The sequence below is a fragment of the Novosphingobium rosa NBRC 15208 genome (assembly GCF_001598555.1).
In the GTDB taxonomy this organism is placed as follows: Bacteria; Pseudomonadota; Alphaproteobacteria; order Sphingomonadales; family Sphingomonadaceae; genus Novosphingobium; species Novosphingobium rosa.
This window is the reverse complement of record NZ_BCZE01000043.1, coordinates 1-57,671: the sequence shown is the minus strand read 5'-3', so window position 1 is coordinate 57,671 and position 57,671 is coordinate 1. Positions and strand designations below refer to the sequence as shown.

Genomic DNA, 57,671 nt, shown 5'->3' with positions numbered 1-57,671 from the left:
CCGAGGCAGCATTGGTCAGCGCCCCGCCACTGGAGAGGGTGACGCCCGCGCCTGCGCCCGCCGCGCCGCCGGTATAGGCGATGGCGCTGCCGCCGGTGATCGTGCCATTGTTGGTGAAGCTCTGCGAGGCGCTGAGCGCGACGCCATTGGTGCCCGCGACATTCGCGGCGGTCTGGCTGCCGCCGGCGATGGTGGCAGTGCTGACGACATTGCCGCCCGTGCTCAGGCTGAGCGCCGTGCCCGCCGTGCCGGTGGCATTGCCCAGGATCGTGCCACTGAGGGTCAGCGTGCCGGTGGTGGTGCTGTTACCGCTGATGATGATGCTAGATCCCGAACCCGACAGGGTGAAGCCAGCCGTGTCGATGGTGATCGGCTTGGTGGCGCCGGGCAGCGCGGTGTTGGAGACCGAGAAGCTGGAGGTCAGCGTGATGGTGGCGCTGGTATCGCCGTCGGCATTGGCATTGGCGATCGCCTGCTGCAGCTCCGCTTCACTTCCCGCCGTATAGGTGCCGGCCATGGCCTGCGAGGGGAGCAGCAGCGCCAGGGTGACGGCCATACCGCCCGCTCCGAGCAAGAGATGACGCCGGCCGCGCGTGGAGTGGGCGTGGCTTGACGGGCGGCGCATTGGCAGCATGGGGTCCCCTGTTTGTAACCTATGTCGTATCGCGAGCGACTTGGGGAAAACACGCTTGCCAAAACGTTAAAACGGACCCCTCGGTTTTAGTATTTTTACATATTAAACTTTTGAGAAAAATCGTTTGCGAAGATGTGGTTAGCTCACTTCATTCGTTTTTCTCCGCTTAGGGCAAAGCACCTGTTAACCACGGAATTCCGCTTGTCCACGAGGAGTGGCGACCCTTCTTCAAACCGGATATTTAGAATTGGCTCCGGGAGAGCGATCTGCAGTTGTAAAATTTTGTAATCGCGCGAAAAGTCCCGTTCCTATATACGAGGCCGCGCACCGGCGCTCGTTGGATAGCAGCGAGGCGGAGGGGCCTTGGCCATAGCACCCGGATGGTTGAAGCGCATTCGGTTGAATCCCGGGCCATCAACCGATCAAGCAGCTGATCTGGGTTGTAAGTTCTTCTGGGCGGTAAGGTTTGGGCATAAAGATGCCTCGGGCGGGGAGCTTGATATCCTCGACCAACATGCGCCCTGAAGTAACGATGATCTCGACCGGAGGCCAACGATCATGGACATAGGCCGCCAGTTTCAGGCCATCCATCGTCCCCGCCATTTCTATATCCGTGAAAACGAGACGGATCTGCGGATCGGCTTCGAGCAGTCTGATGGCATCGTCCGCATTGCTTGCTGCGAGAATAGCAAAACCTGTATCTTTAATGGCATCAACCGCTGCCATAAGAAGCATTGGTTCATCTTCTACCACCACAACATAACTGCTTGCATCAGCGCCATTTCGTAGCCTTCCAGCAGAAAATTCGATCCCAACATCCCGCAATGATGATCAGCACTATGCATGCCATACCCAAGCAACGATTGCGAAAAGGTTTGGATGCATCGCTTGGATTCAGTCGCCAGATGGCCGTTGATACCAAAATCACTTTCCGCTGGCGGCTGCGTTTTTTCTGAACGGAAAGTATGAACGGGCGACAGCTTTCGATGAGCTGATTTAGCGCCAGAAATGTCTTCTTTGTCAGCGCCTGCTGACCGGTAGGGCGGGGCCGTCCGGCACCCTTATAGCTGTCGATCAGTGGTGGCTTCCCTTCGTTTGGAAAGGGAAAATCATAAAAATTTGATTTAAAAGGCATTTTTAAAATGACGGAGGCGGGTGAAAGGAATCAGGCTGGACAATACATTCCTGCGAACCACCGCATGGGTCTATAAAATCCTTATGTTGGAGCCCATTGTCGGGCGAGGCCGTTATTTTTCCATCATGTCTATCTCAGGTTCACGCAGGTAATTTGCTGAGCATTCCGTTCATCCACCTCGTATCCTGAATGGAAATCAGGTTTTGACGATCCGGACAGGGGCCGCGCATGGCTGCTTTGTTGTGGATTCCGGAATGTCCGGTTTTGAAGACAACCAATCAAAAGCAGCCTATTTGATCCTTGCATATGGAGGTTCGGGCCTCTCAAAAACAGAAAGATCAACGGCATCTCCCATCGCTTTCGAGCCTGCCTCATTCGGGTGAAGATGATCCCCGGAATCGTACTCGGAGCGCAGTTGCAGCGGATGTGCAGGATCGCGCAGAGCCTTGTCGAAATCGATCATCCCATCGGATTCGCGCGATGTTCTGATCCAGCTGTTGACGGCGTCGCGCAGCCGTTCATGCTCCGGGCTGTCATGGCTGGCCGATCCGCCAAAGGGGAGGATGGTTCCCAGGATGACTTTCACGCCGCGATCATGGGCGCGGGCGATGATCTGTCGATAGCCCCCGATGATCTCCTCGGCCGAGATTGCCGGATTGTCGCCGAAGGATGAATGGCCCGACATGCCAATGTCATTCGTGCCCTCCAGCACGACCAGATGGGTGATCCCGTCCAGCGCCAGAGCATCGCGGTCAAGACGAGCCAGAGCCGCAATTCCGCCAAAGCCGCTAGCCAGCAACCGGTTCCCCGCGATTCCGGCGTTGACCATGGCATAATCCGTGCTGGAACCGCGCGCGGCCAGGCGCCGTGACAGTTCTTCGGGCCAACTGTGCAGGGCGGTCAGGCTCAGGCGATTGCCATCGGTTATGGAATCGCCAAGCGCCACGATGAGATGCGTGTCCCGCGCCGTCAGCACGGAGATACCCGTGATGTCCGGACGCCCTTGCATGATATGCGCATCCTGCATACGCGCCGCCATGGATTGATCGCCGGGGCCGACGCTGACCAGCGAGCCGCCATTGCCGTCCAGCTTGAGCGTATTGGCGACGGTGAAACTCACCAGGATCTCGTCGCCCCGGGACACGCCCAGGTCAATCGCATCGCTGACCACGGGCGCGCCGGGGGGGATGGAAATCCCTTTGCCGCCTGAAAAGGTGACGGCCAGCAGCCTCTCGTCTTTGGCATCGAAATCCTGGCCCGCGAGCCCAACGCTGGCTGCGGAGATGACGAGCGGCGCGCTTCCCTCTTCATTGGACAAGCGCAGGCGCAGCTTGCTTCCCCCGGCCGAAACGCGGATGCGATAGCGCAGCGTGCCCGTGACGGGCTTGGGCCTGATCTTTTCCACGATCTCCGGCGGCACTTTGATACGGTCGATGAGGGCCTTGAACTGCTCATCGTTCAGCCCAGCCCGCGGGCTGGATTCGAAAGCCGCGCGCCAGCGTCCGTCAGGGGCCGAGGCCATCGCCGGGCCGGTGCTCGCCAGAGCCAGCCAGGGCAGCATCAGGCAAAGAGCGTTCCATCGATACCGCATTCTTCTCTCCAGATTCTCGGGCCCGGCAGACGAGCCTCTCATTCAGCACGCCGCAATCAGGCGAAGTCGTCCGGGCTCCACGCGCTGTGCCAGTCGATGAAGGGGCGCTCACCCTCGAAACGGAGCGGCAACCAGACATAGGTGCCCCGCGATGTGTTGATGCGCTTGGCCTGCCCCTTCAGCTCCGCGCCTTCCGCCGGCGTGAGGGCGGGGCCATCGGGATTGAACATCTTGGCGAACATCGGCTCGAAACGGCGATAGGCATCGCCGCTGGCAAAGCCTGGCCCTTCCGTCTGGGGCAAGTCGGGCATCCAGCGGTCAGCCAGGGCAATGTAGAGATCCTTCTTGCCCGGATGCTTGAACACCGAACTGACCTGCGAGTTGAAGGATGTGCGCGAGGCATCTCTGGGGTGCAGGTCGCCCAATACGGTCCATGGTCCGTGGAATGTGTCTGCCATCGCCACCTCGGACGGGTTGGGATGGTAACCGGTCGTGCCCGAGGTGATCAGGTAATGTTTGCCGCGCCGGTGGAAATAGGCCGGCCCCTCGCGCACCTGCGGCGGCGCGGGATGCGGGAAATGGGTGGAGTAATAACCGGTGACGTCGGTGTAGTCTTCGGTCAGATCGGCGCAGATCAGCTCGCTGTGGACCCGTTCGAAATAGGTGTAGGCCTTGAGGTCATCGGGGTTGATCAACAGATCGAAGTCCCCTGCATTCATGCCGAGGGGCTGCAGGCCCTGACGCAGAATGGTGTAGGGGCCGGTGAAGCGGTCGGCGGTCAGAATGGTGCGGGTCTGGCGCCCGTCGACCTCCATGATCTTGACCCAACAGACGAATTTGCCCGTCCGGGCATGGTAGAGGATGTGGGGGCGATCAAGCTGCCTGGCCGGATGCAGGGGCGAGGCCGGATCATCGGGCACCGGCGGAATGATGAGCCCCTGATCGGTCCAGTTCACCAGATCTTTCGAGGCATAGGCCCGCACGCCCCAATGCCAGATGCCCGATCCCGGCAGCGTGCGCTCCTTGTTCTCGCCATACCAGTAGAAGGTATCGCCGACCTGCAGGATCGAGGCGCCATGGGCCTGAATGGGCTTGCCAGTGGTGTCGAGCCAGATCTCGCCGGGCCGGATCATAGGCTTTGCCGCGCCAGCAAAGGCCGCCTTGCCCGGAAACGCGGCAGCGATGGTGGCAGCGGCGCCTGCTGCCAGCAGGTCGCGGCGTGTATGGAGCGAGATGCGGATCATGCGCCCGCACGCCCGGGGGCAGCGCAGGCAAAGCTTGCGGCGGAGGTCAGCGGTCCCTTGCCATCGTAACGCGCCACTGTGGGATAGGCGCAGATCGGCCGCTCCACACCGGGAAACGCCTTGCCCTTGGCGATAAAAGCGTTCGGCGCATCGCCTTTCTCGACCCAACGCACCAGCGAGGTCAGCGCGTCGAAATCGTCGAGCGCGACACCGCCGCCGCAATGGGTCATGCCCGGCACCATGAACAGGCGGGCAAAGGTGGAGGCATCGCCGCCCTGCGCTTCGGTATCGGCGGTCAGGCGGTCATAATAGGCGGTCAGGTCGCTGGCGGAGAAGACCGGATCGGACCAGCCGGTGACCAGCATCAGCTTGCCGCCATGCCCGGCGAAGCTGGAATATTGGGTCGAGGTGGCGTCGGTGAAGCTGGCCGTCTGGGCACTCGCCGCCAGCAGTGTCGCGGCTTCCGCATCGCCGCCCTTGAGCGGCAGCTTGTACTGCGGATAGGCGAAGTATTGCGTCAACGACTTGCGCACCAGATCCTGCAACACCATCAACGGCCCCTTGGGGGTGGGGATGCCGGTCTGCCAGATCAGCCAGTCGGGCGTGAAATTGGCGGTGTCGAAGGTCCATGAGCCCGCGATGGGCTGACCCGCGTTATTCCGCGGACCACGATAGGCGCGGATGATCGCCTGCACCTTGAGCGGGTTGAGGCAGCCTGCGGTTTGCCCGTTGGCGCAGGCCAGCGTGGCGATGTCGAAGTGGCAGGCGGAATGGTCGAAGATCATGCCATCGACCGCACCGTCGAGCCCGTCGCAGGCCTTGAGCAGCGCCGACTGGATCAGCCCGGCCTCGACAGGGGAGAACAGCAGCGAGGAATGCGTGCCCAGCTTGGTCGCCGCATCGGTGTAGGCCCAGCCCGAGTAGTTGGTCAGCACCGCTGCCGCGCTGAGGTGAAAGGCGGGGTCGCCCGCCAGAACGCCGTCGAAATCGCCCGGGAACAGTTGGGCTGCCTGCATCGCCTCGCGCCCGCCGTTGGAGCAGCCCATAAAGTAGCTGTGATCCGGTGCGCGGCCTTTGATCTTGACGATCAGATGCTTGGCCGCCTCGCTGACCTTGCCGATGGCGGCATAGCCGTAATCGAGCTTGGACTGCTGATCCTGCGCAAAGCTGACGTCATCGAAATTCTTGCCCTGATGGCCACTGTCGGTCGAGACCACCGCATAGCCTTGCGCCAGCGGTAGAGGCGATGTGGTGCCGGTGTTGATCGGGCTGCCCAGTGCGGGGACGATCATGCCATCCATGCCGCCGCCGCCCTGATAAAGGAAGCGCCCGTTCCACGCGGCGGGAACGCGCAGTTCCATACCGATGAAATAGGGTGTGCCTCCAGCGCCGGTGCGCTGCTCCAGCCGCGCGGTGATCGCGCAATGGCGGGGCATGGTGGGCAAAGGCTCGGTGGATTCGCCGTTGGGGCCGCTGGGGCCGCGCGGGGCGGGGCCTTCGGCGACATCATGGGCTCCGGTGACCACCATCCAGCCTTCGGACAGTCCCTGCAAACGGGCGCACCCCGTGGCGAAATCGGCATCGGGCGAAGAGGCCATGGCAGTCGGGGCGGCAAGGCTGGCGGCGAGGGCGAGAAGGATCATGGAGGGTCTCTCGATGGAGGGTGTCAGAGGGCGTTGCGGCGGGCGATGGTGCCCAGCACGGCGGCGCTGGGTTTGGGCGTGCGCTTGAAGGTGGTGCGGTCGATCGAGGCGAGGCCGTAGTGAGGCTTGTAGCCGAAGGTCCATTCGAAGTTGTCGACCAGCGACCAGTGGCAATAGCCCAGCACCGGCGTTCCGGCATCGATCCGGCGTTTGAGTTCGGCCAGCGCGGCGGTGATGAGATCGGCGCGCCACGCATCGTTGTCGCTGTTGAGGCCGTGTTCAGTGACCATGATCGGGCAGCCGGTTTCGCCGTGGACATAATCGACCGCATTGGCCAGCGAGGCGGGGTAAATCTCCCAGCCTTCGCCGCCGGTGCGCGCGCCTGCGGGCACGGGAACGATGCCCTTGTCGTCCCAGACGATGCGGCTGTAGTTCTGCACACCAACGAAATCGTCGCCGCGCACGGCTTCGAGCCATGGGCCATAGAAGTCACGGCGGCGGGCATCGCGCAGATTGTTGGGGCCGACGCCTTGCAGGTCGACCAGCGCCAGCGACAGGCCCACGGGCAGGGCAGGGCGCGCAGCCTTGATCGCGGCGCGGCCCTGTTTGTGAGCGGCGATCAGGTTGGGCAGCATCTCCATGGCGAGGCCGATAGGCGAGCCGCCGACGAAGTGGTCGCTGCCCGTGGCGCGCCCGGCAGCGGCCAGCATCGCGCGTTCGGCGTCCTTGGCCTGAGGCGGCGCCATGACATGGCCGAGCAGCGTGCCGTTAGCCTCGTTGAGGGTGACGGCATAGGCCATCCCATCGGCAAGGTGACGCGCCGCGCGGTCGCAGAAGCGGGCGAACAGGGTGGCGCTGTCGGACGCGGTCCAGCCGCCGCGCATGGCGAACCAGCGTGGCGTGGTCCAGTGGCTGAAGGTTACCACGGGGGCGAGGCCCCGAGCATGGCACCCGGCGATGATGGCCTTGTAGTGGTCCAGCATGGCGATGGAAAACAGGCCCGGTTCGGGCTCGATCCGGCACCATTCAATCGAGAAGCGATAGGCGTTGAGCCCGATGGTGCGCGCCAGATCAAGGTCGCTGGCCCATAGCTCGAAGCTGTTGTTGGCATCGCCCGAAGGCTCGGCGAACAGCGTGGGCTTGACGTTTTCCAGCACCCAGTAGTCGCTGTTGACGTTGTTGCCCTCGATCTGGTGTCCGGCGGTGGCCGCACCCCACAGGAAGCCGGGCGGGAAGGGGGACGTTGCGTTGCGCTTGCCCCCGGTCAGACCGGCGGCAAGAACGGGATTGGCAAGCGTCGAAGTGGCGGCGGTGGCCACTGCCCCCGCGACGAAAAAGCGTCGATCGATCATGACGTTGATCTTTCCCTTGCACCCGGCATCAGAACTTGGCGTCGAGCGAAAGACCGACCTGACGGGTCGAATTGGGAGCGTACATGGCGCCAACCGTCCCTGCGGTAGGAAAATCGGTATAAAGCAGAACGGGTTCGGGCACGTTGAACAGGTTGCGGGCGAAAACCGACAGCGAGTAGCGATCGTCCGCGGTCTTCAGGCCGAGGCGACCGCCCACAGTCCAGTGCGGCTTGTAGGTGTCGGTCAACAGCGTTGTTGATTGATAGGCCACGCGCGACTTCCACACCGCATCAAGACTGATGAAACCGGACAAGGCATCATTGATCGGATGGGAGTAATCACCCGAGAAGGTGAATTTGTAGCGCGGCGAGAAGGGCAGCTGCGTTCCGCCGAGTGCGAAAACGCCGGTCGATGTGCTCGAGGTGTAGCCATTCGGATAAGTGGCCTTGGCATAGATGAAGCCGGTGCTGACCGAGAGATCATGGGTGATCTTGCCGAACAGGTTGATTTCCGCGCCACGGCTCTTGACGCCGTCCGCATTGACAGCCGTGCAGGACAGCGCGCCGGTCGAGGTCGCCGCGCATTGCTGGAGCTGAAAGTCCTTGATGGTTTCGGAGAACAGGCTGAGATCGGCCACCCATCCGCCAAACAGCGTGGATTTCAGGCCAACTTCATAGCTGGTGGGGATTTCCGGCCGCACGATGTAAGGCGTAAGCGGATAAGCGGGAATGCCGATCTGTCCGCTCTTGTAGCCGCGTGAGGCGGTGGCGTAGATCATGGTCTTGCGCGACAGATCGTATTGCCCGCCAAATTTCCAGGATACGATGCTCGTGTTGAGTTGCTTGTTGATGGCGACGCGATTGTCGAAATCATAGCCGTCGAGTGCAAGGCGTTCGGCGGTGTAGCGGCCACCCGCGATCAGGCGCAGGCTACTCGCGACGTGGACGGTACCCTGGCCGTAAATGGCCATGGAGTCATCAGTGGTACGGTTTCGTGAGCCAATCGAGTTCGCAATGGGAATGAAGCCGAACAGGGTGATGTTTTGTCCCGTTGGATCAACGATGCCCCTCTGGTGCGAGGCGAACAGGCCTGCCGTATAATCGATGAATGCGTTTCCGGGCGAGGCGATCCGCAGTTCCTGACTGACGAGGTCGAGCCGGTTGTGGCCGGGCAAGTCGAGGATAGTCAGCGCGGTCGGATCGGCACGCACGATGTTCTGTCCGGTATCGCTGTGACGAGTGCCGCGATAAGCCGAGATCGAAGTCAGTGTGAAGGGACCGGCATCCAGATCGAACTGGGCCGAAGCACCGAAATTGTTGTTCTTTGCATAGAGGCCCTGCTTCATGCAGAATTTCTGGTTGCCCTCAGCCGCAACGACCCCGCAACTTGCCAGAGCGGCAGCCGTGCTGGCATCCGTGGAGATAAGCGTGAAGAAATCGCCCTCGTTGGTCTGGGTGAAATAGGTGTAATCGGCGATGAAATTCGCGGTCAGCTTGCTGGTCGGTTCCCACAGGAGATGAGCGCGGCCGCTGTAGCTGTTGTTCTGGATATACTTGCCGTCGATGGTGTTCTGATTGGGCCCCTGACGCAGATTGGTCGATCCCGACACGCGCAAGGCTGCATTGGCGGCGAGGGGAAGGTTGACCACGCCCTGGATCACCTGATTGCCGAAACCCGAACCTGCGGTGCCGGCGTTGGATAGATCCGCGTGCAGCCGGGCGCTGAATTTGGTCATATCCGGCTTGTTGGTGGTGATGTTGATGACACCGGCCGAGGTCGTCAGACCGAACAGCGTGCCTTGCGGCCCCTTCAACACCTCGACACGGGCGATATCAAACAGGTTGGAGATGTTGGCGTTACCCTGGCTGACCTGATCGACCACGATGCCGACCGAGGCCACCGCCCCCTGCGCAAAGGTCTGGGTGCCAATACCGCGAATTTCACCGCCGCCACCCGTGCCCTGGCCAGCAGCTGCCGTCATTTCGAGGCTGGGGGCAATGCGCGCAAGATCTTCGACCGTCCTCACTTGCTGACGCTCGAGTTGAGCGGCGTCCGCCACGGTGATCGAGATCGGCACCGATGTGACCTTTTCCGCGCGGCGCTGGGCGGTGACGATGATGTCCGAATTGACTGAGGCGGGCGCGTCTTGCGCTGTTTGCCCCCAACTCTGCGCGGGGAACACCAGAGCGGCGAAGGCGACGGTCGATGCCAGACTGGCTTGGTACACTTTCAGCATAAATCCTCCCTTGGATCTGCCGTCGGACGTCCTTGTGCGGACATCTCTTCGGGCCAGCGAACACGTCCGAAACATCAGGGCCGGTCGCTGTCATGGCGGCGGCACGCTCTGCTCGGTTGTTATTGCTGATAGCTAAGCACTGGCCTTGGGAGGGAACAGGGGGCCGGGGAAAAGTGAGTAGAACGGATACAAAAATCCGTACCCGGTTTCAGTATATGGGAAGAGGAATGGTGATGCTGGCGATCAACCCGCCCTGCGCGGCATTGGCGAGCGATACGGATGCCCCGAATGTCGAGGCTTGCGCGCGCGCAATTGTCAGTCCGATGCCGGTTCCTCCGGTGCGGCGCGAACGGCTGCTGTCGCCCCGCACGAAGGGTTCGAACATCTGGTCGAGCAGCGCTTCGGGGATGCCGGGGCCTGCATCGGTGACCGACAGGACGATCCGATCATCCTCCTGCCAGCAATCGAGGCGCGCCTGACCGCCATAGCGCAAGGCATTGTCGATCAGGTTCTGCAGGCAACGGTGCAGCGCATCGGGCTTGACCCTGACCTCCACGGGATCGACATGACCCAGCGTGACTTCGCCAAGGCCCGCATCGGTCATATCCTCGACCATGCTGGCCAGCAGCGATTCCATGTCCAGCATCACCCAGTCGTCGGCGGACTCGCCGGATCGCGCCAGCGCCAGCCCCTCGGTCACCAGGCGCTGCATGGCCTCGACATCGTTGAACAGGCGAGCCCGCACGCCTTCATCCGGCAAAAGATCGAGCCGCAGGCGCAGGCGGGTCAAAGGAGTTTGCAGATCATGGCTGATCGCGGCCAGAATCTGGGCGCGTTCCTGCATGGCTTCGCGGATGCGTTGTTGCATCTGGTTGAAGGCGGCAAAGGTCTCGCGCACGTCGCGCGGGCCGGTTTCAGGAATGGGGGCGGCGGCGATGTCGCTGGAAAAGGCCCGCGAGGCGACGGCCAGACGCCGCATGAAGCGCAGCGTGATGCTGGCCACCAGAAAGGACAGGAGCAGCGCCGCCAGAGCCACCAGCGCGAGATAGTCCGGCGATTGCCTGACCGACAGCAGAAGGGGGAGCGGGGCCATATCGAAGGCCATGCGATGGTGTGTGACCTGCCCATCGCTTGGAGGCACGCTGAGATCGACGGCCCAGCACTCCGGAGGAATGGCCAGCATGCCCGCGGCAGCGCGAACATAGGCAACACCGGGGCGGCCGGCGCACACCGCCGGATCGGTGCGAAAACTATGGGCTGTCATGCCCCTCGGAAGACCCGAGGACAGGGCCTGATCGATGGCCGGGTCGGCCCCTAGGACGGGAGCAGAGGCGTCCTGCAACAGATGCGCGCCTCTGATCCGGTTGCTGGCCAGCAGGATCATGTCGGCATGGTCGTTGGCGGCGATATGTCCGGCGATGTCGGCCACGCTGCGGGCGATCATCCCGGCGCGGTACTGGCGCATCTGGTGTTGGAGATACCATTCGGAAAAGGTCAGCGAATACATGGATGCCAGCGTGCCGCCGACGGCCAGCACCAGCGTCAGGCGCAAGGCCAGCGTGTCGAAACGCCGCAGAGATTGCCACAGGGCCGTCATACGTAGGTGACATCGCAGGCGAGCAGGAAGCCCTTGTTGCGCACGGTGACGATCAGGTTCTCACCGCCCGGCGCCCGGGCCAGCTTGGCGCGCAAACGGGCGATGCGGTTGTCGAGCGAACGGTCGATCCACACGGTTTCCTTGCGCTCGGGCAGCAAATCCTCGCGGCTCAACTCTTCAAAGGGGTTTTCCAGAAAACGGCGCAGAATGGCGAATTCGGTGGTCGAAAGCATCATGCCGCGATCATCCTGACCCATCAGGCGCCGCTGCGCCAGATCGAGACGCCACGGGCCAAAGCTGGCGTAACGGCCGGATTGGGATTTCGGGCCCTGAATGCCCCGCTTGAGCACATTGCGCATGCGGATGATGAGCTCGCGGGCGTCGAAAGGCTTGGAGAGATAATCGTCGGCGCCCCCTTCGAGCCCTTCGACGCGGTCGCCGGGGGTGCTGCGTGCCGTCAGCATGATGACGGGCACGACAAACCCTTCGGCGCGCAGGTCACGGCAGAAGGTCATGCCATCGCCATCGGGGAGCGTGAGGTCCAGCAGCATGAGCGCGATGTCGTGGCGGGCCAAAGCCGTGCGCGCCTCGGCCAGTGTCGCGGCTCCGACATGCCGGTATCCGGCGCGGTCGAGATGGCTGGCGATGAGGTCGCGAATGTCATCGTCGTCGTCCACGATCAGGATGCATGCGGAGGGAGTGGATGGGGGAAGCATGCGCTCATCATAGCGGATTGTCGGCGCTTGGGTCACAGCATCGTCAAAGCGGTGACAAACCGATACAATGCCAAAGCCATCCCGGGCTTCAGGAAGGCTTGGCGGCGGCGGATTTGGCAAACTGGCGCGGCGAAGAGCCGACCACCCGCCGGAACGCGGCGCCAAAGGCGCTCTCCGAATCATAACCCACCATCGGCGCGACCGCAGCGATGGTCATGCCATGATTGGCGAGACGATCGGCTGCCAGAACCATCCGCCATCTGGTCAGATAATCCATCGCGGTTTCGCCCGTTTTCTCCCTGAAGCGCGCCGCAAAACTCGAGCGTGACAGGCCCGCTGTCCTTGCCAGATCCTGCAGCGTCCACCGCCTTGCGGGCGCATCGTGCATGGCTGACAGCGCGGCATGAATGTACCTGTCGGCCAGAGCGAGCAGCCAACCGGGGCTCGTCGGCGTCTGGTCGAGATGCGCGCGCAGCGCCTCGATCAGCAAAGCCTGGGCCAGATGTTCGGCCATAAGGGCACCGCCCGGCCGTGGCGCGCGCAATTCGTCCATCAGCCGGTCGATGGATGCGCGCAAAGCCTGCTTGCCCTGCTGCGCGTCGATGTGCAGAATCGGCGGGAGGGCGGCCAGAAGGCGGCTGGCCTGCAATCCGGCGAAATGGAAGTAACCGCCCACGCCCATGCAGTCGCCGCCGCCATTGAGCACGGCGGTCTGGCCTGAGGGGACGGTGGGAAAGAAGCGAAAGGCATCGATGGTCTCGCTCGGCGCCCCAGCGTAAAGGCGATAGGCGGTACCGCCGGGCAGCAGAACGAAATCACCTGCCGACAGGGCGAGCGGCGCGGCTTGGCCTTCCACCTCGATCCAGCATTGGCCGGAATGGATGGCATAGCACCGCACCCCGGCGCTGGCGGCATAGCCCAGCGACCAATCTCCACCCGCGTCCAGTCCACGGAAGCCGTAGCTGCCAGGTTTCATCAGCGAGAGGATGTCCGAAAGCGGGTCCACAGCATATCCTGGACGATGGCGACGATTTTATGGACCATAGCGCATGGGGCGTCCGCCATGAAGGGGCTATGTGTTATTGCAGGATGACGAGCAAGGACTGACGATGCCCAACAACACCGCACTGTGGCTGCCCGCCAAGCGCGCGACCGCGTTAAAGGTTGGACCCGCGCCCTACACCGCACCCAAAGCCGGTGAGATCGTCGTGCGGGTCCATGCCGTTGCCGTCAACCCGATGGACCGGCTGATGCAGACCGTGGGCGATCTCATCACGCCCTATCTCGCCTATCCCTTCGTGCTGGGCTCGGACGTGGCCGGAGAGGTGGTCGAGATTGGCGAGGGTGTGACCCGCTTCAGGCTGGGCGAGCGCGTGCTGGGTCATGCTGTCGGCTCGGACAAGGCGCGCAATCATGCGGCGGAAGGCGCCTTCCAGACCCATGCGGTTCTGCTGGCGCATATGGCCGCGCCCATGCCTGAGGATATGCCGTTTGAAGCCGCCGCGGTTTTGCCGCTGGCCCTTTCCACGGCGGCCTGCGGCCTGTTCCAGCAGGACCAGCTGGCGCTTGATCCTCCATCCCTCGCCCCCCGGCGAAACGGAAAATGGGTGCTCATCTGGGGGGCGTCGACCAGTGTGGGCTGCAATGCGGTGCAGCTTGCGGTCGCGGCCGGATATCAGGTGGTCGCCACCGCCTCGCCCGCCAACTTCGATTATGTCAAAAGCCTGGGCGCTTCGCTGGTGTTTGATTATCGCAGCAACAGCGTTGTGGCCGACATTGTTGCGGCCCTGCGTGGGCACGAGGTTGCCGGAGCGCTTGCGATTGGCCTGGGTTCCGCGACGGCGTCGGTCGCTATACTCGGACAGTGCCAGGGCAAGCGTTTTGTCGCGATGGCCACGCCACCAGCCTCCTTCGACGCTGTGCCTGCGGGCCAGGGCCGCATCTGGCGCCTTGCGCCCGTGCTGATGCGCATGGTGGCAGGCAGCATCAGCCTTGCCCTGAAAGCACAGCGCAGAGGCGTGCGCACCGCCATGATCTGGGGCAGTTCGCTGCTGGGCAATGAGGTGGGGCCGATGATCTATGAGGCCTTCCTTCCCGAAGCGCTGGCCAGCGGGCGATATGTTGCGGCTCCCGCGCCGCTGGTCGTGGGCCATGGTCTCACGCATATCGTCCAGGCGCTCGAACGGCAGCGGCGCGGCGTTTCTGCCTGCAAGCTGGTGGTGACCTTGTGAGCCATCCGCCAACTCAAGACGTCATTGCGAGGCTTGTCAGCGTCACGCGGTTTCGGGCTCGGACGCTGCTTCTTATGCCACTCATCATGGTTCACGCCCGCCGCGCCATCGCACAAGTACAGCAAGCGGACGGATTTCTGGCTGGCGCGGTGAGGCCAGACGGTCATGTGACCTTCTGGACCATCAGCGTATGGCGGGATGAACTGGCGGTGCAAAGCTATGTTGCCAGCGGCGCGCATCGGTCTGCCATGCCACGCCTGTTCGATTGGGCAGTGGAAGCCAGTGTGGTCCGTTGGAGGCATGATAGTGACGATCTTCCGGATTGGGCCGAAGCGGTGGAGCGAATGCGCAAGGCAGGGCGCCCCTCCGCCCTGCGGCATCCTGGCCCGCATCACGCAGACATGAGCTTTGCGGAACCGCAAGATGTTCGCGGAATGCGTCTGTAACAGCCAGACGATCATCCAGTGGCCACATGAACGAAAGTCTTCCTTCGACGATCCGAGCCGGAGCCGGGAACGGCAGGAAAGTTGGCGGAGGATGCCATGCCCCCCATGTCGGGGCCGAACTTGCTCAAATAAGGATTGTGGATTTGTAACATTAATTAACAAATTTCAGCATGCGGCTCATTGATCTCGGCTGGCATCGGTAACGCGCTGGCGCACCCGGCCCAGATGATAGCGCATGGCCAGATCGGCGCCGGCGCTGTCTCTTTGCGCGATGGCATCGTATATGGCGCGGTGCTCGTCGAACACCCGCTGGGCTCGTTCGGGGCTGAGTTCCTTGGTGACGCTCAGAGCAATCGTCATTCCCCGACGAATCGCATCGTCGAGCGATTGCAGCACCTGCTCGAACAGGAAATTGCCGCTGGCCGCCGCCACCGCCAGATGAAACTCGAAATCGGCGGCGGTGGTTACGCCGTTTTGCAGCAATTGCTCCTTCATCGCCTCCAGCGCCTTGGCGATCTGGCGCAACTCCGCCGTGGTGTGCCGTGTCGCCGCCAGCGCGGCGGCCTGGCCTTCCACCGCCATGCGAAGCTCCAGGCAGCGCAGCATATGCGCAACATTGCTCGGCTCGGAAAAGCGCGTCAGCCCCTCGGGCGGGGTGTTCTGCACCACGGTGCCCAGCCCCTTGCGGGTGATGACCAGCCCGTCGGCCTGAAGGCGCATCAGCGCCTGCCGCACCACGGGGCGCGACACATTCAGGGTCTGGCAGATCTGGTTTTCCGAGGGCAGGCGGTCACCGGGGCGCAGCGCGCCCGAGGCGATTTGCTGCAGAATCTGGCCATAGATGCGGTCGCCCAACCGTTCCTTTTTTTGCGGCATCAAGATCAGATTGGTCACGGACAAGGCCCCGGGTCGGCTAAGAGATCAGGCACTTGCTACCATCTGTCATCCAACATGTCATCGTTGTTGACATGTTGGGGCGAACCTGTAAAAAAACATAACAAGCAGGCATGGGGTGAGGATGATGGTGAGCAAAGCGGATGACCGGTTGGCAAAGGGCCTGCGTGGCGTTTCCGGGATTCTGGTCACACCTTTCGATGCCGGTGATCGCCTCGCGACAGGGCTTCTGCATCCCATCGTCAACCGCGCGGTGGCGGCGGGCGTGGGCACGCTGGTCATCAACGGCAACACCAGTGAATTTTACGCTCTGACCACCACCGAGGCCGAGGCGATGGTGCGGGCCAGCGCGCAGATCGTCGCCGGTCGCCTGCCGCTCATCGGCGGGGTGGGGCGCGGCATTCACGATGCGCTGCAACTGGCCGCCGCCTCGCGCGAGGCCGGGGTGGATGCCTTGATGATCCATCAGCCGCCCGATCCCTTCGTCGCGCCGCGCGGCTTTGTCGATTACGTGTCGCGCATCGTCGAGGTGGGGCAGGATCTGCCCGTCATCCTCTATCTGCGAGACGATGGCATCGGCACCGAGATGATCGCACGGCTTTGCGCCCTGCCCCATGTCGTCGGCGTCAAATGGGCCTGCCCCACGCCGATGCGTCTGGCCGAGGCCATTGCGGCCTGCGATCCCGCCCTGATCTGGAGCGGCGGTCTGGCCGAAACCTGGGCCCCGGCCTTTTACGCCGTGGGTGCGCGGGGCTTTACCTCGGGGCTGATCAATGTCTGCCCCGCGCTGTCGGTGGCGATCTGCAACGCTTTGGAGCAGGGCGACTATGCCGGCGCGCGCAGCCTGATCGCCCGGATCGCCATGTTCGAAACCCTGCGCGCTCAGGAGCGCAATGGCACCAATGTCTCCGTGGTGAAGGCCGCGCTGCAACTGCTGGGCGAGGATTGCGGCGCGCCGCGCCCGCCCGCTGCCTGGCCGCTGTCACCGCAGGTGCTGGATACGCTGCGCCAGTTCATGGCGCAGATCGCCACGGACGGGCTGGTCAAGGCATAGGGTCGCGCCACATATCGTGGTGAAGGGGCAAAGGCCCACGCCGGGAGAGGATGCACAATGAAGATCGTGAAGCTGCGGGCCTTTATGACGCAAGACGGCGAGCGCCCGCGCGTAATCCTCGCCATCGATACCGATGAGGGCATCACGGGTTGGGGCGAATGCTACAACCACGGCCCCGACCGCGCGCTGGTGCCGGTGCTGGACTATCTGGCGCAGTATCTCGAAGGGCAGGACCCGCGCCGCATCGAGTTTCTGATGCAGCTGATGATGCAGCATGCCCGCTTTCCCCCCGGGGCCATCGGTCTGGCGGCGATGTCGGCCATCGATCATTGCCTCTGGGATATTGCGGCCAAGGCGCTGGGCGTGCCGGTCTATCAGCTTCTTGGCGGCCATGTGCGCGACCGGGTGCGGGTCTATGCCGGGATCTACACGGCGCCCGATGTGGCCCACGCCCGTGATGTGATGGCGGCCTGGCATGAGAGTTGGGGCGTCGATGCCTTCAAGCTCAGCCCCTATCGCATCGACATTCACGCGCATCGCTGGGGCGAGGTGGTGCGCAGCAGCGCCGACTATTTCCGCCAGATCCGCGAAGCGGTCGGGCATGACATCGCCTTCGATGCCCATGCCAAGATCTTCGAGCCCAAGCTGGCGGCGCAGCTCGGCAATGCGCTGGCGCCCTATGATCCGCTGTTCTTCGAGGAACCCCTTCGCCCCGAAAACATGGAGGCCTGGGGCGATCTCAACCGCCAGACGCATTGCGTTCTGGCGACGGGGGAGTCGCTCTACAACCGCTATGAATTCCTGCGCCTGCTGCAGGTGAAGGGCGCCGACATCATCCAGCCTGACATTTGCGTGGTGGGGGGCCTGCTGGAAATGCGCAAGATCGCCGCTCTGGCCGAGGCGCATTATGTTACCGTCGCCCCGCACAATCCGATGGGACCGCTGGCGACGGCGGTGAATCTGCATTTCTGCGCCGCGCAGACCAATTTCAAGATCCTGGAATATCGCCTGCCCAACGCCGGGGCCATTCCCGCGCAGGCCAGCGTGATGCATGGCAATTCGATCGGCGGCGCGCATTACGTGGTTGATCCCTATATCCCGCGCGAGGGCTATCTCGACCTGCGCCCCGACCGGCCGGGCTGGGGCGTGGAGATCGACGAGGACTATCTCGCCAGCGACAATTACGTCCGCTGGGACCGCAAGGTGCCGACCCGGCCCGACGGCTCGACGGCGTTCATGTGATGGGGCCGCTCGCGCCTTCCATCGATCCGCCGCTGGTCGGCGCCGTCACGCGGGGCCGGTTGCGCTTCGTGGTGCTGGCGCTGATCACGCTGGTGCTGGCGCTCAGCACGGGCGACCGGGCGACGCTTTCGGTGGCGGCGCCCGGCGTGGCGAAGGATTTCGGCATCACGCCCATCGATATGGGCTGGTTGTTCTCCGCCTTTTCCTGGAGCTACTGCCTCGCGCAGATCCCGGCAGGCTATCTGGTGGACCGCATCGGGCCGCGCATCGCGATCTTCGCCGCTTTGGCCTGCTGGTCGCTGGCCACCTTTCTGATGAGCGGGGTCGGCTATGTCGCCTTTCCGGTGATGGCCATTTTCTTGCTGCGCGTGGTGCTGGGCCTGCTGGAGGCGCCGGTGGCCCCGGCCTGCGGGCGCATCATCGCCGCCTGGTTCCCCGCCGACGAGCGAGGGTTGGCGGGCGCGATCTTCAACTCGGCGCAATATCTCTCGCTGGCGGTGTTCACCCCGCTGATGGCTGCGTTGGCGCATTATGCCGGGTGGCGGCACATCTTCACGGTGATGGGCGCTCTGGGCATCGTGCTGGCGGCTGTCTGGTTTCTGGCCTATTTCGCGCCCGACAAGCATCCGCGCCTCTCGCGTGAGGAACTGGAGGATATGGTGGCGCGCGGCGCGCTGGCGGCGGCACCTGCCCCAAAAACCGGGCCCGGCATCGGTCTGGTGGCCATTCTGGGCAACCGCATGCTGCTGGGCGTGTTCTTCGCGCAATATTGCGTGGCCAGCCTGTCGACCTTCTTCATCTCCTGGTTTCCGACCTATCTGGTGCAGGGGCGTCATTTCACCATGCTCGATGCGGGCTTTGTCGCGGCCATTCCGGCGGTCTGCGGCTGCATCGGCGGCGTCTCGGCAGGGGTGTTTTCCGACTGGTTGCTGCGTCGTCACGCTTCGCTCAGCCTGGCGCGCAAGCTGCCGATCACGCTGGGGCTGGTGCTCAGTTCCACCATCATGCTTTGCGCTCTGGTCAGCAGCAATGCGCTGGTGATCGCCATCATGTCGGCGGCTTTCTTCGGCAAGGGCTTCGGCGCGCTGGGCTGGACGGTGGTGGCCGATACGGCGCCACGCGAAGCCATCGGCCTGACGGGCGGGGTGTTCAACGCTGCGGGCAGCGTGGGCGGCATTATCACGCCCATCGCCATCGGCATCATCGTCGAGAAGACCGGTTCCTTCGACGGGGCGCTGCTCTATGTCGGCCTGCATGTGCTGGCGGCGGTGGCGGCTTATTGGCTGATCGTGGGCCCGATACGGCGTTTCGAGACAAGCGAGCTTTAGACAAAACGATTTTTCCAGCGCCGGTTCCCGCATCGACCGCTTCGCGGCGGAGTGTTGGCCCGTGCCCTGCGTCTGCTGAACCGACCATTCGAACACCAGAATAATCGACAAGATAGAGGGGGTGCATATGTTGAAATCAGGACGTTTCCAGACTTCGGTCTCCATTGCAATCGTCGCCCTGTGCCTGGCGGCAACGCCCGCCATGGCGCAAGGCACCGGCGATAGCAAGGACGCGCCGCCCGCCCCGCCACGGGCCAACGGCCAGATCGCGCCGACCACGCAAGGCGCCGATCTGGTGGTGACGGCCTCGCGCATCGCCAAGGCGGGGTACAATGCGCCCACGCCTGTCACCGTGGTCTCGGCCGAGCAGATCAAGCAGACCGCGCCCAATGACATTGCCGACGCTTTGTCCACCTTGCCCGCTTTTCGCGGTCTGTCGAACCGTTCGGTCGACACCGGGACCAGCGCCAATGGCAATGCGGGCGCCAGCCTGCTCAATCTGCGCGGGCTGGGGGCCAACCGGACGCTGGTGCTGCTCGACGGGCGGCGCGTGGTTTCCTCGAACGTCAGCGGCTCGACCGACGTCAATCTGATGCCGCAAAATCTGGTGCGTAGCGTCGATGTGGTGACCGGCGGCGCCTCGGCGGCCTATGGCTCTGATGCCGTTGCTGGCGTGGTCAATTTCGTGCTGGACACCAAATTCGAGGGCGTGAAGGCCGAAATGCAGGGCGGCATCTCGCGCTATGGCGATGCGGGCAGCTATCGGGGCACCATCGCGGCGGGGCATGGCTTTGCCGACGGGCGCGGGCGGGTGATCGCCAGCCTGGAGTATTTCCACAAGAACGGCATCAGCACCTATTCCACCGCCCGCCCCTGGCGCAACGATGTCAGCGCCTGGATCCCCAATGCGACCGGCGTGACCACGCCCGCGCGCGTGCTGGCCAATGGCATCACCTACAGCGGGCGCAGCTATGGCGGGCTGATCCTGAATGGCGCGCTGAAAGGCACGGATTTCACCGCCAATGGCACGCCCACGCCTTTCATCTATGGCTCGAAGGTCAGCTCGGTCTTTATGGCGGGCGGCGACGGGCCGTCCCCGGTTGCGCCCTTCGGGGCCAGCGTCGATCGCATCAACGGTTTCCTGCATGCCGAATATGACGTCACCGACAACTGGACTTTGTTCGGCGAGGGCACGCTGTCGCGTTCGCACACGCCCTTCGAACAATATTACAACTACAATGCCGGATCCAACGCGCTGACGATCTACAGCGGCAACCCCTATATCCCCGCCGCGATCCAGAGCCAGATGACCGCGCAGGGCATCGCCTCCTTCACGCTGGGCAAATATTGGAGCAATCTGCCCGAAAATGTGGCGGACAATTACTCCACCACCCAGCGCTTCGTGGGCGGGCTGAACGGCAAGCTGGGCGGCGACTGGACCGCCAAAGCCTATTTCACCCACGGCCAGAGCCAATTGAAGGTGTTCGACCGCAACATTCTGAACAACCGCAACATTTATGCCGCCGCCGATGCGGTGGTGAACCCGGCCAATGGGCAGATCGTCTGCCGTTCGACATTGAACGGGCTGGACCCGGGCTGCACCCCGATCAACCCCTTCGGCACGGGGGCGATCAATGCGGCCACCGCCGCCTATGTGACGGGCGACAGCTGGCGCTATCTCAAGCTGACGCAGGATGTGGCGGCCGTCAATGTGCAGGGCTCGCTGCCCGACTGGGCGGCGCTGTGGTCCAAACCCGCCTCGCTGGCGGTAGGCGCTGAATGGCGGCGCGAAACCGCCAATCAGACCAGTGATGCGGTCTCGCAGGCGATCAACAATTTTGCCGGGCTGCGCGGCGCGGCGTCTTCACAATCGGGGACGCTGGGAGGGTTCTATGCCTCCAATCCCCAGCCGATCTCCGGGCGTGTCACGGTGAAGGAGCTTTATGGCGAGCTGGCGCTGCCCGTGGCGGCGGATCGGCCTTTCATCAAGGCGCTCGATCTGAACGCCGCCGTGCGCCTCACCGATTACAGCACCAGCGGGCAGGTGGTGACCTGGAAGCTGGGCGGTGTGTGGAAGCCGGTGCAAGGCCTTACCTTGCGCCTGACACGCTCGCGCGATATCCGCGCGCCCAACATTCTGGAGCTGTTTTCGGGCGGTGTGGCAGGCAATGCCACGGTGATCGATCCCAGGACCGGCGCCACCGTGCCGTTCCTGGGCTATACGCGCGGCAACCCCGATCTCAAGCCGGAGAAGGCCAACACGCTGACCTTCGGCATGGTGGTGCAGCCGGCGTTCCTGCGTGGCTTCGACATGTCGGTGGATTATTACGACATCAAGATCAGCGCGGCGATTGCTTCGCTTTCGGCGCAGGATACGATCAACCAGTGTGCGGCGGGGGCCACGGTGGTCTGCTCGCAGATCCAGTTCACCAACGGCACCTATTACCTCAACCTGCTGCCCTTCAATCTGGCTTCGGCGCGCAACAGCGGGCTCGATATCGAGGCGGGTTACCGCTTCGGCTTGCTGGGCGGGCGGGTGACCTTGCGCGCCCTTGGCAATCTCACCACACGCAATGTGTCGCAGGCGCCCGGCGCCGCGCCCATCGACCGCGCGCGTGAGGCGGGCCAGTTCAACGGTACGCTGACCGCCGCCTACGACCGCGGCACGTTTTCGGCCTTCGTGCAGGAGCGCTATATCAGCGCGGGGCTGTACAATGCGCAATATGTGACCGGCGTCGATATCGACAGAAACCATGTGCCGGGGCGGCTCTACACCGACGTAACCCTGAAGAACAAGCTGCGTGGCGTGGGCAAGGACAGCGAGGTCTTCGTCACGGTCAACAATCTGTTCAATGTGAAGCCGCCGGTGCTGAGCACGGTGTCGTCCTTCATTCTGGAATCGAACTATTCGATGTACGATCCTGTCGGCACCTACATCACGGCAGGCTTCCGGACACGGTTTTGAGGTGATCCCTGCGCCATCAGTTTGGGCAGCGTCGCAATGTTCAGGAACCTGCCGCACTTGCTATTTCAGTGCGGCAGGACGCCTGCCTTTATAAGGCATGACCGGAAGCCCTCAGCAAGACAGAGGCATTGTGTTGGCCATGAGCGTAGGGCGAGTTTTGGCGCCTCGACGAGTTGTCGTGAAGAGCAGTTTTGACAGCGTTCACAGCTCATCATGATGTGCATGATCAACCAATGCACTGAGCCCTAGTCTCCGGGGGGCTCGCAAGGTCGGCAAAGCCAACTCACGTTTCGCGCCGGATGGGATAAATCAGGTGGAAAGGACTGCGATCGGGCAGGCGCTCCATCAGCCAATCAAGGCGCGCCTTCGGGGCCTGCGCAAAGGCGGGATTGGCGGCCAGCCTGCTGTCGAAGGCGGCCCTGATCGCGGCGTTCTGGGCCAGAAAGGAATCGGGCGCTTCGGCTTCAAGCAGCGCTGCCGCCAGCAGCCCCAGCGGCTGGTTGGAGGGCACACGGATCGTGCCTACGGGCATGCGCCAGCTTGCGGGTTGACCGGTTCAGCGCTGCTACACCCGCCCTGTTGCGGGGGATCGATAGGTCTCGGAGGCGACGCCCTTGAAGTTTTCGATCCAGCCGATCGGTTCGGCGCGGGTCTTCCAGCGCACCAGCATGGTGGCGGGGCGGCTGGCGCGATCGGCTCGCTTGGCCGCGACGATCCCTGCGCGATCCTGCGCGGCCAGTGTCAACGCCGCCTCGAGCAGCACATAGGTGCCCAGCACGCGTCGCCGATAGGGTTTGAGCATGTGGTTTTCGATCAGCACTGTGGGCACGCCGATGAAATCGCCGTAGCCGGTGGAGTAACGCGGTCCCTCGGGCGCTTCGCGGATGCCTTTGGTCGGTTCACGCGTATCGACAGGGCTGGGGTAGATGATCGGCGAATGCCCCGCGCGTTGCAGAGCCTGCGTCACCTGCGGGCCGAAGCGGGTCATCAGCCAGTCCGCCCCGGTACGGTGATAGGCATAGCGGCCCCATCCGGCATAGGTGAAGGTGGTGTCATATCCCATGTCGAAACCGTCGCTGACATGGCAGTCGAGATAGAGGATGGGATCGAGGCGACGCAGCAGCGCGATCATCGCGCGGGTTTCGGGGGCGTCGGCCTTGGCACAGTCGCGGTTGAGGTTGATGTTCCGCCCATTGCCGACAAAGCCCTTTTCCAGCGGGCCGCGCAGCGCCGGGAAATTCCAGCGGCTCATGCGCTCATGGCCATCGGCGTTGTAGATCGGCACCACCGCCAGATCGACCGCATCGAGCAGATGATCCTTGCCGCGCATGGCGATGTCGCGCAGCAGCATCAGCACGGCATCCTTGCCATCGATTTCTCCCGAGTGGATGCCCGCCTGAATGAGCACCACCAGCTTGCCCGTGCGCTTTTCTTCAACCAGCTCAGTGAGTTGCGCGACCAGTGGTTCGAAACCAGACCTATCGCGCCTCCGGCCTCAATCTGCTCGTGGCCGCCATCATTCTGTGGAACACCCGTTATCTCGAACGGGCAGTCGGGGCGCTGGCGATTCCGAAAGACATTGCGCGCTATATCGCCCCGCTGGGATGGGAGCATATCTCGCTCACCGGCGACTATCGCTGGAATGTCGAAAGCCGCCCCGATCCTGGCCAACTTCGTCCGCTGCGGACGCCTTCATCGCTCCTGGCCGCATGATGGCGTCCGCCCGTATTCACGAGAGGTTCTCCCTTAGCTTACGTAAAATACACTTTCGTGTAGTGACCCTAATGTATGTCGCCATGAGCTTTCAGCCTGGGCTCATGTTCCAGCCCGGCAGCAGCGTCACAGTCATGGCAAGCCATACTGCGATACTGCCGTCTTTATTTCAGTCCGCCGCCCAGCGAGCGATACAGCTCGACCAGATTGGTCTGGCGTGCAAGCCGCACGGTCAACAGGTTCTGTTGTGCAGCATAGAGGCTGCGCTGCGAATCCAGCGTGGTGAGGAAGGGATCGACACCTTCACGGAACCGCGCCTCGGCCAGCTTGAAAGCAACTGTGGCGGCGTCGCGCTGCGATGTCTGCGCCTCCAGCTGATCGCCGATATGGGCACGCTGGGCCAGAGCATCGGCAACCTCGCGAAAGGCGGTCTGGACCGTCTTTTCGTAGGTCGCCACCTGCGCGTCCCGCGTGGCCTGGGCATAGTGCAGATTGCCCTGGTTCTTGCCGAAGTCAAAGATGGGCACGGTCGCTGTGGGCGCCACTGACCAATACTGGCTGCCGCTGCCAAACAGGTTCGACAGGCCAAGGCTGAGTGTGCCGAAGGCCGCCGTCAGCGACACCTTGGGGAAGAAGGCCGCGCGAGCCGCGCCGATGTTGGCGTTGGCTGCGCGCAGCACATGCTCGGCCGAAGCGACGTCCGGGCGGCGCAGCAACACATCCGAAGGCAGACCCTCGGGCAGGGCGTCGCGCGTGGCATCGGCCAGCTCCTGGGGCAGCATGTCGGCGGCCACGGTGGTGCCTGCCAGCAGGTTGAGCGCATTGGTATCCTGCGCCACCTGGGTCCGGGCCTGTGCGATGTCGGCGCGGGCGCTGTCGAAGCTGGTCTGCGCCTGGCGGACCTCCAATTCCGAAGCGACGCGGTTCGCAAAGCGGGCCTGGGTCAGACGATAGGTTTCGCCATAGGCCTTGGCGGTGCTCTGGGCGAGGCGCAACTTGTCTTGGTCAGCGGCCAGGGTCAGCCATGCCGTGGCCACTTCGGCCACCAGAGCGGTCTGCGCCGCATCGCGGTTTTCCTGTACCGCGAAGAATTGCTCCTGCGCGGCCTTGGTCAGGTCGCGGATGCGTCCAAAGAGGTCGACCTCCCAGGCTGAGACGCCGACATTGGCCTGATAGATATCGACCCTTGTGGCATTGCCCGCCGCTTGCCCGGCGCTGCTCGCCACGCTGCCGAGGCCGGGGGGCGTCTTCTGATAGGTCGCGGCGCCACTTGCCCCGATGGTGGGCAGGAGGCCGGCGCGCTGCACATGGTATTGCGCGCGGGCCGCGGCGACATTGGCCACCGCCACCCGCAAATCACGGTTGTTGTCGAGCGACAGCTGGATGAGGCGGCGCAGCCGCTCATCCACAAAGAAATCGCGCCACGCCACGTCGGCCGGATTGGCGGTGGCAGCGCCCGCGCCATTGTCCACAGTGGGCAATGTGGCGGGCACCGGTGCTGTGGGCCGGACATAGCGGGGCGCCATATCGCAGCCCGCCAGTGCCAGCAGTGTGACGAGCGAAAGGAAACGAGGGTTCATCAATCAGAGCTCCTGCGAACCATGGGCGCCCAGCGCCGGTTGCTCGGACGTTTCATCGGGCAGGTGTTCGCCATTAGGCTGGTCCTGGCGGAACAGCTGCTTCACCAGACGGAAGAAGGTGGGCACGAAGAAGATTGCCAGCACCGTGGCCGACATCATGCCGCCGACCACCGCCCAGCCGATGGCATTCTGACCGCCCGAGCCCGCGCCTCTGGACAGGGCCAGCGGCAGCACGCCCAGCGTGAAGGCAAATGAGGTCATCAGGATCGGACGCAGGCGCAGCTTGGCCGCCTCGATGGCGGCTTCCGCCGCGCTCAGCCCTTCGCGCATCTTCTCCTCGGCAAACTCCACGATCAGGATCGCGTTCTTGGCCGAGACGCCCACCGTGGTGATCAGACCCACCTGCAGGAAGATGTCATTGTTGAGCCCGGCCAGCCTTGCGGCCAACACCGCACCGATCACGCCGAGCGGCACCACCAGCAGCACTGCGATCGGCACCGACCAGCTTTCATAAAGCGCGGCAAGGCACAGGAACACGATCAGCAGCGAGAGCGCATAGAGCGCGGGCGCCTGCCCTGCCGAAAGTTGCTCCTCATAGGACAGGCCGGTCCATTCGTAACCGATGCCCGGGGGCAGTTTGGCGGCCAGAGCTTCCATCGCCTTGATTGCCTGACCGCTGCTGTTGCCCGGGGCAGGGGCGCCGAGCAGTTCCATCGCAGGAACGCCATTGTAGCGCTCCAGCCTGGCTGGCCCCATCGTCCAGTCATGCGTGGAGAAGGACGAGAAGGGTGCCATCGTGCCCGAGGAGCCGCGCACATAGAGGTCGTTCAACTGTTCTGGCCGCATGCGGAAGGGCGCATCGGCCTGGACATAGACCTTCTTCACGCGGCCCCGGTCGATGAAGTCATTGACATAGGAGCCGCCGAAAGCTGTGCTGACCGTGGTGTTGATGTCTGACAGGGCTAGACCCAAAGCACCCGCGCGGGGCTGGTCGACGGTCAGCTTGAGCTGAGGGGAATCGTCCAGGCCGTTGGGGCGGACCATGGCCAGGCTCTTGTCGCCGCGCGTCATCTTGAGCAATTGGTTGCGGGCTGCCAGCAGCTTGGCATGGCCCAGATTTGCCTCGTCCTTGAGTTCGAAATCGAAGCCGTCGGCGTTGCCCAGATCGAGCACCGAGGGCGGGTTGAAGGCAATGACCTGCCCGGCCGTGATTTTGGCAAAGGCGGCATTGGCGCGATCGACGATGGCAGGCACATGGTTGGCTGCGCCCTTGCGGTCGGCCCAGTCCTTGGTGCGGACAAAGGCGATGCCCACATTCTGTCCCTGACCCACGAAGCCGAAACCAGCGACGGTGAAAACCGTATCGACGTTGGCGCCTTCATCCTTCAGGTAATGATCACGTACACGGTCCAGCGTGCGCTGCGTTTCCTCCATCGAGGAGCCGACGGGCAGCGTGACCTGCGTGAAGAGCAGTCCTTGATCCTCAGCTGGCAGAAAGCCACCGGGCAGGCGCAGGAAGATGAAGGCCATGCCGCCCACGATCAGGCCGTAGACCAGCAGCGTGCGGCCCCAGTTGCGCTCTACCTTCTCGACGCTTCTGCCATAGCGTTCGACATTGCGATCGAACATGCGGTTGAACCAGCCGAAAAAGCCGGTCTTGTGCGCGTGGTCTTCCGACGCGGGCTTGAGGATCGTGGCGCAGAGCGCGGGCGTCAGCACCAGTGCGACCAGCACCGAGAGCACCATCGAGGAGACGATGGTGATCGAGAACTGGCGGAAGATCACGCCTGTCGAGCCGCCAAAGAAGGCCATCGGCAGGAACACGGCGGACAGCACCAGACCGATGCCGACCAAAGCGCCGGAGATTTCCTCCATCGACTTGATCGCGGCGTCCCGGGGCGAGAGCTTTTCGTCGTGGATGAGGCGCTCGACGTTTTCGACCACCACGATCGCATCGTCGACCAGCAGGCCGATCGCCAGCACCATACCGAACAGCGTCAGCGTGTTGATGGTGAACCCGCCCAGATTGAGGATGGCCAGCGTGCCCAGCAGCACCACCGGCACGGCGATGGTGGGAATGATCGTGGCGCGCCAGTTTTGCAGGAAGAGGAACATCACCAGGAAGACGAGCACCACCGCCTCGACCAGCGTGTGGACGACCTGTTCGACCGACAGTTTCACGAAGGTGGTGTTATCGACCGGATAGGCTATCTTGATGTCAGGCGGGAACTGCTTGGAAATGACGGCGATCTGCTTCTTGACCGCCTCCACCGTATCGAGCGCATTGGCGCCCGGTGCCAGCTTGATGCCGAAGCCAGCCGCTTGCTTGCCGTTGAAACGGGCCAGGAAGCTGTAGTTTTCCGAGCCGATTTCCACCCGCGCCACGTCGGAGAGATGGACGGTGGAACCGTCGCTGTTGGTGCGCAGGATGATGTTGCGGAACTGCTCGGGGGTCTGCAGGCGGCTCTGCGCGGTGATGACCGCGTTGAGCGCCTGATGCTCGACCGAGGGCGCGCCGCCGATCTGGCCCGCCGAAACCTGGGCATTCTGCGCGGTGATCGCCGAGGTGATGTCGCCGATGGTCAGGCTGTAGTTGGTCAGCTTGATCGGATCGACCCACACGCGCAGCGCATATTGCGCGCCCAGCACCTGCGTGTCGCCCACACCGCTGACGCGGCTGAGCGGATCCTGCAGTTTGGAAGCGATGTAGTCGCCCAGATCAACCTGATTGTGGCTGCCATCCTGTGAATAGAGTGCCATCACCAGCAGGAAGCTCTTGGTCGCCTTGGTGACGCGCAGTCCCTGTTGCTGCACTTCCTGCGGCAGCAGCGGTGTGGCCTGCTGCAGCTTGTTCTGCACCTGCACCTGCGCGATGTCCGGGTTGGTGCCCTGCTGGAAGGTCAGCGTGATCGACAGATTGCCCGCGCTGTCGCTGGTGGAGGAGAAATATTCGAGGTGGTCGATCCCCTTCATCTGCTGTTCGATGATCTGGGTCGTGGTGTTCTCGAGCGTCTGGGCGTCGGCACCCGGATAGAGCGTGGTGATGACCACGCCCGGCGCGGCGATCTCGGGATATTGCGCCACGGCCAGACTACGGACGGCCAGACCGCCCGCCAGCATGAGGATGATGGCAATGACCCAGGCAAAGATGGGCCGTTCGATGAAAAAGCGTGACATGGCTGATCAGTTCCCGCTCTTGGCCGTGGCGGTCACCTGCTGAGGCGCATGCGGCTGGACCACGGTGCCGGGCTGAAGGTTGACCAGCCCCTCGACGATCAGCCGATCGCCTGCTTTCAGCCCCTTCGTTACCACCCACTTGTTGCCGATGGCCTGGGCGGTGGTCAGTGTGCGCTGCTCGACCTTGTTGTCCGCGCCGACCACCATGGCGACAGCCTCGCCGCGCTCATTGCGGGTCACGCCTTCCTGCGGAGCCAGGATGGCCTGCTGGCGCACGCCCTCGACCAGCTTGGCGCGGACATACATGCCCGGCAGCAGCAGGCCCTTGGGGTTGGGGAAGCTGGCGCGCAGGGTCACCGATCCGCTGGTCTGGTCGACCGTCACTTCGGAGAAAGCCAGCTTGCCTTCGATTGGGTAGGTTTGGCCGTTGGGCAGGATCAGCTGGACCCGGGCGCTGCCGGCGCCATCGCGGGTCACACTGCCGGACTGCATCGCCTCGCGCAGATCCAGCAGGTCGGAGGCGGATTCGGTGACATCGACATAAACGCTGTCGAGCCGCTGGATCGCGGCGAGGGCGGTGGCCTGCCCCGACTGGACCAGCGCGCCCACCGTGACCAGCGAACGCCCGATCCGGCCCGAAATCGGCGCGCGGATCGTGGTGTAGCCAAGGTTCACCCTTGCGGCATCGACCGCCGCGCGCATCGCCTGCACGCTGGCCTTGGCTTGCTGGGCCGAGGCGTCGGCATTGTCGGCATCCTGCCCGCTGACCGCGTTGATCTTCGAGAGGCGCTGATAACGTTCGAATTGGAGCTGGGTGGAGCGGATCGTGGCCTGCGCATTGGCCAGATTGCCCTGCGCCGTGCCCAGCGCCGCGCGGTAGGGCGCGTCATCGATCTGATAGAGCGGCTGGCCCGCATGGACGAGCGAGCCTTCCTCGAACAGGCGCTTGCGCACCAGGCCGTTGATCTGCGGGCGCACCTCGGAGGTTTCGACTGCCGCGACGCGGCCGGGCAACTCGGTGAAAAGCGTGGTGGCTTCCGTGCCCAGCGTCACCACACCCACCGATGGCGCGGGGGGCGCGGGCGGGGGCGCATTTTGGCCGCAGGCTGACAGGGAGGTTGTCATGATCAGGCCAAAGACGCTGGCGGTGCGCAAATTTACCATTAAGCGTGCTCGCAGATTGTGGTAGAAACTGAATGATCGTTCATTCCTATTGCGGTGCAATACGAGCTTATGGATCGGTTTCAACAAAAAAGTGGAGAACGTGATGGCACCAAGGCGACAAGATGGAGGGCGAGGGCAGATCGTGGCGGCAGCCAAGCAGCTGTTTTCAACCAAGGGATTCCACCAGACCGCAATGTCGGAACTGGCCTCTCAGGCCATGATCAGCACGGGTCAGATTTATCGCCTGTTTGCGAACAAGAGCGACATCATCGTAGCCATCGTTCAGGACGATACCATTCAGCGCATCGAGGTGATGAATGCGATAGCCCGAGATGTCGACGCCAGGAAAATTGAAGTTCTTGAAGCAATTAGGCTTATTCTTCTGAGTTCGATCGAGCACGGGGATGAGGCCCTATCATTCGAGATTCTCGCCGAAGGCCATCGAAGCGAAGCGGTCGCCCAGACAATCGGACAGCTCTGCGAAGCATACCGTGAGGTGCTCCGGGGCTTTGCGCTGCGGGTCAATACAGCGATGGCCGAAGAAGCTCAGAAGGCGGCTGAGGAACTTCTTCTGGCCTGCATGTTCGGCCTTGGTCACCGCGCGCTCTCGCGTAGCAAGCTCTCGGATCAGGAGACGGCCCGCAGAAGCGCGGACATGATTTATGCTGCACTGCGACAGGATTCCGAAGCCGGTTGATTGCGATTCGCGCTATGGCCGGGACGCGATAGGGCAGAGACGAAAGGGCACATCGTCAACCGGCTTCTGTATGTACAGCATCGTTTTGGCCTCTCTTGACGTAAGCCTTGGTATAGACAGGTGACATCAGGACCACTTTCATGCCCTAGTGCTTACAAGGCGCGCGCCCAGAGATGTGCTGTTGCGCAGGCCTCCATCCCAACGCGGCTTGGAGCTATGTCTCGAAAAAAGGAGAAAATTGGCAGGGCTGAGTTTACGCTGCAGCAACGCATGCACCTGGGAAAAGTTTTTCGCCAGATCGTTACCAATCCGAACGTAGCTCTTCATGACGGTCCTCCTTGTCGCTCAGGAATCCCCGCGGCGAGCAAGAATGACTCGCGAGGGTGAGGCCGTCCACACGATCAAAATAAGCCGACGCTTTGCGTAAGATTTCGTCGGCCAGCCGCCGCTCACGGTTCTCGCGCTCCAACGTCTCTAGGCGATCTGCCATCTCGTTTGGCACACCAGCCCGTCTGCCGCTATCGACCTCGGCATTCTTGACCCATTCAAACACGGTTTGGGGAACGCAGCCTATCTTCTCCGCGATCGAAACGGTGGCTGCCCAGTGAGAAGGATGGTCGCCTTCGTGGTCCAAGACCATCCGCACCGCGCGGGCACGGACTTCAGGTGCAAATCTGTTCGTTGTCTTGTTCATATCGGCTCCACTTTCTCAGAAGTTGGAGCCTCCGGCAAAGTTAGTGCGGTTCAACGCCGCGTAATAAGGCCTCAATTCAATTAGCAATTCAATGGCCCTTCTGAGCGGGAGGGGTACGTCGATGGCGGTTGAAACTTCATAAAAGTCCAATCCACCAGAAGCATACAATGAGGATAACAATTGGAGGAAGGGCGAGACAAACTGCAACCTTGTTCGAACAAGTGCGAGGCATCCGTTCATGTCATGTAATCCGATCATGATGGCGCGGATCTATTTTCTTTCTCCCCATCGCGTTCTCCAAATAAATACATGTATGTTAAATGTGCGCGACGATCCCATCGATAATTCATCAAAATTCACTATTTATTCCATTCCATGCATGGAGGGAGCAGGGTTTTGGATTCGGAGCAGGCGGACCTCGCGTTTTCGTTCTGAAGTGCAGCGCTCTCGACCTCGCACGTCGATGAGATCATCCGTTGAAGGCATCAAGTTTCAAAAAAATAGAAATAAATTCTTGTGCAGATTATGGCATGCAATTCTTAGCCACAATGCATGGGGGCTGCATATTTATTTGACTGATGCTGCACTCTGACGGTATTCGACTCGATAGTCGGCCATGATCAGCATCGATTGACCGGCCTGGTGGTATCTTGGCTCGAACCCCGCCCAGCGTGCTTCGAATGCTCACGCTGATGAATTCTTAATCAAACTTGAATTTACGCCCGAGTATAGAGGGGCGTTTTGGAGACATATTGATGGTTTATGTTGTTTTTATAAGTTCAATAAAATTTCAGCAGATTTTGGTAAAAATTCTAAAATGTGCCGAAGGTATGCGCGTGATGACGCCAAGAAACTGATAAAGAATAGATACGAACTGATGAGAATGCCAAATATTCTCTATAATAAATAACTTATTTCATTGTCTTTTTCGAAGGTGTTCCGGGAGTGCGCGTCGATGTCTTTGCCGTTCCTGTGCACGCTTGAAAATTCTGGTGCGCCTGACGATTAAGCTGAACCTCTGGTCACGCGGGCCTTCCAGTGAGAACCTACACCGCGTTTGGTTCTGCTCAACCTCTTAGCCGTGCTTAGGCTGCCCTTATCGCGCTGCCGTTTGGTTACAAGATGAGCCATGCCGTCGGGACAGCGCTGGCCCTTCTGTAAAAAGGAATGAAGATTTTTCGCTCAGTGATTGGAACTTTGGCCTGCTTTCCAACGCCGCCTTCGTACTGGTCTATGCCTTTATAGGCCTGCCTATCGCAAAGTTTACAGAGCGCTGGAAGCCATGCCGAAAATCGGCGGAGGAAGTCCTTTTTGTGTTCGCCGAGCCAGGCAGTGGTCGGAGATGAGCGGCGCCCTCACTTAGAGAGTGGCGCCTTTGCAGTGAGAGATAAGTGGCATCGCGCAAAATCGTCCATTGGCAGTGATAAAGAGGAACTGAGATGACCGGAAAGGACGATCTATGCAGAATGAACAACGCCTGATTGCATTGGAAGGCTCGTCTAATTTCCGGGATATCGGTGGCTATGCGACCGATTCGGGGCAGAGCCTGCGATGGGGAATCGTTTACCGTTCCGGCGCGTTGCTGCGCCTAACTCCTGCCGACTGGGGATGGATGAAAGCGCGGCGGATCGCCGCGATCTGCGATCTACGATCTGAGGATGAACGCGAGCTGGGGCCGACGCAATGGCCGGGTGAGGGAGCACCGCAGCAGGTTGGTGCAACCTATGCGACAGAGCAACTGCTGGGAGGAGCCCGCGCACGTGAGGATCACACCGCAGGGGTGGGAGAGATGGAGGAGAGGCTCTATCCCTTATTCGCCGAACTGCTGGCACCGTCATTCGCGGGAATGTTCAATGCCCTGGCAGAGGGATGCACGCCGATCATCGTGCATTGTACTGCCGGGCAGGATCGTACTGGCCTTGCAATCGGCTTACTATTGTCAGTACTGGGCGTGCCCGAAGATGTTATTCTTGAGGATTATGCGCTATCTACTCAATGGCGTCGACCTGAAAACGAATTAGACCGTGGGAAGATGATCGAGCGTCAGCATGACAATGCTATGGCGCGCTATTTCCAGGACGCCTATGCAGCGCGCGGTGCCGCCGCATACCAGCCACGTCCGTTGGTTGATCGAAACGGCGTCCCTCATCTGGCGAAGACGTTGGCTGAAATTCGTGAGCTTTGGGGCTCGATCGAAACCTTCCTGGCGAGAGCCACAGGAATCGACAGTGCAAAACTGGACCGCGTGCGATCCCATTGCTTGGACTGAGTGCTGTCTCGTAAGTGAATGCTTGCTTGACTGGAGCGGTTATGGCTCGATTGGCGTGTTGCGGCGCGTAGCGTTAGCTGTTCTGATCACGTTATATTCTGTTCGGATCTCGTCATTTTCGATTGCTATCCGGCTACCACTCCAGCTGTTGGATCACGTGATGCTGGATCTGCCCATGACCACGACATCCGGTTCTGGTGCGCGGCGCAATGAGTCTGCGCGCTAATCTTCCAGAAAACAACAAGCTCATTCTCGAGGATGAAGAGAAATTCCAAGATCGGCTTAAAACACCTCTGCTGATCGTCAAGGAAGTCGACACGGGCACAAGCTTGTGACCGACCGGGTAAAATTCGCCGATCTCGCAGGAAGGATGGATCCCATGAGTGTACAAGATTCCGGTGTGCCGGGAAGGGGCGTTGAGGCGCTGTTCGATGGGGTAACGATCAATCGGCTGAGGCTTCCAAATCGGGTTGCGATGGCCCCTATGGGACGTTGTTTTGCCACAGATGGTGTGATCGCAGCCGGCTATTCTGATTACTACAGTCGGCGTGTCGAGGGCGGCGCTGGGTTGATCCTCGGGGAGGCGAGCGCGATCGGGCCCGGTGCCAGTTCGAATCCGACCAGCCCCTGGTTTTTCGGTGAGGCTGCGCTGGCCGCTTGGCGTGAACCAGTTGCCGCAGTCCATGAGGCTGGAGGTGCATTCATGCCACAGTTATGGCATGCCGGTCTTGCCCGGGCGCCGGGAACCGAGCCCTTCGCCGACCTGCCATCTATCGGTCCGTCTGATTGGTACATCCCCAACACGGATGCGCAATTGCGAACGCAACTGGGCTATAACTACGGGAGGCCAATGACCGACGGGCAGATCTCCGATGTTATAGAAGCGTTTGGCAAAGCGGCGGTCGCGGCCCGAGAACTCGGGTGCGATGGGGTTGAGATCCATGGAGCGCACGGCTACCTGATCGATCAGTTCCTGTGGTCAGTTATGAATCGCAGGACTGATCGCTACAATGGCAGGTTGCGGGATCGGGCACGTTTTGGGGCCGAAGTTGTAGCCGAAGTGCGTCGTCGTACCGGCCCCGATTTTCCGATCCTGTTTCGTTTTTCTCAATGGAAGCTGCAGGACTACGATACGCGTATTGTTGAGACACCGGATGACGTCGCGCAATTAGTCGAACCACTGGTTGATGCTGGTGTTGATCTTTTCCATGTCTCGGTACGTCGCTTTTGGGAGCCAGCGTTTGCGGGTTCCGCGCGTACTCTGGCCGGTTGGACAAAGGTGCTTTCTGGCAAGCCGACGATGACCGTGGGATCAGTTACGTTGGATCAGGCGTTTGGGGTTGGCACGCAAGACTATGCAGAGCACTTTCTGAACGAGAAGAATCGTCAACTCGACCTCGCTCGCCCTGTGAGCCTTGATCGCCTGTTAGGCTTGTTTGAACAGGGTGAGTTCGACATGGTTGCGGTGGGCCGGGCAATGATCAGCAACCCTGACTGGGCGACCATAGTGAGGACGGGACGATTTGCCGATCTGCGGCCCTATACCCGTGATGCTTTAGCTCGGCTGGACTGAATATTACCGACGAGGCCCTCGCCCGAAGAAAGCTGGAGCAACCAGTGTTCCCTCATTCTCGATCTGGCGTTTGAGGTGATTGCGAATGGCTGCCCGGATGTCCTGATAGGCTGCATCGTTCTGGCGTTCCTCGCGTAGTTCCTGCAATCCGGCCAGCGACACGTGAAGCAGTTCATTCAGTCCCGCAGCTTCATCGGCCAGTTGGACCAGCGATGGGTACGGCAAGGCACCTGTGGATGCGCAGCCGACGAGGCATGCGGTAATCGTAGCGCCTTTCGCAGCGTCGCAGGCTTGAGTGTGATAGGCGATGATCTGTTCGATCAGATGCCGCGTCATTTCGATGTCCGTCTGGAGAATCTGGCCTTCGCCCTCAATCCTTATCCGCACGAAATTGAGGAGATGACGAACGGTGATCAGTGCGCTCCGCCCCGACAAGTCGCTGAGCGAGGGTTCCACCTTGTCCGCTAGTGTTGCATCGATTGTCCGCAGGAGATCGGTGGCCGTGGGGTAAATCATAGTGGTGCCTCGATTGTCTCGTGCAATTCAGCCAGAGCATGGGCGGGCGGAGGCTCGGAGAGACCCATGGCCGCGAGTAGGCCGCGCCGGCAGATGTAGCCAACCTCTGTCCCGGTCCAGGCCTGGCGGATTTCGGCGAGTGCGGGCTGACGGCGCACCGCCTGCGTTGATTTCTCGCTCATCGCGATTAGCCGCATGGCCCGGATCACGCCATAATATTGGACCGAGGCGAGAGGGATCCTGATGCCAGTCAGATCGTGATAGAAATCCAGAGCTTGCTCCATGCCCCAGATCTGCTGGCCATCGCGCTCGATCACCGGAGCGAAATATTGCATGAAGGCAAAATCGGCGGCCGGATCGCCGATCGAAGCTTCTTCCCAATCGCTCAGCGCCACCAGCCTGCCGTCCTTGAACACCTCTTCGCCAAAGCCGTTGGTGCCCTTGCACAACACGATGCGCGGCGCGACCGGTGCCGTATCGCGCAGCCATTCGGCGGCCTCCAGCATGATCGCCATGCCCTGGCTGCGCACATCCTCGAACTGCGCCATCAGCGTATCGACATAGGTGCGCCCGCAAGCGGTGACATCTTGCGGTACAGCCAGCCTTTCACCAAAACCCAGAGCCCGCCAGTCGATCTGATGGACCTGGGCCAGCGCGCTGATATGAGCCTTCGATGTGGCGATGCGCAGATCGTCAAAGCGCGGATCGGGATCTAGAAAGCCTTTGACGTTCCAGTCCCCCTCCACCTTGCGGCGCACATAGAAAGGGGTTGAGGTCCAGGCCGGATCGTCTTCCCAGAAGAGCACCTGAGCGACCGGAACGTTCGCGCGCCCCAGCCGGTCATACATGAAAAATTCCTGATCGAGCCCTGACATCTCGATCGAGCCCGCGGCAAGGTCGGTGCGGAAAACCAGCACCTCACGCGCCGCCTGGGCCTGGCGCTCGATGGTCACGAACCAGGTCTGGCGCGATGTGCCGCGCGAGAAGCGCTCGACCTCGCAGACGGTGACCGGCTCGTTGAATCTATGCTCCAGGTAGCGGGTCAGATGGGGAATGCTGAAATCCATCGTGCGCTCAGGCAAAGCCATAGGGCGCATAGGGCCCGTTGATGAACAGCTCGACATGGCCGGCGCCTTCATAGACCTCGCCGGTTGGGGATGTGGTTTTCACCCGGACCAGATATTCCACGCCATGGATCTTCTCCCGGTAGGAAAGACCGGTGCGCATCGTGTCCGGCTCGTCGCGGCCGGTCTCGCCATAGGGGATGTAATCGAAGGGCTGGGTCGAGAAGTCGAATTCGTCCCATTCGGTCGCCAGCGTCTCCGAGCCGTGATAGCTGTGAAAGCTGCCGCCATCCTTCCAACTGCCCGGCGTGTAGCCCACGGTCTGGATCACCCAGGGCGGGGCGGCCACGCTGATCTCCTGCAGCCATTCGCCCCCTTGCGTGTCTGTCAGCGTCACCCGTGCGCCGGTCAGGATGCGCGTGCCCTCACGGAAGGTCAGGTCGTGGCGCCCCGCAGTCAGCTCATGGACCCGCTCGTTCCAGCCGAGCACCAGCGAACCGCCGAAAGGCGTGCCGAACACATCGTCCAGCTTACGCTGCACGCCCGCCTTGTCCTCATGCATATGGTAAAAGCCGCTGAGATCGCCGCAGCGGAACACCAGCCAGAAGCGGAAGGCGCGGGCATTCTTGTTCTCCGGGCGCGGCGGCAGCCATTTGGGATGGGCTGCGAATGGTGGGCGCTCGACATAGAGGCCCCAGCTGTGATCGCGCACGCCGATCCAGCCCGGCTGGCCAACATCCCAGCTGCGGCTGCTCAGGCGCAACGTGCCGCTGGTCTTGCCGGGCTGCGAATAGCGGCTCTGGTCGGTGGTGCGCCGCCCGCGCAGCTGTGCGCTGTGATGCTCCTCAAGATGGGCGGGCGAGGTGCCTTCCCACAGAATGTCGAAGGCGATGGCGCTGTCATTGTCTTCCAGCACAAGCCTGATGGTTTTGAGCGGCTCGATCACTTCGACACGGAATGGGCCGACGCGCAGATGGTAATCCTGGCGCCAACACCGGCTGAAACGAAAGGTGCGCTGCACGCCGTTCAGATTGAACAGCGCATAGCCGCCGATCATGTCGGTGTTGGGGTTGATACGAAAGCCGGTGCAGAAGAACAGCTTTTCGTCGGGGTTCAGCACGCCGAAATAATAGCCCTCGTCCCAGCTGTAGTCGGTCGAGGGGATATAGCTGACGGGATAGGGCGTGGTGTGAACCGGAAATTCGTCATAGGGGGTGAGGATCTGCACGGCTGGGATCTCCGCTTCGATGGGGCCTGTCCGTTTCCGCCGGTGAGATTAGAGGCGGGCGGCGCGGTCATACAAGGGACTTGCGCGGTGAAACTGTCGCTGAGCGGAACTCAACCTGTCGCACAGATGATGGTTCTACGCGCCGGAGAAGAGCGGTTTGCGCTTTTCGCGGAAGGCGCTCACCCCTTCCAGGAAATCGGCGCTGCTGCCGGCGGCCTGCTGCCCGGCGCGTTCAAGCGACAGCGATTGGGAAAAACCCTGGGCCAACCCCTGGCGGACAGCTTGCCGGATCAGCCCATAAGCTCGGGTCGGTCCATGAGCCAAGCGGGTGGCCAATGCGCTGGTTCGGTTTTCCAGCTCCGCGTCTTCGACGGCCTCATTGATCATGCCCCAGCCTGCCGCCGTTTCGGCGGGCACGCGCTCGCCCAGCATCATCATCGCCAGGGCGCGGCCTGGCCCGATCAGACGCGGCAGCCACCAGGTGCTGCCCGCATCGGGGATCAGGCCGATGTTGACAAAGGCCTGCAGGAAATAGGCCGAGCGGGCAGCCAGCACGATGTCGGCGGCCAGCGCGATCATGCATCCGGCCCCCACCACGGGGCCATGCACGGCGGCGATGACCGGAAAGGGCAGAGCAAAGAAGCGCTCCATCAGCGGATTGTAGAAATCTTCCAGCACCTGTCCGGCATCGAAACCCGACGATCCGGCAGGCGAACCGCCGCCCGACAGATCTGCGCCGCTGGAAAAACCGCGCCCCTCGCCGCGCAGGACCAGGACACGCACATCATGCGAGTCCCTCACCAAATCCAGCGCCTCCATCATTTCGCCGAGCAGGGGACGACTGAGTGCATTGAGCGTTTCGGGCCTGTTGAGCGTCAGACGCGCGATGCCTGTCTCAATGGAAAAGGTGATATGGTCAAAGGACATGATGCTTGGCTTCCGATGGCTTGAGCAGGATGGTGAGGGCGGGGTCACGGCCGAAAGGCGAGCAGATCCTCCGGGCGATCGGTAAAGTCGCGGCGGCTGGCATTGTTGCGCCGGGCCGCCGCGATCCTCTCCATGGCAAAGCCGAAGCAGGCGCCGCCCAGGGCTGGATATTCCTCCGGCAGGATCGGACCGGAGGGCAGGATGACCCGCCGCGAATCCGCGACGAAAAAGCCCTTTTGGAGAACCAGTGCGGCCTCCATCGTGTCATCCTCCAACGCAGCGAGCGCCCAGCCGACAAAGCCGTTGAGTAAAGGGCGGCCCGCGAAAGGCGCGGGGGAGAGAATCCCGCCCCCGGCCACCTCCCATGCCAGGATCTCCTCGCCATCGCGGCGCAGCACACCGCGTGCGTGATCCTCCACCGCATCGGCGATGTCGATGGCATAGAGGCGTTCACCAGGACCACGCGCGGCCTGCCGCATCGCCAGCCAGGCCAGATCCAGCATATGGGTGCAATTCTGCCTGGCCCGGCCTCCGGCAAAGAAACCTTGCGCGGTGATGTCGATCGCCATGCCCACCAGATCGCCCAGCGGCACATGCGCGCCGGGGCAGGTGGTGAGGGGATGGCGATGGAAATCAGCCTCCAGCGCGGTGACGATCCCGCCGCGATGCGTGATCCGGCAGCGCATGGCATGGGGGTCGTCTTCCATTTCGGCTGTCACCCGGTCCGCCTCGGCGCAGAGCCGGATGCGGCGGCGGTACACACCCGTGCCATAGGCGGGCGCGGGGGTATAAGCGGACAGTCTCGACATGATCAGCGCCCCGTGAACACAGGTGCGCGCTTCTCGGTGAAGGCGGCGGTCGCCTCCTTGTAGTCCTCGGTTATCGAGGCCAGAATCTGGGAGCGGTTTTCCAGCTCCAGCGCGGCATGAAAGCTGGGGGCATCGAGGTTCTCCCAGATCACGCGCTTGGTGTGGCGGGTGGCGAAGGGGCTGTTGGCCAGCACCTGGCGGGCTAGGGCTTCGGCCTGGCTGATCAGTTCGTCCTCCGCCACGATTCGCAGCGCCAGGCCAATGCGTTCGGCTTCCTCGGCTTCGACAGGGCGGCCTGTCATCAGGATTTCGAAGGCACGCGCGGCGCCGATCAGGCGCGGCAACATATAGCTCATCCCGGTTTCGCCTGCGGTAAGCCCCAGCCGGACGGCGGCGTTCAGAAAACGCGCCGATGGCGTGACGATCCGCATGTCCGATGCCAGGGCGATGGCCATTCCGGCGCCGGCACAAGGGCCGTTCACCGCCGCGATGACCAGTTGCGGCATGGTGTGCAGTCTCTCGGCCATGCCGGCAAAGCGCTCCTGCCAGTGCAGGCGCTCGGTCAGGCCGCTGGGGGCCGTTCGATTGCGTGCGTCGGCGCTCTGCACATCCTGGCCAGCGCAAAAGGCTCGCCCGGCGCCGGTCAGGATGACAGCCCTGATGGTATCGTCAGCGGCGATACGGTCCAGGAGGGCATTGAACCTGTCGACCGTCTCTCGTGTCAGCGCGTTGAGGCGCTCCGGGCGATTGAAGGTAATCCGGCTGATGCCATTCGAGAGCATGCCCACCAGCAGGTCTGTCTCGGCGCTATTCATGGCTGTCTCCTGTCAAGGTGAGGGGGAGTATATCGCACGCGCAGCCGATGGATTTGGCTGTAGCGGAACTCTGCCGAGCATATCGTTGCAGCGCCGCGTGATCCCGGCGGCCATCGGCGCATGCTGTCCATGCTGGATTGCGGCTGGAGACAAGGATCATGGCAACCCATGGCCGTCAGCCTGTGATAGCTGTCATCACGCATGAGGCGAGAGGTGATGACCATGGCGATCGACGAACGGGCCCTGCAGATTCTGCTAGACAAGGAGGCAATCCGCGAAACGTCATTGCGCTACACGCGCGGCATCGACCGCCATGACGACGAACTAATGGCGCGGGCCTATCATGGCGACGCCATCGATGATCACGGCGCCTACATTGGCGGTCCCGAGGGGTTTATTCGCCACGCAGGCGAGGGCCATGCCCGTCATTGGGATTCGCACCACCATTATATCATGAACCAGACCATCGATCTGGATGGGGACTGTGCCCATGTCGAAACCTATTTCATGGCGACGCTGCGCCGCAAGACGGGGCCGATCGATATGGTTGGGGGCCGTTACATCGATCGCTTCGAACGGCGTGAGGGCGAGTGGGCTGTGGCCCAGCGGGCCTGCCTGGTCGAATGGAATGGCAAGCTTGACCCAGCCGAGGCGGCGATGGACCCGGATCTGTTCTTGCGCGGAAGCTGGGACCGCAGTGACCCGTCCTATATGCGGCCGCTCATCCTGGAGCGACCGCACAGAGATCTGGGGCTGTGATGTGGGGCTTGATCAGTTTTCTGCCCAGGTGATGGCATCCTCCGGCGCGGCGCGGCGTGAGCGGAAGGCATTGGCCGGATGCTCCATGTCGGGAAAGCCGAAAGAGGCGCCGCACACAATGTCGCGGTTGGCGGGAATGTCGAAGAACTCGCGCAGCAGCGGGCAATAATTGGCAAAGGCGGCCTGCGGGATCATGCCGATCCCCAGGCTTTGCGCCGCCAGCAGCAGCGTGCCCAGATAGCTGCCGCAATCGAGCACGCCATAGGTGCCGATGTTCTTTTCGGTGGTGATGACCAGCGCGTGGGGTGCGCCGAACAGGCGGAAATTTTCCAGCATCTGCCTGGCCGATGCGGCGCGATCGCCATAGGCGACGCCGACCGCCTCATAGAGCTGCCAGCCGACCTCGCGCTGCCTTTCCTTGTACACGCCGGTGTATTGCTCTGGAAAGGGCAGGTCGGATTGCGCGCTCATCGCCCCGCCCTTCACATCGGCCGTGGCGCGGTCGAACATGGCTTTCCGCAGGCGCTCGGTTGCGGCGCCCTGGGTCACATGGATATGCCAGGGCTGGCTGTTGCACCATGAGGCCGCGTTCTGCGACAGCGAAAGCATGGTCGCGATGGTCTCGCGTGGCACCGGATCGGGCAGATAGGCGCGGCAGCTGAAGCGGCGTGTCAGCAGATCCGACAGCGTGTCGGCGGCCGGTGTCATGCCGGGGGCGCCATGGGCAAGGCTGCGTTCGAGCGAGGGCATGGTCAGTCAACTCCCAGAATGGCGGCGCTGGTGGGCACGCCGCTGCCCGCTGTCACCAGCATGGTCCTGACACCGGGCACCTGGTTCACGGCGGTGCCGCGCAATTGCCGCACCGCTTCGGCCACGCCGTTCATGCCATGGATATAGGCCTCGCCAAGCTGGCCGCCATGCATGTTGAGCGGCAGGCGGCCACCGATTTCAAGGTTGCCATCCTTGACGAACGCCTTGGCTTCACCTTTCTCGCAAAAGCCATAGGCCTCCAGGCCGGGAAAGACGCTGGGGCCGAAATGGTCGTAGAGGATGGCCGCGTCGATGTCCTTGGGCATCAGCCCCGCCTGGGCGTAGAGTTGCCGCCCGGCGGCGGCGCATTCGTCATAGGGCGCGATGTTGTCGCGATAGAAGCCGCTGAGCCCCAGCGTGCCAGCGGGCGACCCCTGCGCGGCGGCGCGAATATAAACCGGCTTCTGCCTGAGATCACGTGCGCGCTCGGCACTGACCACCACCACCGCCACGGCGCCGTCGCTTTCCTGGCAGCAGTCGAGCAGATGCAGCGGATCGGCGATCATCCGGGAGGCCTGATGGTCCTCGATGGTGATCGGCTTGCCGTAGAAGAAGGCCTGGGGATTGGTGGCGGCATGTTTGCGCGCCAGCACAGCATAATGCGCGAAATCATGGCTGGTGGCGCCGGAATCCTGCATGTAGCGGCGCATCATCATGCCCATCATGGCCGCTGGCGTCATCAGGCCGCTCATCCCGTGATAGGCGAAGACCACATTGTCGCTGGTGGGCGGCAGCGCATGCATCGGCTGACCGAAGCGATATTCCGAGCGTTCGTTCATCGCGCGATAGACCACCACCACATCGGCAATGCCGCAGGTGATGGCCATTGCGGCCTGTTGCAGCGGCGCGCAGGTGGCGCCGCCGCCCTGCGCGATCCGGCTGAAGAATTTGAGATTCCGCCCGCCGATGGCGCGAAACACCTCCTGCTCGCCATTGTTGTCCATCGTGTAGGTGGAGATGCCGTCCACCTCGCCCGCCGCGATCCCGGCATCGGCGAGGGCGGCCAGGACAGCCTCAACGGCCAAGCGCAATTCGCTGCGGCCGCTGTTCTTGGAAAATTCGGTCGCGCCATAGCCCGCAATGGCGGTTTTCGAGCTGAAATGTGTCATCCTCGGGTTCCCGTCTCAAGCCTTGCGGAAGCGGAAGGCTGCAACATCGCCGCGCCGCGTGAAATCCGCCCGCACTGACATGCCAATCGCCACCTCGTCGGGAGGCGTGCCGTCCATCGGGCCGAGCAGGCGGACCCCCTCGATCATGTCCACCAGCACCACCGGGTGAGGCACAGCAAAGCCGGGCAGCGGTGGATGGTGGTGGATCGTATAGCTGAACACCCTGCCTTCTCCGCTGAGTTCGAACTCCTCCCACTCCAGCGACTGGCACTGTCCGCAGGCGGGCGAGGGCAGCGAGCGCAGCGTGGCGCAGCGCGAACAGCGCTGGGCCAGCAGGCGGCCGCTTTCCAATCCCCGGTAGAAGAAGTCGAAATCGCGGTTCGAGCAGGGTGCGTTATGGCCTCGGGTTTCTGTCGCAGTCACGGCATGTCCTTGCTTTGTGGGGCCAATCGATCAGTCAACCGGGCGGCAGACGCGATAGACATAGTCATTCCACTGCACCTCCTGCGTTTCGCCCCAGCAGGTTTCGCCGGTCTGGGTGCAGGTCCAACGCGTCAGGCCGGTGTGGCACAGCGCATTCTGCCAGCAATGCCAGGGCACGCTGCCGGTAACCTCGCCGATGAATTCCAGATCGCGCCCATCCTCCAGCGTGCAGTTGATGACATGGCGCACCGGGCGCATGCCGCAATCTGTGGCGCGTTCGGTGATCTTGGAATAGCGCGACAGACGCAGTTGGCGACCATGATCATAGACCCAGGCATCGCTCTGGATACGATCGCGCGGCACATCATAGAGGCCCGCCCAGTCGGGATTGCGCTCGGGATCGTCGAGGCCCGAGATGCAGAAGGCGAAATCCTTGGAAAAGGCGCCGTTCATCCAGGTGTAGGGGGGCATCTTGTGCCCGCCCTCGGGTCGCCGCTCGCCCCAGCTGCGGTCGCGGATGGTCAGATTGTCGAAAGCATAGGTGTGGCCTTCGAAGACAACCTGGCCCGAGGCGCGCATCGTCTGCTCGAAATGCTGATTGTTCGAGCGCATGATCGCCGGCTGAACCGCTTCCTGCACCATATCGAGCGTGAAGTCGCGATCGGGGTTGGCATAGCGGATGCGGGCGCGCTCCATCGGCTTTTCGAAGGTCACCGTCAGGCCATTGGCCAGGGTGATGTTGCCATGCTCGTCGAAGATGGTGTCGGGGGTGAAATTGCGGAAATCGAACAGCTCGCAGGCCAGCTGTTCGCGCTTGCTGCCGAAATGGACGAAGAGCCCGGCGGTGCACAGGTTCAGGTTGGGATGGGTCCAGATATGGATGAAGCCATGCATGCCCGACAGCGGCTCGTTGAAACCCCAATACCAGGTTTCGGTCATTTCATGGTGCTTTTCGGGCAGGCTGCGGCCACGGTAGAAATCGTCGTCGGGGCCCGGTGTGCCGAAGCCCTGGGCGCTCTTGGTCCATTCGATGGTTTCACCCATGATGTGTCTCCGCTTGACTGATCGCGTTGAGGATCGAGATTTCATATTTGGGAATGTAGATCGTGCCGGCCACCGTCAGGGGCACATCCTTGACGCCGGGCAGCAGCAGCGAATTGAGCGAGCCCAGGCAGGCGACCATGTTGCGCGCTTCCTGCCAGACACTGAAGTAACGGTCGGCGGTGGCGTCGAGGGTGAAGCCGCTCAGCGCCTGATAGCGCTCATAGAAGGCATCCCAGGCGCCGATCTGGTCCATAAAGGGTTTGATGCTGGCCAGATCCTCGACCGGATCGCCAATGCGGCTGAATTCCCAGTCCAGCATCGCCACGATCCTGCCGTCGCGCATCATCATGTTGTGGAAGCCGAAGTCGCCATGGATGCGGCAGGCGGGCCGGTCGCGCAGATCGTCGAGATGCGCGCGCAGCCAGGCCAGCCCGATCAGCAGGCCGGGATGCGGCGCCCTTTCGCGCGTGCGCATCCGCGCCTCGAGCGCGTCGATCTCGTGTGCGATCGGCTCACGCACATCGCCGCCGGGGATCGCCGTCTTGGCGTGGAGTGTACCGATCACCTCGGCGCAGCTGTGAGCCCAGGCCAGCGCCGTGGCCGGGTCGGTCGGCACGATCTGATTGGCGGGGGTACCCTCGGCAAAGGAGACGCCCATGAAGGCGCCGTCGCACACCGCCTCATCGGCTTCGAGCCACAGGGGCGCCGGCACCGGCACCCCGATCTTCTGCATCTCCCCGAGCACGGGAAATTCGGAGGCGACGCTGGAGCCGGTGGGCAGGCCGGGGCTGTCCTTGCGGATGACCACGGTGGTTTCGGTGCCCGCCTGGTCCAGCGTCACGATGTAGGTGGCCTTGGAATAGCCGCCCATCAGCCGGCGAAAACCGGACACTTTGGTGCCCGCCGGGGCATGGCTGGAGTTTTGTAGCCAGCCATCGAGGAAGGCGGCGGTGAAATCCCGGCGCGCGGTGGCATCCTGCTGGGTCGAGGCATCGCCCCGGCCCCCGGTGTAGGTGCTGCGCGTACCATGGCTGACGAGGGGATCCATCGGCTCGTGCTGGCGCACCAGAAAGTCGAAGACTGCGGCGCGAGCTGTCGGATCGTTGCTGATGTCATGTGACTCGATCGCGCCGCATAGGGCGGCGCCCGGCTCGCTGGACCAGGCCTGCGCAAAGCTGCGGGGATGGGGGGTGTGCGGGCCGATCTTGCGGGCCAGGGCTTCCCCGGCCTGGTTCACCTCGTCGCGCAGGGCTTCGGGGTAGGTCATCCGCGCGATCTGATAGCCCAGCGCGGTCGCTGCCATGAAGGCTTCGGTCACTTGTTCGGTCGAGAGATTGCCCGCCTTGGTCAGGCGTTCGAGAAAATCGTGAACCGAAATGAGAACTTTCCGACTGATGTCATCGATGCAGCGATCCACCTGCTTGCGCCTTTCCCGTTTATCCATGCGGCCCTTTGTTCAGCCGCTGACCATCCATTACTAACCCCTCATGCGGCATAGCCAAGCGCCAGCATTGCGCCGCGCCATTCCCACGCCGCAATAAAACCTGTCTCTTGTTGCATGTGACTGCTCGAGCGCAGGCATTTATCTGTCGTTCCACGCCGGATTGGCTGCAGTTGCAAGATTGCGCGCCAGCGATTGTCATGGCGCCTCAAAGCCACAAGATCGCCGCGACGGAGACACATGATGAAGCCTCATACGGCCCCGCTTCCCATCGATCTTGCCCCCATTGCCGGCTGGTTGCACGCGCAGCGCATCGACGGGCTGACCGGCCTGCGCCATCCCCGGCTGCTGGCGGGCGGCACGCAAAACATCGTCCTGCGCTTCACCGGCGGCGCGCGCGACTATGTGCTGCGCCATCCGCCTGCCCAGCCGCGTGCCAACAGCAATGCGTTGCTGGCGCGGGAAATCCGGGTGCTGACGGCGCTGGAGCATACGGCGGTGCCTCATCCCCGCCTGGTTGCGGCCTGCACGGATCCTGCGGTGGCCGGGGCGGTGTTCTATGTGATGGAGGCTGTCGATGGCTTCAACCCGACCGTGGCGATGAACGCCGCCGCGCCGCGCCACCGCATGGGGCTGGAGCTGATGGATGCGCTGGCGGCGCTGGGGGGCATCGATCCTGCCGCTGTGGGCCTGGGCGATTTCGGCAAGATGAGCGGGTTTCTCGAAAGGCAGGTCAGGCGCTGGGCCGATGAGCTGGAAGGTTACAACCGCTTCACGGGCTGGGAGGGGCCGGGCGCACTTGGCGATGTCGATGCGGTCGGGCGCTGGCTGACGGATCATTGCCCGGCCCAGGCCCGAACCGGCATCATCCATGGTGACTATCATATCGGCAATGGCATTTTTGGCGAGGATGGCGCGCTCAGGGCCGTGGTGGACTGGGAGATGGCCACGCTGGGCGACCCGTTGGTCGATCTTGGCCGGATCCTGATCTCCTGGCCCGATGGGCAGACGCCCAGGCCGCAGACGATGCGTGTGGCGCCGCTTGAAGGCTTTCCGACGCGGGCCGAGATGATTGCCCGCTATGCCGAGCGTTCGGGCCGCGCGCTCGATGACCTGCCATGGTTCGAGGTGATGGCCTGCTACAAGCTGGGCCTCATTCTCGAAGGCAGCCATGCCCGCGCGCAGGCAGGCCTTGCCGATGTGGCGACAGGCGAGCGTTTGCACATCAGCGCCATCGCCCTGCTGCAGGAAGCCCGGACCATCATCGCCCGCGCTTGACAGCGTGGCAGACAGGAGTGACCCTTTCATGGATTTCGATCTTTCCCCCCGCCAGGCCGAATGGCTGGGGCGTGTCCGCGCCTTCATGACGGAGCATGTCCATCCGGCGGTCCCGCTTTATTATGAGGAGCTGGCCCGTGAGCGCTGGCGCCAGCCCGACATCCTGCAGGAGCTTAAGCAAAAGGCCAGATCGCAAGGGCTGTGGAACCTGTTCATGTGCCCTTCGCCGCATGATGAGGGCGATTTCCACGGCGCGGGCCTGACCAACCTGGACTATGCCCCGCTGGCCGAGGAGATGGGCCGCATCACCTGGGCCTCCGAAGTGTTCAATTGCAGCGCGCCCGATACGGGCAATATGGATCTGCTCCATCTCTATGGCTCGACGGCCCAGCGTGAAGAGTGGCTGCGGCCCCTGATGGCCGGCGAGATCCGCTCCGCCTATGCCATGACCGAGCCCGATGTTGCCTCCTCCGATGCCACCAACATGCAGACCATGATCCGGCGCGACGGTTCGGACTATGTGATCGATGGCAGGAAATGGTGGATTTCAGGCGTGCTCGATCCGCGCTGCAAGTTCATGATCGTGATGGGGCGCAGCAACCCGGATGCGCCGCGCCACCAGCAGGCTTCCCAGATTATCGTGCCGATCGATACGCCCGGTGTGACAATCGGCCGTAACATGACCAATTTCGGCTATGATGACGCGCCGCACGGCCATTGCGCGGTGACCTTCGAGAATGTGCGCGTGCCTGCCGACAACATGATCCTGGGAGAGGGGCGCGGCTTCGAGATTTCGCAGGGGCGCCTGGGGCCGGGGCGCATCCATCATTGCATGCGGATCATCGGCATGGCCGAAGTGGCGCTGGAAAAGATGGTCCGCCGCCTGATGAGCCGCCACGCTTTCGGCAAGCGCCTGATCGACCACTCCCTGTGGGAGCAGCGCATTGCCGATGCCCGTATTGACATCGAAACGGCGCGCCTGCTGACCCTAAAGGCAGCCGATATGATGGACAAGGTGGGCAACAAGGTGGCGCGGCTCGAGATCTCGATGATCAAGGTGATGGCGCCCAGAACGGCGCTGGCGATCATCGACCATGCGATCCAGGCGTTTGGCGCGGGGGGGCTGGACAGCGAGGCGGGCACCGCGGCGCTGTTCGCTCGCGTGCGCGCATTGCGCATCGCCGATGGCCCGGATGAGGTGCATGCCCGCACCATCGCCCGGCTGGAGCAGAAGCGCTATCCGCTCTGAAGGTTGGTGGGGTCCATTAGCAGGCCATGCACCAGCATATTGTGGGCATGGGTCAACTGATGGTGCCCGAAGGCGGCATGGAGCACGGTTGAGCGCCCCGCGGCATCCTGCGCGGCGTTCACCGCCTCTTTCGCCAGTTTGAGAGCGAAGAGCGGTTTGCGGGCAATCTCCCTGGCGATCTCCAGCGTGAAATCCTCCAACCTGTCGCGCGGCACCACATGGTTGACCATGCCCGCCGCATGAGCCGCCTGCGCGGTGAGCACATGGGCGCGAAACAGGAATTCCTTGGCCTGACGAATGCCCAGCTCATAGGGGTGGTTGAAGAATTCCACGCCGCACACGCCCAGATCCACCGCCGTATCCTGAAAGGTGGCGTCATCCGCGGCGATGATGAGGTCACAGGGCCAGACCAGCATCAGGCCGCCGGTGATCACCTTGCCATGGACCTGCGCGATGGTGGGCTTGGGCAGGTTGCGCCAACGTTCGGACAGGCCGAGATAGACTTCCTTCTCATAGGCCATCTGCGCTTCCGCCCCGGAGCAGCCAAAGCCGCACCAGGTGCCGACGGTCTGCTGCGCCCGCACAGTGTCATGCGCCGTGCCCGCCGCAATTTCGTTCAGATCATGCCCTGCCGAGAAATGAGGGCCCCGTGCGGCGAGAATGATGACATGAATGTTGTCATCCTGGGCAGCCCGGTCGAAGGCGCGGTTGAGTGCATAGAGCAGTTGCGTGCTCTGAGCATTGCGCGCCTGGGGGCGATTGAGCCAGATACGGGCAACCCGAGGGGCTGGCATGTCATAGTCGATGGGCTCGTCGTCCATTATGCATGCGCTCCTTGCCGGCGATTGGAAACATCCGCCGTGTGGCGCTACGGCGGATGTCTGGGCTGTCAGGGTTTGGAAAAGGGGCTAGAAGGCAACCTTGACTTCCACGCCATACATGCGTGGGCGGCCAGGCGCGGCGGCATTCTCGCCCAGCGACACGCTTTGCGACAGGCCGCCCACATAATAGGCTTTGTTGGCCAGATTTGTCGCGAAGAGCGCTGCGGAAAATTGCGTGCCCAGAATTTTGGTCCAGTCCAGGCGCGCATTGATGAGCGCATAGCCGGGCAGGCGCGTGTCGGGCGCCACACTGCCGCCATTGTTGCTAAAATATTGATGGGTCTGGGCATAGACTTCGCCGCGTAGTTTCAGCGTTCCAGCTGTTTGCGCCATCGGCAGCGTGATGATGGCGAAAGCTGTTCCCGCCCATTTCGGCGTGTCGGCATAGGTGTCGAAGGCGTAAATATTGCCAAAGACATCGGCGGTGTTCTTGGTGTATTTGGCATCGGTAAGAGCCAGATTTCCGCCTATTTCCAGCCAGGATGCCGGTTGGAGGCCGGAGTCGATTTCAAATCCCTGCACCTGCGCCTTGGGCACATTGATCGTTACGGCAATGGAATGGCCGTTTACGGTTGGAAATTCCGCGCGCTGGACGTTGCTGATCCATTCCTTGAAACCGGCGATGTTGAAATGCGCCTGCGATCCCAGCATCTTGCCGTGCCACTTCGCGCCGATTTCCACATCCTTGGCCGTTTCGGGCGCGAAATAGGCGCCGCCGCCCGCCGCATTGGTCGGCAGCAGCGGGGCCACGCCGTTGATGCCGCCGCTGCGCCAGCTGCCGCGCTGAACGACATAGAGAAGTAGGCTGGTGTTGGGCTTGTAGTCCAGGCCGATGGTCCAGCTTGGCTTGTTGAATTTCGAGGTCAGCGAATTGGTGGGATAGACATTGTACTCGTTGCCGTCGGGAAGCTGATCCAGCCGGATGGTTTCCCAGGTGTAGCGGATGCCGCCAGTCAGGCTCAGATTGCGCAGGCCAAGGCTGGTCAGATCATAGGTCATCTGCGAATAGAGCGCTTTGGATTCGTCCCTGCTCCTGAAAGATGCCGCAAAGCCGGTGGGGGCGGGGAAAACCGGCGTCAGGTCGAAATAGGTCTGCGGCCAGTGTGTGCTGGTGCGCGCATTGTAATAGAACGCTCCGAAGATATAGCTCAGATTGTTCGAAAGGGTTTTGCCCTGGATCTGCAATTCATCGGAGAAGGCCGTGGTTTTTTCCACATTGCCATAATCTTGATTTGTCGGATTGCAGGTGCACTGCACCAGATAGGGCGCACCTTGTTCGCTGATGTTGTAATGGGAATAGGATTGCGTCCAGCCAAAAATATTTTTCAGCGTGGTGCCGCCCAGCTCGATGTTTGTCGTGTTGGTGAGGTAATGGTTGTGTCCGCGGAAAAAGGTTTTGCCATGTTCATCGGTCAGGTCCACCTGCCAGGGCCCCAGCTGTTTCTGGCGTGCGACCACCGCCGCATAGCCACCGGGATTGGCGCCCGGATGGGCCGCAAGATAGGATGCCCAGGCGCCGTTGCCATAAGCGGAGTCCAACAGGGGGCTGTAAAGAAATGCCGACGAAGAGCTAAGTGCCTGGCCCGTATAAGGATCGACCGATCCGGGTGCGTTCACTGACCACGGCACCACCGATGTCGAATTGCCGCCCGTCTGCGTGTATTCGAAGACGGTGGTGTTGGTGATGCTATCGGTCGGCCTGGCAAGCAGCGAGACACGCCCACTGCCGCGATTGAGAATGCCGAGGCGCGGGTTAAGGTTGTTGCCGCTATTGAAGACATTCTTCTGATAGCCGTCGCGGTAGCTGTAATTGCCGGCAACGCGCAGCAGAAGCTTGTCATTGATCAGAACAAGATTGGCCATGGCCTTGGCATCGACGTAATTGTAATTGCCGTAAGACAGATCCATCGATCCGGTATTTTTGTTGACTGGCTTGGCGGTTGCGAACAGCACTGCGCCACCCGTCGAATTGCGGCCGAACAGCGTGCCCTGCGGCCCTTTCAAAGCCTGAATGGATTCCAGATCGTAGAAGTTTGACGCCGCATTGCCATTGGCCTGTACTTCATTGACATAGGGAACAACCGCAAGGGCCGATCCGGTAAACGCATCGATGGTCTGGCCACGGATCGAGTAGGCCACCTGATTGGAGCCTTCGGTTTCACGAATGGTCAGGCCGGGGACGACCCTTTGCAGATCGCCTTCGGATTTGATCTGGCGATTGGCGATCGTTTCCTGGCCGAAGGCAACCACCGCCACCGGCACCGATTGCAGGCTTTCCTCCTTGCGGCGGGCGGTGACGACGATGTCCCGCGTATCGCTTTGGGCCACCGGAGGGCCCGTGTCATCTGCTGGCGCGGATCTGTCAGACCCGGCGCAGGCGATGGTTGGAATGACACTCACGCAGCCAATGCTCGCAAGAAGAAATACCCGGAATGCGGGGGTTTTTTTCATTTTCAGACTCCCCAATATGTCGGTCTTATCGTTTTGACTGACCTTGGCCCCTCTTTTGGCCTGACGGGTCTTGTGGTGATTGACCGGTTGGGCCGGTGATAGCACCAAAGGGGAGGCGATGATTTGACTGAGCATGTATCATCGCTTGCTTCATACTCAACCTGCAGGCGGCGGCGGGTCAGGCGATGGCGTAAAGGTCGATCAGTTTCGCGTCGGCAAGGGCCTGCCAGAAATCCTCGGGCACCGCTTCGGCATGAGCGGCCAGATTCTCAGTCAATTCGTCCAGCGATCGCGCGCCGGGGATGACACTGGCCACGGCGCTGTGCCGCAGCGGGAAGTGCAATGCGGCAGCGCGCAGCGAAATCCCGAAATCCGCGCAGATCTGCTCGATCTTGCGCACCCTGGCCAGCACATCCGGCGTGGCGGGTGCATAGCCGAACATCGCGCCCTCCACCGCGCCACTGGCCAGAATGCCCGAGCAATAGGGGCCGCCAATGATCAGGCTGATGCCCCTTGCCGCGCAGAGCGGCAGCAATGTTTGCGCAGCATCATACTGCAGCAAAGTATAGCGCCCGGCACATAGGAAATAGTCGAAGTCGCCCGCTTGCGCGAAATCGACCAACATCTGCCACTGGTTCATCCCCACGCCGACAGCGCCGATCACCTTTTGCGAGCGCAGGGCGTCAAGCGCGCGGTAGGCACCTTCCATCGCTTCGGCGAAATGGCTGGCGGCATAGGGATCGGCGGCTGGATCGGCGCCGGCGGTTTCATCGGGATCGTGAATGGCCACCATATTGACCCGGCTGACCCCAAGCCGGGCCAGGCTGCCCTCGATCGAGCGCATCGTGGCATCATAGCTGAAATCGAAACGCGTCTTCAGCCTTGGTGTCCCGGCGAAGAGCGAGCTCACGTTTTCCCCCTCGGCAAGCGGCAGCAGATCGTAGCCCACCTTGGACGACAGCACGAAATCGCCGCGTGGCAGCGCGGGCAGCACCCTGCCAAGCCTTTGCTCGCTCAGCCCCACCCCATAGCAGGGCGCCGTATCGAAGAAACCGATGCCCAGGCGATGGGCGCCCCGGATCAGCCTTTCGGCGCTCTCTTCGGCGATGGCGTTGTACATGTTGGCAAGGCCCGTGCCGCCCAGACCCAGCGTCGTGACCTCCAGCCCGGAGGCGCCCAGCTTTCGACGTTCCAATGCCATGGATGCTTCCTTTCAGAGACCCAGCAGGGCGAATGACTCATGGTCCATCACCGCTGCCGCCGCGCGCGCGGCATTGGCGGTGTTGGTGGCTTCGGGTTGCCAGCTGCTCGAATTGTTCAGCCAGATCATCAGCGGGCAGATCGCCGCCGCGCGATAGCCCAGCCAGGCTTCCTCGAAACTGGGCGCGGGGGCGCCGAAGCTTCGCAGATCCTCGAGATAGCCCGCCAGCAGCGAGCGCTCCCATGCGCGCCTGTCGAGAATGTCGAGCGTCGGGATCAGGAAGCGTACCAGGCCGAGTGGCCATGGCTCTGCCCGCGCCAGAAAATCATAGAAGATCGGCGTGCCATCGGGTTCCATCCCAAGATTGCCGAGATGCTCGTCGCCATGAACGATCACCTTGCCATAGCCATCGAGCAGATCGACCAGCCGCCGCCAGCCGGTCTTCATCCTTGCCGCATCCCTCAGCAGGCGGGGCAAGGCGGCCCCTCGGGGGCTGACAATGGAGGTGGCCCAATGCTCGGAATCCGGCAGCACATCGAAATAGAGCTCGCGGATCAGCCGAGCATTCTCGCCCGCGCCTGTGTCTGGCCCCCAGATGCCGCCGGCCAGGAAATGCGGACTGTTCCAGCTCTGCGCCTGGAAGCGCGCCATGGCCTTCAGAATGCGGGCGGCCTGGCCGTAGGACAGGGTGGCAAAGCCATTGGGGAAATAGGTCGGATGGCGTTCCGCCATATCCTCAAACAGCATGATCACCGCTTCGGACGGGGCGGCCTCCCAATGTTGGTAGAGCAGGCGGGGCGCGTTGATTTCCAGCTGCGGCACGATGTCGCGGTAGGAGACCAGCTCGGCCATATTGGAAAAATCGATGATGGCCCCCCGCGATGTGGTGCCGTTGAGCGTACCCTTGACGATTACGGTGGGTGGCAGCCCATCCCGGTCCCAGGTCAGGTGGATGCGTGCCTTGTTGGGCTTGTGCCCCATATGCGGATCGACCTGGGCGGCGGTGACGGTGGCGCCGGGGTGATGCGGGGCCAGAACCTGGGTCAGCCATTGCGGCGTCACATCGGTGAAGGCGCGGGGAACCGGCGGATGAAATGCAATCATGGGAAGCCTTTTCAGCTGGTGACGAGAACCTTGCAGTCGTTGCCCGGCTGGCGCAATTCCTCGAGGGTGCGGGGGAGTGCAGAAAGCGGCACGGTGCGTGAAACCATGGCGCGCGGGGCAACATGGCTGGCATCCAGCGCATGCGCCGCAGCCCGGAAATCGGGGAGCGTATAGGCCATGCTGAACTGCAGCCGGGCCTGTTTCATCACCGCAAAGCCGGGCACAAAACTGTCGGCGGCAAAGCACATGCCGCTCGACACCACGGTGCCCCGGTTGGCGAGGCACTCCAGGGCCTGGGCGATGGCCCCAGGCTTTCCGGCGCATTCGAACACCACATCGGGCGCTCCGCCCAGCGTCTGGGCGGCGGCCTGGGGCAAGTCATTCTGGCTGCTCAGGAACTGGCTGGCGCCGAATTCCAGCGCCAGCTCGCGGCGGCGCAGGGAGGGGGCGGCCGCCACGATCGAGCGGCATCCCGCGCGCTGGGCCCAATAGATCGCGGCAAGGCCAATCGGGCCGGCGCCCAGCACCAGCACGCGAGAGGTCCGCCCCAGCCCGGCCATGCGCGCCGCCTGGGCACCGCAAGCCAGCGGCTCGACCAGCGCGCCATCCGCGAAGGACAAGGTGCCGGGCAGTTTCACGCAGAGGCTGGCCTGCGCCAGGGCAAACTCGCCAAAGCCACCCATCATATAGCTGCATGCCGCGCAGCCATAGGGATCGCCCGCAAGGCAGGCCGGGCAATGGCCGCAAGCGCCGATCGGAAAGGCGCTGACCCGGTCACCGACACGGAGCGCCGCCACATCGCGCCCCACCGCGACCACCTCTCCGGCGAATTCATGCCCCGGCACACAACCGGGCTGGAACGAGAGCGGGCTGGCCGGATCGGTCATCGTCAGATCGGATCCGCAAATGCCGCAGCGGCGCACCTGGATCAGGATCTGGCCGGGGCCGGGCTCGGGCATGGGGCGCTCTTCGATGGTCAGCGGCTGCCCGGCGGCATGGAAGACCGCCGCTTTCACAGGCTGCGCCCGCCATCGACGATCAGCGTTTGCCCGGTGACATAGCTGGCCAGCGGCGACACGAGATAAAGCGCCGTGTTGGCCACATCCTCGGGCAGGCCCAGGCGGCCCAGCGAGATCGTGTCCAGCGCGGCGCGCAGGCGATCTGGATGATCGGTGGTAACGGCGGTCATCTTGGTGGCGATCATGCCCGGCGCGATGCCGTTGACGCGCACGCCCTCGCGCGCCCAGGCGTCGCCCAAAGTCCGGGTGAGGCCCACCACGCCTGCCTTGGAGGCGGCATAGGCTGGGTTGCCGATCACCGATTTATACGCGCCGATGGAGCTGATCACGATGATCGAGCCCTGGCGCTTGCGCAGCAGCGGATAGAAGCGCGTGGCGCAATGCATCACGCTGACCAGATTGATGTCGACCACGCGGCGGAAGGTCTCCATCTCGAACTCCTGGCGCCGATAGACCACCGCGCCCTGCGCCAGCACCAGCAGGTCCAGCCCCTGCGGAAAATCGCGGGCGGCCTCGATCGCGGCGGGGTCGGCCACATCGACCCGCTCATAGTCGAGCCCGGTCAGGTCCGAGCCTGTCTCGCCATCATAATCGCTGGCCGCTGCCCGCGTGCCCCAGACCCGGACCGAGGCGCCTTGCCCCCGGTAGAGCTGGGCAATGCCATTGCCGATGCCGCTGGAGCCGCCGACGACCAGCGCCTGCTTGCCGGCCAGCGACAGGATATCCGGACCTGCCTGCATGGTCTCTTCTCCCCCGCGCTCAGGCGGCATTGGTCGGATCGGCGCCGATCATGGCGGGACGGTCGCTCAGGCCCGGCATGCGGGTGAGTTGGTTGCCGCCGCTGACATGCAGATTGAGGCCGCTGACGAAAGCGGGCCCGGCCAGCCAGAGCGCGGCATCGGCGTAATCCTCGGGCTCGCCGATGCGTCGTAGGGGGATTTCCCGGCGATAGGCCTCTTCCATACCCGGAACCGCCCAGAGGCCCGAGGCCATATCGCTGCGGATGGGGCCGGGCAGGATCGAATTGACCTTGATCCCCCTGGGGCCGTATTCGATGGCGGCATAGCGCACCAGACTGTCCATGGCGGCTTTCGCGGCGCCATAGGCATAGACGAATTCGAGCGGCTGGCTGGCCGCCAGCGATGAGAAGAGGATGATCGATCCCCCCCTGGTCATGGCCGCCGCGCTGTGGCGGATGACATGGAGGCAGCCGAAATAATTGACCTCCATCGCCGCGCGGGCCTCCGCGACGGGGGCCTGGGCGATGGTGCCGCCCATCGGCAGGCCCGCCGCGTTGACCGCAATGTCCAGCCCGCCGTAATCGGCCACGGCGCGTGCCACCAGCGCGGCCACATCTTCCTCATTGGCCACGTCGCAGGTCTGGGCGATGCCGCCGGTCAGGCGTGCCAGCTCCTGCAGAGGCCCTTCGCTGCGGGCGCCCACAACCAGCCGCGCCCCTTCCGCGGCGAAGCGGCGGGCAATCGCCCAGCCGCTGCCCCCGGAGGCGGAGGCACCCAGAACGATGGCGGTTTTTCCTTCAAGCAGGCCCATGGATGCTGTCTTTCTTTCAGATCGACGCGCCGGCCAGATGGCCTTCGCGGATCGCGGTTTGCAGGAATCGCGGCGAGTTCGCGTCGCCCACCACCCGCACATCGGCGTTGCGGTCGCTGAGCGCGGTGTAGATGTCCCGGCTGGGCTGGTTGGCCGAGACGAAGATCACCGTATCGGCGGGCAGCGGCGTGACATCCGCGTCATCGGTGAAATGGGTCGGACTGACGAGGACCGCGCTGTCGGTGATCTCGATGGCGCGGTGGCGGATCAGATAGGCGAAGGGCTTGCCCCGCATACGGGTGAGGAAGGGCTCGACCATCAGCGCGGCCTGCGATTGCGCCGCGAACATCCGCAAACGGGTGACATAGGTGACCGAAAGGCCGCACTCGATCAGATGTTCGGCCGCGCCCAGCCCCTCGTAATGGCCCACATCGTCGATCACCACCGCTGTCTTGCCCAGCTTGGCGGGGGGCTGCATGAACAGATCGAAGGCGGAGATGACATGGCGCCGGTCGAAATTACGGATTGGCTGACCGGGATGCGAATGCTGGATGCCATCCATCCGGGGCAGGGCGCCGGTTGCCACGATGACGGCTTCAGCGCCGCTGGCCGCCACATCCTCGGCGTCCATATAGGTGGAAAGCTGGACCTCGACCCCCAAGCGGTAGATCTCCGCCTCTAGCCAGGTGGCGATGTCGATCATGCCGTGGCGCGTGGGCGCGCGGGCGGCGGCGCGCAGACTGCCGCCCAGCGACGGGCTGGCCTCGGCCAGCGTCACCCTGTGGCCGCGCAGCGCCGCGACGCGGGCAGCCTCCAG

At 62.7% G+C, this 57,671-nt stretch carries 46 protein-coding genes and 3 pseudogenes (1 of these 49 running past the window's edge); 13 read left to right on the top strand and 36 right to left on the bottom strand.

From position 1 onward, the window contains the following. The 10 genes from SR3_RS17140 to SR3_RS17095 form a co-directional block, all read right to left on the bottom strand. Window positions 1–556, bottom strand: partial view of an autotransporter outer membrane beta-barrel domain-containing protein gene (locus SR3_RS17140; protein WP_068088845.1) — the beginning only. The gene continues 8,246 nt to the left of window position 1, outside the view; the window shows 556 of its 8,802 coding nt (coding positions 1–556); its start codon is at window positions 554–556; the stop codon falls past the left edge of the window. Between the two features lie 492 nt (window positions 557–1,048). Further along, on the bottom strand, window positions 1,049–1,390 hold the full coding sequence (locus SR3_RS17135) for a response regulator (protein WP_245653962.1): 342 nt from the start codon (window positions 1,388–1,390) through the stop codon (window positions 1,049–1,051). 668 nt (window positions 1,391–2,058) lie between these two features. Further along, window positions 2,059–3,360 (bottom strand): SGNH/GDSL hydrolase family protein, encoded by a 1,302-nt coding sequence (locus SR3_RS17130; protein ID WP_169805655.1) that lies wholly within the window; start codon window positions 3,358–3,360, stop codon window positions 2,059–2,061. A gap of 56 nt (window positions 3,361–3,416) precedes the next feature. After that, window positions 3,417–4,604 carry a family 43 glycosylhydrolase gene (locus tag SR3_RS17125; protein ID WP_218018839.1) on the bottom strand — a complete coding sequence of 396 codons (1,188 nt, stop codon included), beginning with the start codon at window positions 4,602–4,604 and terminating at the stop codon, window positions 3,417–3,419. Next, complete coding sequence (locus SR3_RS17120) at window positions 4,601–6,247, bottom strand: tannase/feruloyl esterase family alpha/beta hydrolase (RefSeq protein WP_068088833.1); 1,647 nt, start codon at window positions 6,245–6,247, stop codon at window positions 4,601–4,603. The genes SR3_RS17125 and SR3_RS17120 overlap by 4 nt, the downstream gene beginning before the upstream one ends. A gap of 23 nt (window positions 6,248–6,270) precedes the next feature. Continuing rightward, window positions 6,271–7,599 carry a family 1 glycosylhydrolase gene (locus SR3_RS17115; protein WP_068088830.1) on the bottom strand — a complete coding sequence of 443 codons (1,329 nt, stop codon included), beginning with the start codon at window positions 7,597–7,599 and terminating at the stop codon, window positions 6,271–6,273. 28 nt (window positions 7,600–7,627) lie between these two features. Then, a complete protein-coding gene (locus tag SR3_RS17110; RefSeq protein ID WP_245653961.1) occupies window positions 7,628–9,676 on the bottom strand; it encodes a TonB-dependent receptor in 2,049 nt (682 codons plus the stop codon). Window positions 9,677–10,043: 367 nt separating this feature from the next. Next, a complete protein-coding gene (locus tag SR3_RS17105) occupies window positions 10,044–11,432 on the bottom strand; it encodes a sensor histidine kinase (RefSeq protein ID WP_068088825.1) in 1,389 nt (462 codons plus the stop codon). Next, window positions 11,429–12,109 carry a response regulator transcription factor gene (locus SR3_RS17100; RefSeq protein WP_307562198.1) on the bottom strand — a complete coding sequence of 227 codons (681 nt, stop codon included), beginning with the start codon at window positions 12,107–12,109 and terminating at the stop codon, window positions 11,429–11,431. Before SR3_RS17100 ends, SR3_RS17105 begins: the two co-directional genes overlap by 4 nt. Window positions 12,110–12,236: 127 nt before the next feature. Beyond that, window positions 12,237–13,154 carry an AraC family transcriptional regulator gene (locus SR3_RS17095; RefSeq protein WP_068088819.1) on the bottom strand — a complete coding sequence of 306 codons (918 nt, stop codon included), beginning with the start codon at window positions 13,152–13,154 and terminating at the stop codon, window positions 12,237–12,239. Between the two features lie 103 nt (window positions 13,155–13,257). Between SR3_RS17095 and SR3_RS17090 the strand changes: the two genes are divergently transcribed. Together SR3_RS17090 and SR3_RS30680 are read left to right on the top strand one after the other, a co-directional pair. Beyond that, window positions 13,258–14,379, top strand: coding sequence for a zinc-binding alcohol dehydrogenase family protein (locus SR3_RS17090; protein WP_068088888.1), 1,122 nt, complete (start codon window positions 13,258–13,260; stop codon window positions 14,377–14,379). Between the two features lie 86 nt (window positions 14,380–14,465). Then, complete coding sequence (locus SR3_RS30680; protein WP_245653960.1) at window positions 14,466–14,825, top strand: DUF3291 domain-containing protein; 360 nt, start codon at window positions 14,466–14,468, stop codon at window positions 14,823–14,825. A 177-nt stretch (window positions 14,826–15,002) separates the two neighbouring features. On the opposite strand, the gene SR3_RS17085 is transcribed toward SR3_RS30680, so the two are convergent. After that, the gene (locus SR3_RS17085; RefSeq protein WP_084455666.1) at window positions 15,003–15,719 is read right to left on the bottom strand and encodes a FadR/GntR family transcriptional regulator; all 717 of its coding nucleotides are present in this window, start codon (window positions 15,717–15,719) and stop codon (window positions 15,003–15,005) included. A 124-nt stretch (window positions 15,720–15,843) separates the two neighbouring features. Between SR3_RS17085 and SR3_RS17080 the strand changes: the two genes are divergently transcribed. The 4 genes from SR3_RS17080 (at window position 15,844) to SR3_RS17065 (ending at window position 22,308) form a co-directional block, all read left to right on the top strand. Next, the gene (locus tag SR3_RS17080) at window positions 15,844–16,773 is read left to right on the top strand and encodes a dihydrodipicolinate synthase family protein (RefSeq protein ID WP_068088818.1); all 930 of its coding nucleotides are present in this window, start codon (window positions 15,844–15,846) and stop codon (window positions 16,771–16,773) included. 57 nt (window positions 16,774–16,830) lie between these two features. After that, window positions 16,831–18,015, top strand: coding sequence for a mandelate racemase/muconate lactonizing enzyme family protein (locus SR3_RS17075; protein WP_068088815.1), 1,185 nt, complete (start codon window positions 16,831–16,833; stop codon window positions 18,013–18,015). Beyond that, window positions 18,015–19,343 (top strand): MFS transporter, encoded by a 1,329-nt coding sequence (locus SR3_RS17070; protein WP_084455665.1) that lies wholly within the window; start codon window positions 18,015–18,017, stop codon window positions 19,341–19,343. The genes SR3_RS17075 and SR3_RS17070 overlap by 1 nt, the downstream gene beginning before the upstream one ends. Before the next feature lie 127 nt (window positions 19,344–19,470). Continuing rightward, on the top strand, window positions 19,471–22,308 hold the full coding sequence (locus tag SR3_RS17065; RefSeq protein WP_068088812.1) for a TonB-dependent receptor plug domain-containing protein: 2,838 nt from the start codon (window positions 19,471–19,473) through the stop codon (window positions 22,306–22,308). Between the two features lie 283 nt (window positions 22,309–22,591). Here the strand turns inward: SR3_RS17065 and SR3_RS32735 are convergent, their stop codons facing one another. Next, a complete protein-coding gene (locus SR3_RS32735) occupies window positions 22,592–22,840 on the bottom strand; it encodes a hypothetical protein (RefSeq protein WP_068088809.1) in 249 nt (82 codons plus the stop codon). 33 nt (window positions 22,841–22,873) lie between these two features. Beyond that, window positions 22,874–23,716 carry a M14 family metallopeptidase gene (locus SR3_RS17055; RefSeq protein ID WP_307562217.1) on the bottom strand — a complete coding sequence of 281 codons (843 nt, stop codon included), beginning with the start codon at window positions 23,714–23,716 and terminating at the stop codon, window positions 22,874–22,876. Between SR3_RS17055 and SR3_RS17050 the strand changes: the two are divergent. Further along, a pseudogene (locus SR3_RS17050) lies at window positions 23,690–24,021 on the top strand (Tn3 family transposase); the annotation flags it as partial. The gene SR3_RS17055 and the pseudogene SR3_RS17050 sit on opposite strands and share 27 nt — an antisense overlap. A 164-nt stretch (window positions 24,022–24,185) precedes the next feature. Here the strand turns inward: SR3_RS17050 and SR3_RS17045 are convergent. Genes SR3_RS17045 through SR3_RS17035 form a run of 3 tightly spaced genes read right to left on the bottom strand, consistent with a single transcriptional unit; the run spans window position 24,186 to window position 29,903 of the window. Next, window positions 24,186–25,601 (bottom strand): efflux transporter outer membrane subunit, encoded by a 1,416-nt coding sequence (locus SR3_RS17045; protein ID WP_068088882.1) that lies wholly within the window; start codon window positions 25,599–25,601, stop codon window positions 24,186–24,188. Window positions 25,602–25,604: 3 nt separating this feature from the next. Then, complete coding sequence (locus tag SR3_RS17040; RefSeq protein ID WP_068088803.1) at window positions 25,605–28,778, bottom strand: efflux RND transporter permease subunit; 3,174 nt, start codon at window positions 28,776–28,778, stop codon at window positions 25,605–25,607. Between the two features lie 6 nt (window positions 28,779–28,784). Continuing rightward, window positions 28,785–29,903 carry an efflux RND transporter periplasmic adaptor subunit gene (locus tag SR3_RS17035; protein ID WP_084455664.1) on the bottom strand — a complete coding sequence of 373 codons (1,119 nt, stop codon included), beginning with the start codon at window positions 29,901–29,903 and terminating at the stop codon, window positions 28,785–28,787. 181 nt (window positions 29,904–30,084) lie between these two features. Here SR3_RS17035 and SR3_RS17030 point away from each other — a divergent pair, with 181 nt between their 5' ends. Then, window positions 30,085–30,639 (top strand): TetR/AcrR family transcriptional regulator, encoded by a 555-nt coding sequence (locus SR3_RS17030; protein WP_245653959.1) that lies wholly within the window; start codon window positions 30,085–30,087, stop codon window positions 30,637–30,639. A gap of 403 nt (window positions 30,640–31,042) precedes the next feature. On the opposite strand, the pseudogene SR3_RS17025 reads toward SR3_RS17030, so the two are convergent. After that, window positions 31,043–31,333, bottom strand: a pseudogene (locus SR3_RS17025) (transposase); the annotation flags it as partial. A 1,459-nt stretch (window positions 31,334–32,792) separates the two neighbouring features. Between SR3_RS17025 and SR3_RS17020 the strand changes: the two are divergent. Both SR3_RS17020 and SR3_RS17015 read left to right on the top strand, forming a co-directional pair. Further along, window positions 32,793–33,602: a tyrosine-protein phosphatase gene (locus SR3_RS17020; protein WP_068088798.1), complete on the top strand. Its 810-nt coding sequence runs from the start codon at window positions 32,793–32,795 to the stop codon at window positions 33,600–33,602. Window positions 33,603–33,981: 379 nt separating this feature from the next. Further along, the gene (locus tag SR3_RS17015; protein WP_084455663.1) at window positions 33,982–35,175 is read left to right on the top strand and encodes an oxidoreductase; all 1,194 of its coding nucleotides are present in this window, start codon (window positions 33,982–33,984) and stop codon (window positions 35,173–35,175) included. A gap of 3 nt (window positions 35,176–35,178) precedes the next feature. On the opposite strand, the gene SR3_RS17010 is transcribed toward SR3_RS17015, so the two are convergent. The 6 genes from SR3_RS17010 to SR3_RS16985 form a co-directional block, all read right to left on the bottom strand. Next, window positions 35,179–35,691, bottom strand: a complete 513-nt coding sequence (locus tag SR3_RS17010; protein ID WP_068088791.1) for a hypothetical protein — start codon at window positions 35,689–35,691, stop codon at window positions 35,179–35,181. Further along, on the bottom strand, window positions 35,688–36,758 hold the full coding sequence (locus tag SR3_RS17005; protein WP_169805654.1) for a phosphotransferase family protein: 1,071 nt from the start codon (window positions 36,756–36,758) through the stop codon (window positions 35,688–35,690). The genes SR3_RS17010 and SR3_RS17005 overlap by 4 nt, the downstream gene beginning before the upstream one ends. Before the next feature lie 7 nt (window positions 36,759–36,765). After that, entirely contained in the window at window positions 36,766–37,983 is a 1,218-nt protein-coding gene (locus tag SR3_RS17000; RefSeq protein WP_218018838.1) for a hypothetical protein, read from the bottom strand. A gap of 135 nt (window positions 37,984–38,118) precedes the next feature. Further along, a complete protein-coding gene (locus SR3_RS16995; RefSeq protein WP_068088782.1) occupies window positions 38,119–38,910 on the bottom strand; it encodes an enoyl-CoA hydratase-related protein in 792 nt (263 codons plus the stop codon). A 44-nt stretch (window positions 38,911–38,954) separates the two neighbouring features. Continuing rightward, a complete protein-coding gene (locus tag SR3_RS16990; protein ID WP_068088780.1) occupies window positions 38,955–39,719 on the bottom strand; it encodes a DUF2889 domain-containing protein in 765 nt (254 codons plus the stop codon). A 2-nt stretch (window positions 39,720–39,721) separates the two neighbouring features. After that, window positions 39,722–40,534, bottom strand: coding sequence for an enoyl-CoA hydratase/isomerase family protein (locus SR3_RS16985; protein ID WP_068088778.1), 813 nt, complete (start codon window positions 40,532–40,534; stop codon window positions 39,722–39,724). A gap of 216 nt (window positions 40,535–40,750) precedes the next feature. Here SR3_RS16985 and SR3_RS16980 point away from each other — a divergent pair, with 216 nt between their 5' ends. Then, on the top strand, window positions 40,751–41,293 hold the full coding sequence (locus SR3_RS16980; protein WP_068088769.1) for a nuclear transport factor 2 family protein: 543 nt from the start codon (window positions 40,751–40,753) through the stop codon (window positions 41,291–41,293). A gap of 12 nt (window positions 41,294–41,305) precedes the next feature. On the opposite strand, the gene SR3_RS16975 is transcribed toward SR3_RS16980, so the two are convergent. Genes SR3_RS16975 through SR3_RS16955 form a run of 5 tightly spaced genes read right to left on the bottom strand, consistent with a single transcriptional unit; the run spans window position 41,306 to window position 46,123 of the window. After that, window positions 41,306–42,043: a nitroreductase gene (locus SR3_RS16975; protein WP_084455655.1), complete on the bottom strand. Its 738-nt coding sequence runs from the start codon at window positions 42,041–42,043 to the stop codon at window positions 41,306–41,308. Between the two features lie 2 nt (window positions 42,044–42,045). Then, on the bottom strand, window positions 42,046–43,212 hold the full coding sequence (locus SR3_RS16970; RefSeq protein ID WP_068088767.1) for a lipid-transfer protein: 1,167 nt from the start codon (window positions 43,210–43,212) through the stop codon (window positions 42,046–42,048). A gap of 15 nt (window positions 43,213–43,227) precedes the next feature. Continuing rightward, on the bottom strand, window positions 43,228–43,635 hold the full coding sequence (locus SR3_RS16965; protein ID WP_084455654.1) for a Zn-ribbon domain-containing OB-fold protein: 408 nt from the start codon (window positions 43,633–43,635) through the stop codon (window positions 43,228–43,230). Between the two features lie 30 nt (window positions 43,636–43,665). Continuing rightward, window positions 43,666–44,679 (bottom strand): DUF7064 domain-containing protein, encoded by a 1,014-nt coding sequence (locus tag SR3_RS16960; RefSeq protein WP_068088763.1) that lies wholly within the window; start codon window positions 44,677–44,679, stop codon window positions 43,666–43,668. Further along, window positions 44,672–46,123: a phosphotransferase family protein gene (locus SR3_RS16955; protein ID WP_068088759.1), complete on the bottom strand. Its 1,452-nt coding sequence runs from the start codon at window positions 46,121–46,123 to the stop codon at window positions 44,672–44,674. The genes SR3_RS16960 and SR3_RS16955 overlap by 8 nt, the downstream gene beginning before the upstream one ends. Window positions 46,124–46,360: 237 nt before the next feature. On the opposite strand from SR3_RS16955, the gene SR3_RS16950 reads away from it, so the two are divergent. Then, a complete protein-coding gene (locus SR3_RS16950; protein ID WP_157098919.1) occupies window positions 46,361–47,398 on the top strand; it encodes a phosphotransferase family protein in 1,038 nt (345 codons plus the stop codon). Window positions 47,399–47,426: 28 nt separating this feature from the next. Continuing rightward, on the top strand, window positions 47,427–48,647 hold the full coding sequence (locus SR3_RS16945) for an acyl-CoA dehydrogenase family protein (RefSeq protein ID WP_068088756.1): 1,221 nt from the start codon (window positions 47,427–47,429) through the stop codon (window positions 48,645–48,647). Here SR3_RS16945 and SR3_RS16940 read toward each other — a convergent pair. The 8 genes and pseudogenes from SR3_RS16940 to SR3_RS31885 form a co-directional block, all read right to left on the bottom strand. Further along, window positions 48,635–49,468 carry an enoyl-CoA hydratase gene (locus tag SR3_RS16940; protein ID WP_068088754.1) on the bottom strand — a complete coding sequence of 278 codons (834 nt, stop codon included), beginning with the start codon at window positions 49,466–49,468 and terminating at the stop codon, window positions 48,635–48,637. The two genes, SR3_RS16945 and SR3_RS16940, sit on opposite strands and share 13 nt — an antisense overlap. 87 nt (window positions 49,469–49,555) lie before the next feature. Continuing rightward, window positions 49,556–51,928, bottom strand: a complete 2,373-nt coding sequence (locus SR3_RS16935; protein ID WP_169805653.1) for a TonB-dependent receptor — start codon at window positions 51,926–51,928, stop codon at window positions 49,556–49,558. A gap of 229 nt (window positions 51,929–52,157) precedes the next feature. Continuing rightward, entirely contained in the window at window positions 52,158–53,180 is a 1,023-nt protein-coding gene (locus tag SR3_RS16930) for an aldo/keto reductase (protein WP_068088749.1), read from the bottom strand. A 12-nt stretch (window positions 53,181–53,192) separates the two neighbouring features. Then, window positions 53,193–54,284 (bottom strand): hypothetical protein, encoded by a 1,092-nt coding sequence (locus SR3_RS16925; RefSeq protein ID WP_068088747.1) that lies wholly within the window; start codon window positions 54,282–54,284, stop codon window positions 53,193–53,195. 11 nt (window positions 54,285–54,295) lie between these two features. Further along, complete coding sequence (locus SR3_RS16920; RefSeq protein WP_068088744.1) at window positions 54,296–55,300, bottom strand: alcohol dehydrogenase catalytic domain-containing protein; 1,005 nt, start codon at window positions 55,298–55,300, stop codon at window positions 54,296–54,298. Further along, complete coding sequence (locus SR3_RS16915; protein ID WP_068088870.1) at window positions 55,297–56,043, bottom strand: SDR family NAD(P)-dependent oxidoreductase; 747 nt, start codon at window positions 56,041–56,043, stop codon at window positions 55,297–55,299. The genes SR3_RS16920 and SR3_RS16915 overlap by 4 nt, the downstream gene beginning before the upstream one ends. Before the next feature lie 19 nt (window positions 56,044–56,062). Next, entirely contained in the window at window positions 56,063–56,854 is a 792-nt protein-coding gene (locus SR3_RS16910) for an SDR family NAD(P)-dependent oxidoreductase (protein ID WP_068088742.1), read from the bottom strand. A gap of 16 nt (window positions 56,855–56,870) precedes the next feature. Then, a pseudogene (locus SR3_RS31885) lies at window positions 56,871–57,671 on the bottom strand (FAD-dependent oxidoreductase); the annotation flags it as partial.

Coding starts and splice junctions, on each gene's coding strand:
- SR3_RS17130 (WP_169805655.1), bottom strand. CDS start 3,360: ATGCGGTATCGATGGAACGCTCTTTGCCTGATGCTGCCCTGGCTGGCT.
- SR3_RS17125 (WP_218018839.1), bottom strand. CDS start 4,604: ATGATCCGCATCTCGCTCCATACACGCCGCGACCTGCTGGCAGCAGGC.
- SR3_RS17120 (WP_068088833.1), bottom strand. CDS start 6,247: ATGATCCTTCTCGCCCTCGCCGCCAGCCTTGCCGCCCCGACTGCCATG.
- SR3_RS17115 (WP_068088830.1), bottom strand. CDS start 7,599: ATGATCGATCGACGCTTTTTCGTCGCGGGGGCAGTGGCCACCGCCGCC.
- SR3_RS17105 (WP_068088825.1), bottom strand. CDS start 11,432: ATGACGGCCCTGTGGCAATCTCTGCGGCGTTTCGACACGCTGGCCTTG.
- SR3_RS17090 (WP_068088888.1), top strand. CDS start 13,258: ATGCCCAACAACACCGCACTGTGGCTGCCCGCCAAGCGCGCGACCGCG.
- SR3_RS30680 (WP_245653960.1), top strand. CDS start 14,466: ATGGTTCACGCCCGCCGCGCCATCGCACAAGTACAGCAAGCGGACGGA.
- SR3_RS17080 (WP_068088818.1), top strand. CDS start 15,844: ATGATGGTGAGCAAAGCGGATGACCGGTTGGCAAAGGGCCTGCGTGGC.
- SR3_RS17075 (WP_068088815.1), top strand. CDS start 16,831: ATGAAGATCGTGAAGCTGCGGGCCTTTATGACGCAAGACGGCGAGCGC.
- SR3_RS17070 (WP_084455665.1), top strand. CDS start 18,015: ATGGGGCCGCTCGCGCCTTCCATCGATCCGCCGCTGGTCGGCGCCGTC.
- SR3_RS17065 (WP_068088812.1), top strand. CDS start 19,471: ATGTTGAAATCAGGACGTTTCCAGACTTCGGTCTCCATTGCAATCGTC.
- SR3_RS32735 (WP_068088809.1), bottom strand. CDS start 22,840: ATGCCCGTAGGCACGATCCGTGTGCCCTCCAACCAGCCGCTGGGGCTG.
- SR3_RS17045 (WP_068088882.1), bottom strand. CDS start 25,601: ATGAACCCTCGTTTCCTTTCGCTCGTCACACTGCTGGCACTGGCGGGC.
- SR3_RS17040 (WP_068088803.1), bottom strand. CDS start 28,778: ATGTCACGCTTTTTCATCGAACGGCCCATCTTTGCCTGGGTCATTGCC.
- SR3_RS17035 (WP_084455664.1), bottom strand. CDS start 29,903: ATGACAACCTCCCTGTCAGCCTGCGGCCAAAATGCGCCCCCGCCCGCG.
- SR3_RS17020 (WP_068088798.1), top strand. CDS start 32,793: ATGCAGAATGAACAACGCCTGATTGCATTGGAAGGCTCGTCTAATTTC.
- SR3_RS17015 (WP_084455663.1), top strand. CDS start 33,982: ATGAGTGTACAAGATTCCGGTGTGCCGGGAAGGGGCGTTGAGGCGCTG.
- SR3_RS17010 (WP_068088791.1), bottom strand. CDS start 35,691: ATGATTTACCCCACGGCCACCGATCTCCTGCGGACAATCGATGCAACA.
- SR3_RS17005 (WP_169805654.1), bottom strand. CDS start 36,758: ATGGATTTCAGCATTCCCCATCTGACCCGCTACCTGGAGCATAGATTC.
- SR3_RS16995 (WP_068088782.1), bottom strand. CDS start 38,910: ATGTCCTTTGACCATATCACCTTTTCCATTGAGACAGGCATCGCGCGT.
- SR3_RS16990 (WP_068088780.1), bottom strand. CDS start 39,719: ATGTCGAGACTGTCCGCTTATACCCCCGCGCCCGCCTATGGCACGGGT.
- SR3_RS16985 (WP_068088778.1), bottom strand. CDS start 40,534: ATGAATAGCGCCGAGACAGACCTGCTGGTGGGCATGCTCTCGAATGGC.
- SR3_RS16980 (WP_068088769.1), top strand. CDS start 40,751: ATGACCATGGCGATCGACGAACGGGCCCTGCAGATTCTGCTAGACAAG.
- SR3_RS16975 (WP_084455655.1), bottom strand. CDS start 42,043: ATGCCCTCGCTCGAACGCAGCCTTGCCCATGGCGCCCCCGGCATGACA.
- SR3_RS16970 (WP_068088767.1), bottom strand. CDS start 43,212: ATGACACATTTCAGCTCGAAAACCGCCATTGCGGGCTATGGCGCGACC.
- SR3_RS16960 (WP_068088763.1), bottom strand. CDS start 44,679: ATGGGTGAAACCATCGAATGGACCAAGAGCGCCCAGGGCTTCGGCACA.
- SR3_RS16955 (WP_068088759.1), bottom strand. CDS start 46,123: ATGGATAAACGGGAAAGGCGCAAGCAGGTGGATCGCTGCATCGATGAC.
- SR3_RS16950 (WP_157098919.1), top strand. CDS start 46,361: ATGATGAAGCCTCATACGGCCCCGCTTCCCATCGATCTTGCCCCCATT.
- SR3_RS16945 (WP_068088756.1), top strand. CDS start 47,427: ATGGATTTCGATCTTTCCCCCCGCCAGGCCGAATGGCTGGGGCGTGTC.
- SR3_RS16940 (WP_068088754.1), bottom strand. CDS start 49,468: ATGGACGACGAGCCCATCGACTATGACATGCCAGCCCCTCGGGTTGCC.
- SR3_RS16930 (WP_068088749.1), bottom strand. CDS start 53,180: ATGGCATTGGAACGTCGAAAGCTGGGCGCCTCCGGGCTGGAGGTCACG.
- SR3_RS16925 (WP_068088747.1), bottom strand. CDS start 54,284: ATGATTGCATTTCATCCGCCGGTTCCCCGCGCCTTCACCGATGTGACG.
- SR3_RS16915 (WP_068088870.1), bottom strand. CDS start 56,043: ATGCAGGCAGGTCCGGATATCCTGTCGCTGGCCGGCAAGCAGGCGCTG.
- SR3_RS16910 (WP_068088742.1), bottom strand. CDS start 56,854: ATGGGCCTGCTTGAAGGAAAAACCGCCATCGTTCTGGGTGCCTCCGCC.